The following is a 55,906-nucleotide window of genomic DNA, read 5'->3' as shown; positions in this document are numbered from 1 at the left end:
CAAGCGCCTTGATACAGCTTGCCGTTCTTGCTCTTCTTGGCGTGTTTCTTGTGCTTCTTGTGCTTTTTGTGTTTCTTGTGCTTGGCATGCGGCGCCTTGGCTGCCGGTGCGGCTGCTGCCGGAGCGCCAGGCGCTGCTGCAGGTGCATTCTGTGCCAGGACAGGCATGGCGAAAGCGGCAACGAGTACGGCTGCCAGTAATTTATTCAGTTTCATCTTTTCCTCTTAAGTTGGTTCTTACAAGCTCGCTGACGATTATTGTCACGTCTCCCGGTCAATTCGGCGAATCCGCTCTGACATGCGGCCTGTCTGTGCTGTAACGCCAGGATTCCGATTCGCGTTGACATAGTTTAAGCGGCGCGCACCGGAAATCCATTCGGGAATTACCTGATATATTTCACCGCAGTTTTGCGGACCGGTTCGGCTTTTTTGGTGGCAGCGTGGTCTTTCCCGCTCGCCGTTTTGGCCGGCTGCTCCTTCACCGCGACCGCATGGTGCGGCCGGGCGACCGGCCTGGCCTTTGCTGCATGCGCTTTCTGCGCCGCGTGCCTGGAATGCGGACTGGTCAATTGCCTGACGGGCGCCTTGCTCTTCTTCTTGACGGCTTTCCCCTGCTTCACCGGCTTGGCGGCGTGCACCTTCTTCGGGGTCGCGCCGGTTTTTGGTGCGGTCCCCGACGCGGGGGTTGTGGCGACCACCTTTGCCGTCCCGTGATCTCGGCGGTCTTGCAGGATCTGCGCCTCGCGCACGGTCAGCTTGCCGGCCTTGAGGTCGCGTACGATGCTGTCGTCGGTGTATTTCTTCTGGCTGGCGCCGGCCTGCGCGCCGGCATTGCTGGTGATGACAATGGCGGCGGCTGCCGCCAGCATGCTGAGCATGCCCTTGGTTTTCATGATTCCTTGCTTCCCTGAACTGGTTTTTCTTCGTTGCTCTTATCCACTTATGCCGGACCGATGAGATCAATGCGGTCGGTGCAGAAGCCATCCACGCCCCAGCCCAGAATCTCTTCTGCGCGGGCCGGGTCGTTGACGGTGTAGCAGAATAAACCATATCCCGCGTGTTTCACCGCCTGCGCCAGCTCCGGCGTCAGATTCTTGTGACTTGTGTGCAACGCCACCGCGTCGAGCGCCTGCAAGCGCGCTTCCCAATCGGCGGGAATGCGATCGACCAGGAAACCGCGCGGGATACCCGGCGCGACCCGCTTGGCGGCCATCAGCGCGTCGAAGGAAAACGACGAGAACAAGGGCAGCGTACGGTCATTCTGCCCCGGCACGTGGGCGGCGATTTCAGCCGCGAAAAAGCGTGCCGTCACTTCTCCCGCGACCTCGCCGGTGCGCACCGCCCAGGCGTCGCCGGCCGGCTTGATTTCGATGTTCATCCAGATGCCGTTGGCGCGGCTGAATTCCAGAACTTGCTGCAAGGTGCAGACCCTTTCGCCGGCATATTGCGGGCTATGCCAGCCGCCGGCGTCAAGCTGCTGCAACTGCGCCAGCGTGTGCTCGGCGACCTTGTCTTCGCCCGGCAGCGTGCGGCCGAAGACCGGGTCGTGCATCAGGATGGCCTGCTCGTCGGCGGTCAGCATGACGTCGAATTCGACCGCCCGGAAGCCGTGCTCCATGCCGCAGCGGAAGCCCGCCAGCGTGTTTTCCGGGGCCAGCGTGCCACCGCCGCGATGCGCCGCCACTTTTGGATAAGGCCACATATTTTTCTCCCTGCAAGAATTTGGAACGCGTTTTTAGTGCCGACATTCTATGCCGGGCGACGGCGCGATAACAGCATTTCATCGTCCCGATTCGCCGCTTCGTCGCCGGGGGCTGGTGCGGCTGCCGAATCGGGTTACCATTCCGCCATCAGAGAACTCATCGGATTCCCCCAGAACTTTTCATGAATATCCCCGTTTCACGCTTACGCCTCATCCCGCCGGAACTGCTGCGCGGCCTGCTGCCGACCATGATCATCAACCTGCTGTGCGCGCTGGTGGTCACTTACCTCATGCGCATCGGCGCCGGCTTCGTTGAAAACCTGGTGTTCTCGATCTGCATCGGCACCACCGCGATGGTGCTGATCGACTGTGGCCGCCTGCTGCTGTGGGGGCAAGACGAACCGAACAAACCCGGCTTCCTGCTGATGCTGGTGATCTTCGCGCCGCTGTCGTTCGTCATCGGCAACATGATCGCCAGCTCCCTGCTCGGCTATCCGCTGAGGATATTCACCCCGGGCCAGGCCAACAACACCATCGGCGTGATCGTCCTGATCCTGGTGGCCTGCGTCGGCGCCACCCTGTTCTACTGGAATCGCGAAAAAATGGCGGCGCTGGAAGCGCGCAACGTCGTCATCGAGAAGCAGGCGCTGCAAGCGCAACTGCAGATGCTGCAGGCGCAGATCGAGCCGCACATGCTGTTCAACACGCTGGCGACGCTGCAGACGCTGATTTCCAGCGAACCGCTGCGCGCCCAGCAGATGCTCGACCAGCTGATCCATTACCTGCGCGCCACGCTGTCGACCTCGCGCAGCGAACAGACTTCGCTGGGCCAGGAGTTCGATCTGATCAAGGCCTACCTCGGCCTGATGTCGCTGCGCATGGGCTTGCGCCTGACCTACACTTTGCAGCTGCCGGATGAGTTGCGACGCCAGCGCATCGCGCCGATGCTGCTGCAGCCGCTGGTCGAAAACGCCATCCGCCACGGCCTCGAACCCAAGATCGACGGCGGCGACTGCACCGTCAGCGTGACCCGCCATCAGGAGCTGCTGATCATCAGCGTGTTCGACACCGGCATGGGCCTGCACAGCACGGCCAGCTACAATCGTCCGGACAGCACGCACCTCGGCCTGGAAAATATCCGCGCACGCCTGTCAGTGTTGTACGGACCGGAGGCCGAGCTGACGCTGACGCACAATATCCCCGCCGGCACCGTCGCGCAGATCACCATCCCCATGTACGCTCTCAAGAAGTCCTACACCGAACCCAACTAACCCGCCGATCGTGCCCGCCATGCCCATCACGTCGCCACCCGCCCGCGCCCTGATTGCCGAAGACGAAACCCTGCTCGCCGACGCCCTGTCCGCTCAGTTGCAGCGCTTGTGGCCCGGCCTCGAGATCGCAGGCATCGCCGCCAACGGCATGGCCGCCGTCGAGCAAGCGCTGGCGCTGCAGCCCGACGTCCTTTTCCTCGACATCAAGATGCCCGGCCAGAGCGGCCTGGAAGCGGCCCGCGAACTGGCCGACGAATGGCCGGACACGCGGCCGTTTCCTTTGCTGGTGTTTGTCACCGCCTATGACGAATATGCGATCCGGGCCTTCGAGCAGGCGGCGATCGACTACGTGCTCAAGCCGGCCAACGACGCGCGCCTGGCGCTCACCGTCGCGCGCCTGCAGGCAAGATTGAAGGACATGGGTGATCAGGGACTGGAACAGGTGCTGGCGCAGCTGCGCGGCCTGGCGCCGGCCGCAATCGCGCCTCAGGAGCGCCTGCGCATGATTCGCGCCGCCGTCGGCAACCAGGTCCGGCTGATTCCTGTCGACGACGTCGTGTATTTCGAAGCCACCGACAAGTACGTCAACGTCGTCACCGCGGATGGCGAAGCGCTGATCCGCACCAGCCTCAAGGAACTGATCCCGCAGCTCGACCCCGAGCGTTTCTGGCAGGTGCATCGCGGCACCGTCGTGCAGATCGCCGAGGTCGCCGCCGCACAGCGCGATGAAGCCGGCAAGTTGTCATTGAAACTGCGCAAGCGGCCCGAGACGCTGGCCGTGAGCCGCCTGTTTGCGCACTTGTTCCGACAGATGTAGGTTCACGGCGACGGCTTGGCCGCCATCAGCCACACGATTGCCAACGGCAGCAGCGTCGCCACCGTACCGGCGACGGCCCAGATCCGCGACAAGCGCCAGTAGCGCGCCGGAATCTCAGCGTCGCGCGGCAACGGCGCCAGCAGCTTCGCCTGCGCCCGTTGCAAGGGAATCAGCAGGCCCAGCCACAGCAATCCGGTCGCGGCAAACAAGCCATACGCCCAACGCAGCCACAGCACATCCGGCATGCCGCTCTGCGCCGCCAGAGAACGCCCGGCGACGGACAGCAGCACCACGCCGCCGAACGTGAAAAACACATCCGCCCAGTTGGTCGCACGCACGGCGAAACGGACCACGGCCAGATCGCGGGTGCGATCGGCCATGATCTTCCAGAAGGCGGTGACGATGATATTGCCGAGAAACAGCACGACGCCCAGCACGTGCAGGGTCTTGAGGAAGCCGGCAGACATGGAATTCTCCTGTTGATGTAATCGGATCAGGATTCCAGTATCTGCGGCGGCGCAGGGGAGAAACAGCGCGATGCGACGAAACGCCGTCCGCGCGGAATGAATTGCAGCTACGGCTCCGTAGCCCGGTCCTTCCCCACGCCCTAGCGACCGTAATAGCCGCCGCCGTAATACGGTCCATGGCGGTAATAGCCGCCGTGCGGCGGGCCCGCCGGGACCACGATGCAGGCCGACAGCGAGGTGGCGACCAGGATGCCGGCGACGGCGAGTTTGAGCAGCTTCTTCATGACGTCCTCCTTGGACTTGACGATGAACGCAGCTTGCCAGCAAAGGAAAACGGCAGGTAATTCGCATCCGTATCAGGTGTAATCAATTATTTCCCGCCCCACGCCGCCGGAAGTGCCGGCGATGTACCGGCGATGCGCCGTAAAACCCCGTCAATACCGCTTGCTGCGGTAAAATGTCTGTCTATACATATATGTCTCCCCACAAAGCATCCATGAGCAACGAACTGAAAAACGGTCACACTCCGGCACCATCCACCAATTTCCTGCGCGGCATCATCGAAGCCGACCTCGTTTCCGGCACGTATGCCGAACGCAGCGACAAGCAGGGCCACGCCCTGCCGCAGGTAGTGACCCGCTTTCCGCCCGAGCCGAACGGCTACCTGCACATCGGCCACGCCAAGTCGATCTGCCTCAACTTCGGCCTGGCGCGCGACTACAACGGCCGCTGCCACCTGCGCTTCGACGACACCAATCCGGAGAAGGAAGACCAGGAATACGTCGACACCATCATCGACTCGGTCAAATGGCTGGGCTTCGACTGGGACCACAGCGGCCAGCCGCACTTGTATTACGCCAGCAATTACTTCGACGTCATGTACGCCGGCGCGCAGGCGCTGATCCGCAAGGGCCTGGCGTACGTCGACGAGCAAAACGCCGAACAGATGCGCGAAACCCGCGGCACGCTGACCGAACCCGGCACCGATTCGCCGTGGCGCAACCGCCCCGCCGATGAATCGCTGCGCCTGTTCGAGGAAATGCGCGACGGCAAGCACGCCGACGGCACGCTGATCTTGCGCGCCAGGATCGACATGGCCAGCCCCAACATGAACCTGCGCGATCCGGCCATCTACCGCATCCGCCACGCCACTCACCACAATACCGGCGACAAGTGGTGCGTGTATCCGATGTACAGCTACGCGCATCCGATCGAAGACGCGCTGGAAAGCATCACCCACTCGATCTGCACGCTGGAGTTCGAAGACCAGCGCCCGTTCTACGACTGGGTGCTGGAACGCCTGGCCGAAGAAGGTTTTTTCAAGAAACCGCTGCCGCATCAATACGAATTCGCGCGCCTGAACCTGACCTACATCATCACCAGCAAGCGCAAGCTCAAGCAACTGGTCGACGAAAAGATCGTCAGCGGCTGGGACGATCCGCGCATGCCCACCATCGTCGGCCTGCGCCGCCGCGGCTACACGCCTGAAGCGATCCGCCTGATGTGCGACCGCACCGGCGCGTCCAAGAACAACAGCTGGATCGACTACAGCATCCTCGAAGGCGCGCTGCGCGACGACCTCGATCCGAAGGCGCCGCGCGCCGTCGCCGTGCTGCGTCCGCTCAAGCTGATCATCGACAACTTCCCGGAAGGCCAGAGCGTCGAATGCAGCGCTCCGGTCTATCCGCCGGCGCACCCGCTGCATGACAGCGAACATCGCCTGTTCCCGATCACCAAAAACCTGTGGATCGAAAAAGAAGACTTCATGGAAGTGCCGACCAAGGGCTACTTCCGTCTCTTCCCCGGCAACAAGGTGCGCCTGCGCTACGGCTATGTGGTCGAATGCACCGGCTGCGACAAGGACGCCGACGGCAACGTCGTCGCCGTGCACTGCAACTACTTCGAAGACAGCAAGAGCGGCACGCCCGGCAGCGCCAACTACAAGGTCAAGGGCAACCTGCACTGGGTCAGCGCCGACCACGCGCTGGAAGCCGAAGTGCGCCTGTACGACCGCCTCTTCACCGATGCCCATCCGGACGCCGGCGGCAAGGACTTCAAGCTGGCCTTGAATCCGAACTCGAAGGAAGTCATCACCGCCTACCTGGAACCGACGCTGAAGACCGCCGAAGCCGGCGCGATCTACCAGTTCGAACGCCACGGCTATTTCGTTGCCGACCGGGTCGACTCCGTGGCCGGCAAGCCGGTGTTCAACCGCGCCGTCACGCTCAAGGACAGCTGGGTCGCCAAATAATCATTCCAATAATATTATTCCCGCCGGCATCCCGGGACGCCGGCATTTTCTTGCGAGTCCATGATGTTTGAAACATTGCAAATCCAGCGCTTCTCCTTCGGCACGGTGTACAAGGTCCTGTTCATCGCCGCCACGTTCTCGATGGTGCCGCTGGCCGTCCTGATGGGCTTGTTCGCCTTCTTCGGCGCCGAAACCATCGTCTGGAACGGCCAGCACCTGACCGGCCTGATGGGCCTGATCGCCTCGCCGTTCGTTGGCATCATGATGGCGCTGATCTTCACCGGCTTCCTCGGCACGCTGTTCGCCTGTGGCCTGTGGCTGTACTCGAAATTCCGTCCGCTTCATCTCAGCTATACAAGATAATCAACCCCGGACATGCGCATTTGCGCATGCAGGCACATACCAAAGGACTGCAACATGACCATCTCTTTCTACAACGCCTCAGTGCCCGTCTTCAAGCAAGGCCTGAACAGCCTCAAGGGCATCCTCGCCAAGGCCGAAGCACATGCGACTGCGAAGAACATCGACGCCGACGCCTTCCTCAAGGCGCGCCTGTTTCCCGACATGCTGAACCTGACCCGCCAGGTGCAGATCGCCGCCGACTTCGCCAAGGGCGTGCCGGCGCGCCTGGCCAATGTCGAGGTGCCGCCGTACGAAGACAACGAAGCCGGCTTCGCCGATCTGCAGGCGCGCCTGGACAAGACCCTGGCCTTCATCGAGACCCTCAAGCCGGAACAGTTCGACGGCGCCGCCGAGCGTGAAATCGTGCTGCGTCCCGGCACGCCGAAGGAAAAGCGCTTCACCGGCGAAGCCTACCTGCTGCACTACGGTATCCAGCACTTCCTGTTCCATGTCACCACCGCTTACGACATCTTCCGTCACAACGGCGTCGAAGTCGGCAAGAGCGACTACATCGGCACTTACTGATCTTGCGCAGGAAGCGCCCGCCGTTCATCGCGGACGATCAGATGGCGCAGAGAGTATTGAAAATCCTTCCGTAGTTGCTTACGGAAGGATTTTTTTTTGACAGGAGAATACGGTACGGAGCTAAACTTCCGTTGAAGCCTCGTCAACATCTGCTTGGGGCTGAAGCGATGTCAAATGTAATCAAATGCATCATCCGTTGGCGAAAGAAAAATTCTCGGTATAGTGCGATTCACTCAAAATCAAAAAAGAGGCACCAAATGAAACGCTTTTTCTACGCTTCCGTACTCGCCCTCAGTTGCATGACAGCGCTCTTGCCCGGACAGGCCGCGGCACAAGTCAGCGTCGACATCAATATCGGCACGCCGCCCCCCGCACCACGCTACGAAGCGCCCCCTCCGCCACGCGGCGGTTACCTGTGGGCGCCCGGATACTGGAACTGGGATGGACATCGCCATATATGGGTGCAGGGACACTGGGAACGCGTGCGCCGCGGCTATGAATATGAGCGTCCCGAATGGCGCGAGGGACCACGCGGATGGGAGCTGCATCGCGGCGGCTGGCGCCGGGGCGAAGAACGCCGTCACGAACATGACGACGACGATCGTCATGACGGCCCCCGCTATCATTGCCCTCCGGGACAAGCAAAAAAAGGAAATTGCTGATCCCGGCATCGTCGACCGGCAATCTGCCGGTCGGATCGCACAAAGCGCGTCACTCGCTGCGCTTTGTGCATTTCTCCGCAGTCGCGTCGAGCGTTATGAATTCTTTTTGAGGAAACGATCGGCGATCAGCGATCAGCGATCAGCGATCACCAGATTTTCAGCCACTTCAGCAAAGCCACCGTCGCTACGCCGAGGCCTATCATCACCCACATCACCATCATGAACGAGGCCTCGTCGTGCAGCCCCGGCAAACCCGCCACGTTCATCCCGAAGATGCCCGACACCAGCGTCGCCGGCATCAGCAACGCAGTCAGGATCGACAAGGCCATCAGATTGCGGTTCATCTGCTCGGACATCTGCGAAGCGATTTCTTCCTGCAGCAGCTTGGCGCGTTCATATAGTGCTTCCAGCGTCAGGTGCAATTCGTTGAGTTCATCGAGCGCGTGGTTGAGTTCTTCCAGCGCGGCGGTCGGCACCCACGACGGCCGCAGGCGATTGAGCTGACTCAGCAGACGCCGCTCCGGCGTAATGTGGCGACGCAGTTCGGCCAACTGGCGACGGATCGCACTGAGTTCGCTGCGGTCTTCGGGACGGCGATCCGACAATACCGATTCTTCGATGTCGTCGACCTTGTCGTTGAGCTGCGCCACGCGGGCGTCGAAACCGTCGGCCAGGCAGCGTAGCAACTCGGCGAACAACTCCATCGAATTGTCGAACGGGGCACCGTCGAGCACTTTCTGACGCAGCATGTTGGTCGAGCATAGCGGTTGCGTGCGCAGCGTCAGCAGGCGATTGCTGTCGAGGAAAAAATGCAGCGCGCCCTTCTCGGTGCCGGTGTCGCCGATCTCCATCTTGATATCGGCCAGCGTGCCGTAGAAGCCGTTGGCGGTGGTGTGCAGGCAGGGATGAGTATCGCTGCTGAGCAGGAATTCGCTGATGTGTTCGGGGATGTCGTCGCTGGTTTCCATCCAGTGGCGCACCTTGACGTCGGCGGTCTTGACGTGCAGCCAGCTGAAGGCCGGCGAGGGAATTTTCCCCGCCATGACTTCATGCCACTTCAACTGGGTGGCACGGCCCTCGTCGAAACGGAACGCGCAAATGAAGCCCGCAGGTTCATACAGCAAGTGCAGAGCCTGGGGCGTGTCCGGGGGATTGTGCATGGCGCGGCGCTATCGACGTGAAAACGCTGGATTCTACCGGCCGACTTTGACAATTTTGTGACAAGGCCGGCGCCAGGGCAAGGCAGCGCCGCCTTGCCCCGGGACGAGCGGGATCAGTAGCTGTAGTTGCGGTTGGCGTATGCGTCGCGGGCGGCGTCGCATTGCGACATCTGCGCCTTGGACATGCCCGAGGTGCCGTTCATCTGGCACTGGTCGGCCACCGATTTGGCTTCATCCAGATGCTGGCGGAAATACGCGTAGTCCTTCTTGCCTGCCAAGGCGTCGCAACCCGACAAGGAGAGCATGGGCGCAGCGGCAACGCACAACAACGCGAGGGAATGTGTCAAAGAGATCTTCATACGGCGTGTTCCTGTTTTTTGAGTGATAGCCGCGGCCGGCAAGAGGCAATTCTTTCGTACGCACCGCAGTCCCCTTCCCGAGCCTGATCAGATGCAAAGCAATTGCCACGCGTTAGTATAGTAAGTTCGGGAACATTGCTCAATGGAAATCTGGCAAGTAATGGGCACGTAATGGGCAAGTCCGCGAAGATTGAATCGGTAAAACCTTGCATGTAAAAAACGCGGCTGTCGGGCCGCGTTTTTGTTTCGACAACTTTATGCGCCGCGCTTCCTCAGCAAGGCATACAAAATGATCGCACCGAACGTGGCGGTGCCGATGCCGCCCAGCGCAAAGCCGCCCAGCTTCAGCGTGAAGTCGCCCGCACCCAGCACCAGCGTGACCGCTGCCACGATCAGGTTGGTGTTGTTGGAGAAGTCGACCTTGTTCTCAACCCAGATGCGCGCGCCCGACACGGTGATCAGGCCGAACACCACGATCGACACGCCACCCAGCACTGCGCCCGGAATCGTCAGGATCACCGCGCCGAACTTCGGCGAGAAGCCCAGCACGATCGCGATCACCGCCGCCACCACAAACACCAGCGTCGAATAGATCTTGGTGACCGCCATCACGCCGATGTTCTCGGCGTAGGTCGTCACGCCGGTGCCGCCGACGCTGCCCGACAGGATGGTCGCCAGGCCGTCGCCGATGAAAGCGCGTCCCATGTACTTGTCGAGGTTCTGGCCGGTCATGGCGCTGACCGCCTTGATGTGGCCGAGATTTTCCGCGACCAGGATGATGGCGACCGGCGCCAGCAGCGCCATGGCTTCGGCCTTGAACACCGGCGCCGCGAAACTCGGGACGCCAAACCACGCTGCATTGGCGACCGCGCTGAAATCGATGGGCTTGCCGAGACCGGCGCCGTTGGTCAGGATGGCGTAGATCACATACGCCAGCAGCAGGCCGATCAGGATCAGCAAGCGCTGCATCATGCCGCGCGTGAACACCGCCACCAGGCCCACGCACAACACCGTGCCCAGCGCCATCCAGGCGTCGAAGTTGTTGCCGGTCACGCCCTTGACCGCGATCGGCGCGAGATTCAGGCCGATCACCGCAACCACCGAACCGGTCACTACCGGCGGCATCAGGGTTTCGATCCAGCGCGTACCGACGATGCCGACCAGGAAACCGATGAGCGTATAGACCACGCCGCAGGCGACGATGCCGCCGAGCGCAACGCCGAGGTTGGCGTTCGGACCTTGTCCGGCATAGCCGGTGACGGCGATCACCAGACCGATGAAGGCGAAGCTGGAACCGAGATAGCTCGGTACGCGGCCGCCCACCAGCAGGAAGAACAGCAAGGTGCCGATGCCCGACATCAGAATCGCCAGGTTAGGATCGAAGCCCATCAGCAGCGGCGCCAGCACGGTGGAACCGAACATCGCCACCACGTGCTGCACCCCCATGGCGACCGTCTGCGGCATCGGCAGGCGTTCATCGGCTGCGATAACCTGTCCTTGTCCATCCGACGTGCCGCTGCGCACACGCCATTGTGGGAAATATGAACCCGCCATGAATTTCCTTCCGAGTGTTAGGTTGTTATATGGCGCGCCGGGCCGGAAGCCTCGATGCGCCTTGTTGTTGAATGACCGCTAGTGTATTGAGGCAAGGTGCAAATGACAATTGCTCCAGGGCCTGAATCCATCGAAAAACGCAAAAAAAATGCGCTGCCGCGCCGGCTTGCGTTGTCGCGGTGCAGAATTCCCCGCCGTGGACCGGTGCTGCCCCAATTTGGCCGCGCCGGCGTTGAAAGTTTTTCAGCAACCGCCCGACCATGCATCACGCGATGCCGCCGGGAAAATGTAATAATCAAGCCCCGCTTCACCACTCACACGCTCAAACGGAGACAACAATGATTCTGGAACTTGCCGACATCCGCATCCAACCAGGCAAACAGGCTGAATTCGACGAAGCCATCCAGCGCGGCATCGCGCAAACCATCGCCAAGGCCAAGGGCTATCTCGGCCACCAGGTGCAAAAGGGCATCGAAGCGCCGGAACGCTACCTGCTGATGGTGCAATGGGCGACACTGGAAAACCATACCGTCGACTTCCGCGAATCGCCTGCCTTCACCGAATGGCGCGGCATCGTCGGCCCGTTCTTCGCCGGTGCGCCGAATGTCGAACACTTTGCGCTGCTGAGCGGCTCGAAGTAAAACCCGGTCAACATGTCATCGGCATGTCATTGCGGCAGACGATCCTGCCGCAATGAACAAGGACCGGCAACGCTATGCCGCTTGCCTGCCCCGACTGATTGACGGCACCTCCCCATCGATACACCCGGACCACGCGCATGAAGATTCTTACCCGCCTCGCCGCCTTGTCGGCAGTCGCCCTCGCGGCCGGCTGCGGCGAACCGCCGGACGATACGCACTTGCAGGAAAAAGTGATTTCCGGGTTTTACCAGCAGCATCTGAAGACCCACAGTCCCGGCATCCCGAGCGCGGACGAACTGAAACAGTTGCAGCCGTTCGTCTCGCAGGCGCTGTTCAAGCTGCTGAGCCAGGCGTCCGAAACCGAGATCAAATACCACGCCGCCTCTACCGATCCGCTGCCGCCGCTGGTGGACGGAGACTTGTTCACCTCGCTGTTCGAAGGTGCAACGGCATACCAGGTCGAGAGCTGCGAAAGCGAAGACGCGCACGCCTCTTGCCAGGTGAAATTCACCTACAAGAGCGGCAACGGCGGCGATGAAGAGAAGTGGAAGGACAAGCTGATGCTGGTCAGGGAAGACAAGCAATGGCGCATCGACGACATCGAATTCCTCGGCAGCGACCAGTCGTCGCAGCGCGAATATCTCACCGACACCCTCAGCAGCATCATCAGCGAATTCAACTGACGACGGTTTTTCGTCTCTTCCGCCGGCGCATTAAGAAATGCGCCGGCGCGTCCGATAACATCCCTGCAAACAGCTGCCACGTACACGCAAAGTCCGATGTTTGATTTATCATGCTTGTGCATTTCCCTGAGGAAAAAACAGGGAAGCATGACAACATGACAATACAATATTGGCTTTGCCGGGCGGGCCATCACCCGCGCCGCCGTCGCCCGACGGCGACGGACCGCATCGCCGGGGAGAGGAAGATCGTGAAGCAATTCCGCACAATGATGATACTGGCGGTCGTCCTGGCGATGACCGCCTGCAGCGCCAGCCGCGAGCAGGAGGCCAGGGATCTGGTCAACAGTTTCTACCAGACCCACCAGTCGAATCGCCCAGTCGGCGCGCTGTCGCTCAAGGAACTGATCACCTTCCGCCAATTCCTGTCGGTGCCGCTATTCGATCTGCTCAAGGATGTCTCGGTCGCTGAAGAAGCACATCTGGCCCAGACCGACAACCAGACCCCGCCGCTGGTCGACGGCGACCTGTTCACCACTCATCCGAAAGGCGCTTCGACGTATCGCCTGCTGAGCTGTGAAATCAGCCAGAGCAGCGCCGACAGCAGCGGCGTCTGCACGGTCGAACTGATCTACAGCGACGCCAAGCTGCAGGCGCCGTTCAAATCGACTGACCGCGTCATCCTCACGCGCGACACACGCGGCTGGGTCATCGACAACATCGAATACGGCGGCGGAGGCAGCAGCAACGCCGCCGTACATACCGGCAACCTGCAAAAGACGCTGCAAGACATCCTCAACAAGAACGAACGGCGCATCGTCCAGTAAGCGCTCCAAGGGTGGATGGCCGACGCCATCGGTTAAAATCGCGGAAAGTCTTGCCGGCCTGCCGGTCCGCCGTGCTGCCCTCCCTTGAACCGTCACTGTACTGTCCCGATGTCCAATCACACTTTCCTCTGGCACGACTACGAAACCTTCGGCGCCCAGGCGCGCCGCGATCGCCCCGCGCAATTCGCCGCCATCCGCACCGACGCCGACCTCAACGAAATCGGCGATCCGATCATGATCTACTGCAAGCCGGCGCCGGACTTCGTGCCCGATCCGCAGTCCTGCCTGATTACCGGCATCACGCCGCAAATCTGCCTGGAGCGCGGCATTCCCGAATACCAGTTCGCGGCGCAGATCGAGCAGGCCATGTCCGAACCGGGCACCATCGGCGTCGGCTACAACACCATCCGCTTCGACGACGAAATCACGCGCTTCATGTTCTGGCGCAACCTGATCGATCCCTATGCGCGCGAATGGCAAAACGGTTGCGGCCGCTGGGACTTGCTCGACGTCGTGCGCACCACGTACGCCTTGCGCCCTGAAGGCATCGCATGGCCGAAGAAGGAAGACGGCGTCACGCCCAGCTTCAAGCTGGAACACCTGAGCAAGGCCAACGGCCTGCTGCACGAAGCGGCGCACGACGCGCTGTCCGACGTGCGGGCGACGATCGCCTTCGCCCGCCTGATCCGGGACCGGCAGCCGCGCCTGTTCGACTTCTGCCTGGCCCTCCACAAGAAGGATCGCGTCGCCGCCGAACTCGGCCTGCCGCTGGCCAAACCGTTCCTGCACGTGTCCGGCATGTTTCCCGCCGCGCAGGGCTGCCTGGCCGTGATGTGGCCGCTCGGCACGCATCCGACCAACAAGAACGAAGTGATCGCCTGGGACCTCAGCCGCGATCCGCGCGAACTTGCCGGTCTCGATGCCGACACGATCCGCACCCGCATGTTCAGCAAGACCGACGAACTGCCGGAAGGCGTCACGCGCCTGCCGGTCAAGACCATCCATCTGAACAAGTCGCCGATGGTGATCGCCAGCCTGAAAACGCTGACGGCGCAGCGCGCGGCCGAATTCAATCTCGACATCGACGCGGCCTTGCAGAACGCAGCGGCGGCAGCCGAACTGCCTGAAATGAACGCGATCTGGGCCAAGGTATTCCAGCGCCCGAAGGAAGCCCCGCACGATGTCGACGAAGATCTGTACGGCGGCTTCGTCGGCAACAACGACCGTCGCCAGCTTACGCAATTGCGCGCCTTGACGCCGCTGCAGCTCGCGCAGGCCAACGTCAGTTTCGACGATGTCCGGCTGGAGGAATTGCTGTTCCGCTACCGCGCGCGCAACTTCCCCGAAACCCTGGCCCCCGAAGAAACCCAGCGCTGGGAAGAGCATCGCGCCGCACGCCTGTTCGAAGGCCAGGGCGGCGCCCGTACGCTGGACGGCCTGTTCGAGGAAATCGACCAGTTGTCGGAATCGGTTGACGAGCGCGGCGAGGAAATTCTCGGCGCGCTGTATGACTATGCCGAAATGATTGCGCCTGAACGGAGCTGAACTTGCCGCTCAGGCCGGCATGAGTTGTGCGGCGCCGGTGCTCGCTCCACTGGTGCAGACGCGATCCCTTCCCGTCGATTTGGCCAGGTACAATGCCTTGTCGGCCTGGCCGATGAGTGACTCCGCGACGTCGTCTTCACTCACTGGATCGAGGACCGCGACACCCGCGCTGACGGTGACGATTCCATTGGGATTACCCTGGTGCGGCAGCTGCAACGCACGTATGCGCGCCAGCGTTTCTTCCGCAATGGCCACCGCATTGCCGCCATCGCAATCGGGCAACATCAGCACCAGCTCCTCCCCGCCGTAGCGCGCCGCCAGATCGCCCTCGCGCTTCTGTCCCTGCCGGATTGCCTGCGACAGCTTGCGCAGGCATTCGTCGCCGGCGAGATGGCCGTAGGTATCGTTGTAGCGCTTGAAAAAATCGACATCCAGCATGATCAGCGCAAGCGGCTTGCCCTCCCGCGCACAACGCCGCAAAGCGCGCACCATCTCCTCATCGAAACAGCGGCGATTGCCCAGCCCGGTCAGGCCGTCTTGCGTGGCAAGGTTCTGCAGAGTCCGATTCAGGAATTCCACATGCTCGCGCGCATGGTTGGCTGCGTTCTCGGCCTCCACCCGCAATTCGATCTGCCTGATCAGACGCCCGCCCAGCCAGACGAGCAGCGACAGCAGCACGATCAGTCCGCTCACGTGCAACAGCACATCCGACCGCCAGCTCGCCAGCACTTCCTGCTCGGACAGCGCCGCCGCGACAAACAGAGGATAGCGATCAAGATGGCGATAACTGTTGATCCGGATGACGCCGTCCTGCGAAGAACGGATGCGCGCGCTCCCGCTCGCGTTGATGGCGGCATGGTCGCGAAATATCGCGGCCTGCGCCAGGCTCTTGCCGATCGAATCGTTCCGCAAGGGCCGGCGCACCAGTAGCGTACCCTCATTGCCGGCAAGGATCACGGCGCCGCCCTCGCCGATGTCGAAGTTCTCGTAAAACTTGCTGAAATAGGCGAGCCGGATCGCCGCCATGACCACCCCGTCGAAGCTGCCGTCGGCGCCATTGAGACGGCGTGAAATGGTGACGACCCATTCGCCGTTGGCGCGGCTCTGCACCGGCATGCTGATATGCGGCGACAGGTCTTCATGCTGGCGGTGATAGAGATAATATTCGCGGTCGCGACTGTTGACATGCCCCGCCTGGTATTGACGTGAATTGAGCAGCCACTTGCCGTCCTTGTCGATGACGAACAAGCCGTGCAGCTGCGGCAATTCCACCGTCTGCTGCGCCAGGAATACTTCCAGCTCGCGCAGCGACGCCGGCTTGCGTTCATCGTGCCGGAGCCGTTCGGCAAGGAAGATCAGGGTGGTGTCGGCTTGCTTGAATGTGTCGTCGGCATGTCGCGCCAGCGCGAGCGCAATGTTGTGGCTGGTAGCCCCTGCCTCTTGGAGTTGCTGCTTGCGTGCGCGCCAGTCGGTGACGACGGCCAGAACGACGAGCAGCGCGCATGCCAGGACTACCAAGGCCTTGGCGAGGAAGATGACGTGGATTTGTTTTCTGTGAGGCATCGGGGGTTCACGTAGGGACAAGGGAGCAGCATCTTCATGCTAAAGAAAACACCTGCCTCCAGCACATGACCTGCGTCAAAAATCACATACCGAGCATCTTTTTACAACACAGTTGCGCCTCTGCATTCTTGCCACTCATCAACACGACTGCGGAGGAGATGGCGGCGAACGAAAAAGCGGCAGCAAGGCATTTCCATCATGCCTCGCTGCCGCTTTTTCTTGGTGGGACGTCCGGTTATTGCGCCTGATCCCGCGCACCGGCAGTGCGCCCCTGGCCGACGCCGACGAATGCGAGATTGGAAGTATCGGTCTTGAACACCTGGTCGATCAGCTCCATGCACTCCTTGGCGGCGGACAGATAATCCTGCTCGCCGGGGAAACCGTTGGACAGATTGGCCAGCTTGCGCGCACGCTGCACCGACTCCAGCGCATCGTCGCGCGTCAGGTAATTTTTTCGCACCAGGATCGCGAGGATGTCGAGGGTCACTGCGTAATTGGCAATGCAATAGCTCAGTGAAATTTCATTGTTATGGCCGCTCATCGTAAGCTCCTTCAGTGTTTGCAGGGTATGGAAGAAGCTTACGGGAGCGATGTTGTTAAAGGTATCAGGGAATTCCCGATATTGCCGACCCGTCCGCGCCCGGCTCGCCCCCCGCTTCCCGCACCACGGCGTGCACGAAACGCAGCTTCTCCAGCACCGGCGTCGACAGCGTGAACGGATAGGAATCCGGCATGCCGATGCTGCGATTGAGGCTGTTGAGCACATACGTCAAGGCAAACCATTCACGCGCCAGCGCGTCGAAACTGTCCTCCTCCACCGGCGATGCGTCGATCACCAGCTGCTGTTCGCCGCGATGCTGCGGACGCAATTGCACGCCGCAGGAATAGGCAGTTTCCAGCGTGTCGAACATGTGCAGATAGTGCGCCCAGGTTTCGGCCCAGTCTTCCCACGGGTGGCTGCTGGCGTAGACGCTGACGAAATTTTGCTCCCATCCCGGCGCCGGGCCGTTGTCGTAATGCCGCTGCAGGCTCTGCCCGTAATCGGCGGTCTCATCGCCGAACAGCGCACGGAAAGCATCCAGCCGCGCGGTGCCGGCGATCAGGCGGTCGAAATAGTAATGCCCGCTCTCATGGCGAAAATGACCGAGCAGCGTGCGGTACGGCTCGGCCATCTGCTCGCGCATCTTTTCGCGGTAGGCCGGATCGGCTTCGGCGATGTTGATGGTGATGACGCCGTCGGCATGACCGGTCATGACTCTTTCATGCGGCATGTCCTGCAGAAATTCGAAGGACAGCCCGTTGTCGGCATCGTCCGGTTTCGGCGGCGGTTGCAGGCGCATGGTCCAGAGCGAATGCAGCAGGCGGCGCTTGGCGACTTCCAGCCGCTGCCACAGGATGCGATTGCCGGCGTCGTCGAGCGAAGGAATGACGGCGGTCAGGCGGCATGATGCGCACAGCGCGTGCGCGTCCTGGTCGTCGAGCATCCAGTTGCAGACTTTTTCCTGCGCATAGTTGCGGCATTGCCGGAACAGCTTGCCGGCATTGAGAGGATTGACGCTGCGCCAGCGTGCGGGAGTTGACGATTCGATCGCGGCATCAGCGGGCAGATCCGCCGGTGCATCCACAGGTGCATCCGCCTGCACTTCGGCCTGATCGGCCGGCGTGAAACTGCTCATGATCTGGTGCTCGGGCTGATAGCCCAGCATCCAGCCGCAATGATTGCAGACGGTGTTTTCAAAAAAAACCTGCTTGCTGCAATTGTCGCAGTGGAATGTCTTCAAGGCGCGGGGGCTCCGATAACAATGTCTTCAGGCTGCGCGGCCTGCATTTGCGTGCGCGTCAGCCGCACCGGGATCGACTTGGCGGCAGGCACCTTGCTGTCCTTGGCATGATGCGCCAGCGGAATCAGCGGATTGAGCTCAGGGAAGTAACCCATGATACACCCCGCCGGAATGTCGAATGCGTGTACGCGCAGATCGTCAACGCTGCGCGCGATGCCGTCCTGCGACACGGTCGAAGCGGTCACCAGATCACCTTCTTTCAGCCCCAGTCGTCCGATGTCGGCGACATTCATCAGCAACACATGACGCGTACCGTGCACGCCGCGGAAGCGATCGTCGAGGCCGTACACCGTGGTGTTGAACTGGCTGTCGCCGCGCGTGGTCATCAGCCGCAGCACGCCGGGACCATCGGCCGGCATGTCGGGATCTTCGTCCAGGCTGTCAGGCGTGATGAAGTTGGCCTTGCCGTTTCCGGTTTTCCATTTGCGCTCGCGCGCCGCCAACGGCCGCGCGAAACCGCCGGGCGTCCACATGCGCTCGTTGAAGTCGTGGAAGATCTCCGGATAGGTTTCGGCAATCGCGTCCCGGATGCGCGAGTAGTCGGCAGTCCAGGCGTTCCAATTGACGCGTGGATTGGGAATCAGGATGCGCTTGGCGATCTCGGCGACGATGGCGACTTCCGACAGCAGATGCTCCGACGCCGGTTTCACCATGCCGCGCGAACCGTGCATGCAGCCGGTGCTGTCCTCCACCGACACGGCTTGCGCGCCGCCGGCCTGCTGGTCGATCTCGATGCGGCCGAGGCACGGCAGCAGATAAGACCGGCGGCCATGGATGACCGAGCTGCGGTTAAGCCGCGTCACCACCTGCACCGTCAGCGGAATCTTGCGCCATGCCGGCTCCATGCGGCTGTGGTCGGGAATGGCACGCACGAAATTTCCGCCCAGCATGAAGAAGGCCGAGATTTTTTCCTTCAGAATTTCTTCACAGGCTTCGACGGTATTGAGGCCTTTCTTTTCGGGCACGTCGAAGCAGTATTGTTCTTTCAGTTTTTCTCTCGGCACCATCTCCGGTTTTTCGGTGATGCCGACGGTGCGCTGGCCCTGCACATTGGAATGGCCGCGGATCGGGCAAATGCCCGCGCCCGGCCGGCCGATGTTACCGCGCAGCAGGAGCAGGTTGGTCAGCATGTGGATGGTGCGCACCGCTTCACGATGCTGGGTCACGCCCATGCCGTACATCAGCATGGCCGAACGGGCGTTGGCGTAAGTCTGCGCGGCCTGCTCCAGCTCGGCGCGCGATACGCCGGCACGGCGTTCGATGTCGTTCCAGTCGGCGCGGCGCGCAGCGGCGGCAAACTCCTCGAAGCCGGCCGTATGGTCGGCGATGAAGCCGGCGTCGAGCAGGCGCGGCTGGCGCGTTTCGCGAGCGACATCGTCGGCCTCGATCAGCCACTTTGCCATGCCCATCACTGCGGCGCTGTCGCCGCCGATCTTGATCTGCACATACTGCGAACTGATGGCGGTGCGCGCCGGGGTCAGCATTTCCAGCGGCGATTGCGGATTGACGAAGCTGACCAGGCCGCGCTCGCGCAGCGGGTTGAAGGTAATCACCGGCACGCCGCGCTTGCGCACCTCTTCCAGCGAATGCAGCATGCGCGGTGCATTGGTGCCGGTATTGTGGCCGAAGAACAGCAGGCAATCGGTCGCGGCGAAGTCGTCCAGCGTGACCGTGCCGACCGCCACACCGATAGTCTTCGGCAAGGCCACCGACGTCGATTCGTGGCACATGTTGGAGCTGTCCGGCAGGTTGTTGTTGCCATACATACGCGCCATCAGCTGGTACATGTACGAGGTCTCGAGCGAAGCCCGGCCGGAGGCGTAAAACACCACCTTCTCGGCATCGGCGGCGCGCAACGCCGAGCCGATCTCGTCGAAGGCCTTGTCCCAGGAAATCGGAAGATATTTGTCGCTGGCATCGTCGTAACGCATCGGGTGCGTGACGCGCCCGGCGGCTTCGAGTTCAAGGTCGGACCAGCTTTCGAATTCCGTGACGGTATGGCGGGCGAAGAATTCCGGCGTGGCGCGCTTGTCGGTGATTTCCCAGGCGGTCGCCTTGGCGCCGTTCTCGCAGAATTCAAACACGTGCGGATCGGCCGGCTTGGCCCATGAACAACTGACGCAGGCGAAGCCGTCCGGCTTGTTCTGCTTCATCAGCACGCGGGTGCCGGAAGTCAGGACATGCTCCTGCCTCAGGATGGAGCCTAGCGCGCGCACCGAACCCCAGCCGCCGGCGGCGTGGGTATATTCGGAAAAAGTGGCCTCTTCGGGAATGTCTTTGGTTTTCATGCGCAACTCCGTACCGACACGGCCCGATGAGCAAAGCCGCTGCGAGCCAAAGCTCAATCTTCCGCCAGCGGCAAGGATTTGAATGTAGGCGTGGAGCCGATTTACGTGCAGCGCCTGTCCTACAACGCAACACAAACGCAACACAGCGCGGCGACGACTGTAGTGTCTGCCCGGGGCCGGATTTCATTTCTAGTCCGGCAACTTGCCGAGATCGATCGGTTCGGCCGTGGACTTGCCGTTATGGCGCGCGCGAAATCCTGCGGAAAAACTGTAAGCGGCCTTGCGGATGCGCATGATGGAACCGATCGGCCGATGTGCCGAGATACCGTGCCATGGACTGAACGACATGCCGTCGTCGATTGCCCGCGAACGCGCTTCGCTCCAAGCCGCCTGGCGCGGCACACGGATGCGCGCAACCGTGACATAAGGACTTGCCTCTTCCGGCCACACCACCGAGGCATCTTCAATCGGCATGCGTTCGAGGTCGGTGCAGAGCTGGACGCGCAGCTCCCATTCCGCATCATTGGCGGCGAAGAACTCGCACACGGCTTCCCGCAAGCCGTCCGGCTTGCCGCGCAATTCGACCTGCGCACCGGCCAGCGCCGTCAGGTTGGCCGATACCGGCGCCACCGAAACCTTGGACATGAAAGGTCCCCACAGCAAGGGCGCCTGGCTGTAGTAGGTTTCCCCGAGAACGTGGTTAGGCGGATGACCGCCCATGGCCATCAAGGTGCTGCTGTGCTTGCCGGCCGATTCGAGCATTTCTTCGGCGCCGCGCAGCAGCAACGACAAGGCCTGTTTGAGTTTGGGCGCCTTGTCGGTGGTCTTGGCCAGCAGTTTCAGCGTGCCGAGGAATTTCCTCGCGCTGGCGACGGCGAAAGCGGGCCCGTTAACCAGTACAAAATCCTGGGTCACGTCGGCCTCCGAGTCCGGCAGGCGCGCCCCCGACACCCCCACCAGTTTGATCGCCATGCCGCGCGGCGTCGACACCTTGTCGTCGAGCATGTCGCCCGGCGTGGTCGACAGCCGCATGACCAGCGGATAAACACCGGGACGGGCGAACACGCCCTGCGCCAGGTTCGCCGGCAGCCCTCCGAGCACCTCCAGTTCGCCGCGCAGCAACCCGTGGCTCTTGGCGTGTACGCTGCGCATGGCATGGCCGGAATGCTTGAAGGTGGTCTCGGAGATCTCCTTGAGCGCAGCGATCAGGCCCGCTTCCACCTCCTTCTCGTCGGGCTCGACGAGTTCGTACGCCGGGTCGTAAAAAATCGGCGCGGCGAGATTGCTATCGTCTGGTTTCATGGGCCTGTCCTCCGGTAACGGCTGGTGAGCGAACTACGGCTTGGAGCGCATGCGGCTCCCTCTAGCGTCCGTATTAGCGCACGCCACCCGTCGCCCCACCGCCGACGCCTACGCCGACTGATGCGCCGCCACTGCCGCCGTTGCCATTGCCGCCGTTGCCATTGACATTGCCGCCGCCATTGACTCCCACGCCGGCATTCACACCGCCATTTGCACCGCCGCTACCGTTACCGCTACCCGAACGCGTACCGGAATTGGCGCCGCCATTCACGCCACCCTTGATGCCGGCGTTGCCGCTGCCGTTGATGCCGGCGCCGCTACGCGTGGACGAGTTGCCTGACTGCGTGCCGCCCGAGACACCGCCATTGCCGGAGACGCCGACTCCGCCCGAAGTGGATCCGGATGCGCCGGAACCCGAGGTCATGCCGCTTGCTCCGGCACCTGCCCCGACGCCGCCAGCGGCGCCCGTGGAAGCTTGTGCGTAGGCGCCGCCGCCCAGCGATGCTGCGACCAGAAGGGTCAGGATTCGGATTGAGGTTTTTTTCGTGCTCTTTTTCATGCTCTTTTTCATGTTATCTCCTTACGTAAAACATCGATGAATGAAGAACCACCACGCCCACGTGCAAGTGAAGACAAACGACGCCTACCCCCTGCGTCCATGGGTTCTGCCGCTGTTGTTCAGGCTACGCCCGCCACGTCAGCAGGTCAGTCGGACAAGCGGCAAATCCATGTCGGCGCATTCTGGATTCGGGGATCGGCGCAGCGCCACAGGACTTGTCGGCGCAGATATCAGGCCTTCTCCTACAAGCGAAGGCGGGCTTTTCCTCTAGCCGGTACGGCCTTGCCGGCGCAACACTTCGGGTTCAACATCCCGCAGTCCCTTTTGCACAGCGGTGGCTGGCATAATGGCCCGCACTCCTGCACGACAGATCGACGTCACCACGAACATAAGAAGAGCAAGCAATGACAGAAATCCCGACCGCCACCGCAGCTTCACCCGGACCCCGCCGGTCGCTGCCAGTGCTCCTCCTCCGCATCGTTCTATGGATGTTCGCCGGCCTGGCCCTGCTCTGCGCCGCGCTGTTGATCGCCGTCGCCACGGTGGACTGGAACGTCGCGCGGCCCTGGGTCAGCCGCAAGGTGGTCGAGCTGACCGGACGCGAGTTCGCCATCGGCGGCAACCTGAAGGTCGGCTACACGCTGGGCCTGCCGACCGAACCTGGCTGGCGGCGCTACGTGCCGCGCCTGCGCATCACCGGCGACAATGTCCGCTTCGGCAATCCATCCTGGGCCAGCACCGGGCCAAATCTCGCCACGGCGCGGCGCGTCAGTGTGGCGCTGCATCCCTTTCCGCTGCTGGAACATCGCGTGGTGCTGAGCGACCTGGTCATGGATACGCCGATGCTGGCGCTGGAACGCGATGCACAGGGCCGCCGCTCGTGGCGGCTGCGCGACCCCGACCGGCCATCGCCGTGGCGCCTGGAAGTGCTGCACAGCAGCTTCAGCAACGGCGACCTGGTGTATGTCAACCGGCTGCTCGACCTCGACCTCAAGGCCAAGGTAACTTCACTGGATGACGCCAATGCCAATAAGCCCGCCGGCGGCCAGCGCTTCGGCCTGCAGTTCAATGCCACCGGCACCTATCGCAAGGCATCGGTGGACGGCAGCGGCAAGGCCGGCGGCTTGCTGGCTTTCACGGCGGAACATTCGGCATTCCCGATCCAGGCGCAAGCGCTGATCGGCAAGAACAAGGCCGGCATCGACGGCATCATCAACGACCCGCGCGCACCTGCGGGGCTCGACCTGCAACTGACCCTCAGCGGCGACAGCATGAGCGACCTGTATCCGGTCACGGGCGTGCTGCTGCCACAGACGCCCGCGTACGAAACGCGCGGCCGCCTGCTCGGCAAGAAGAACGACGGCATCTGGCTCTGGACGTATGAAAAATTCACCGGACGCGTCGGCGAAAGCGACCTGGCCGGCACCGCCGAATACCTGCCGCGCCAGCCGAACCTGCCGCGGCCGCTGCTGCGCGGCACGATCACCGCGCAGCAACTGCGGCTGGCCGATCTCGGTCCCTCCGTAGGCGCCGATGCAAAGTCGAAAAAATCCGGGCGCGGCAAGCTGTTGCCGGACACGCCCTTCCGCGCCGAGCACTGGGCCGCGCTTGACGCCGACGTCGCCTTCAAGGGCAAGAAAATCGTCAGCACCTTCGCCGCGCTGCAGGACGTGGATACCGTCATCCGCATGCAGGACCGCGTGCTGAGCCTGGCGCCGCTCAACTTCGGGCTGGCCGGCGGCAAGGTCACCACCAACATTTCACTGGACGGCCGGAGTCAGCCGATCGCCGCGCAGATCAAGCTGGCCGCGCGCCAGGTGAAGGTGCGCGAGCTGTTCCCGAAACTAAAGTCGATGGAAGCCAGTTTCGGCGAGATCAACGGCGACGCCGCGCTGACCGGTCACGGCAATTCCATCGCGGCCATGTTGGGAACCTCGAACGGCGAAGTCGGCGCGGTGGTCAGCGAAGGCGCAGTCAGCAAGTTCATCCTGGAAGCGGCCGGCCTGAATATCGCCAACGCCGTTTTCGCCAAAGTGTTCGGCGACAAGCCGGTGCACCTCAACTGCATGGTCGGCGACATGGTCGTCAACAACGGCCGCGCCGAAGTGCGCCGATTCATGCTCGACACGGACGACACGCGCGTCGACATCACCGGCGGTGTCGACCTGAGCCGGGAACAGCTGGACCTGGACGTGCGCCCCCGCAGCAAGGGCCTGCGGATTTTTTCACTGCGCACGCCGCTGTATGCCAAGGGGACGTTCGCGCAGCCCGACATCGGTCCGTACAAGGGTCCGTTGGCGCTGAAGGCCGCTGCGGCCGGTACGCTGGCCTTGCTGGCGCCGGCCGCGGCGGTGCTGCCGCTGGTCAGCATGGGCGACAAGCGCGACAACGCCGACGACTGCGCCCTGGCGATGGCGAAGACCGCACGGACACGCGCCCAGCCGCAGTCCGAACCGACGGCTGCACCGGCCAGACCGGTCACGCAAGGCGACATGAAAAAGCCGTAACAGGAGAATCGACATGCCTGATATCGAAACGCAGCAAGCAAGCGACAAGGCCGGCAACAGGGCCGGCAAAATCGTCGCCGGCGCCGTGCTGGCGACCGGACTCGGCCTGCTGTTTGCCGGCCGGCGCCGCAGGAAATCGCCGCCGGCGGCATCGTCCTCCCCTGCCCGGCCGGCGCCGCGTCCTGCCGCAGCGGGTAAGAAAGCGGCTCACCCCCGCAAGCCCGGATTCATCGAGCAACTCGCGCCGGTGCTGACCACGGTGCTGCCGATGATCGCGTCATGGCAAGCGGAACGCGGCAAGCGCGCGGCCCAGGCATCGCTGGAAAAGACCCGCGAATCGGCAGCGCTGGTACAGGCTGCCGCGACCCTGGCCGAAGACGCGTCGCAACTGCATCCGTCCGATGGCGGCATCGTCAAGATCGCGCCCGGTCCCTGGTGGCGCCAGGCATGGCAATTCATCCATGCCGCCGTCAACGCCTGGCTCGACAACTTCGCCCCCAGCATGGGTGCGGCGATCGCCTATTACACGATGTTTTCGATCGCGCCGATCCTGATCATCGCGATCGCCATCGCCGGAATGATCTTTGGCCAGGATGCCGCGCAGGGAGAAATCGTCGAGCAGATCCGCAGCATCGTCGGCACGGACGGCGCCGTTGCGATACAGGCCTTGCTGAAGTCGGTCAGCACGCGTTCGGACGGCCTGATCGCCACGGTGCTCAGCGTGATCACGCTCACCATCGGCGCCACCGCCGTCTTCGCCGAATTGCAAAGCGCGCTCGACCGTATCTGGAAGATGCCGGCGGTGGCGCGCCAGAGCAGCATCTGGACGCTGGTGCGCACGCGCCTGCTGTCGTTCGGCCTGATCCTCGGGCTCGGCTTCATGCTGATGGTGTCGCTGGTGGTCAGTGCCGGGCTGGCAGCCTTGGGGAAATGGTGGGGCGACTGGTTCGAGGGTTGGAGCATCGTCATGCACGTGGCCAACTTCGTGATTTCGTTCTTCGTCTTTACTGCGTTGTTTTCAGCGATCTACCGCTTCATGCCACGCGTCAGCCTGTCGTGGCATGACGTGCGCATCGGCGCGATGGCGACCACGGTGATGTTCATGATCGGCAAATACCTGATCGGCCTGTACCTCGGCAGGACCGGTATGAGCTCGGGCTTCGGCGCGGCCGGATCGTTTGCGTTGCTGCTGGCGTGGATTTATTACTCGGCGCAGATTTTCCTGCTCGGCGCCGAGTTCACCTGGATCTATGCCAACAACTTCGGCTCGCGCCAGCCGCGCATTTAGAGCGGCTGAATTATTTCTTATGCAGCCCAGCGTTGTGCCAGCGCCGCCAATTCGGCCTTGGCGCGCACCAGCGCCGCTTCGCGCTCCTGCACCGCGCTGAAGGTCAGCGGCTGGGCGTCGACGAAGGTCGGCGACGGGACGCCGAGGAAAGCAAACGCCGCGCGCAGAGCCGGCGTGAGCGCATCCATGCCGGCCATCGGCGAGCCCGGACGCAGGTCGGCGCCGCGCGTGGTCAGGAACAAGACCTTCTCCGGCGCCAGCTGCCCCTGATAGGAACCGTCGGCGCCGACCTTGTAGGTCAGGTCGGTGCGGACGATGTTGTCGATGAAAGCCTTGAACACGGACGGCATCGAGAAGTTGTACATCGGCATGGCGAACACGAAGGCGTCGGCCTCGAGCACGCGCTTGCACAATGCGTCGGAGGCTTCCAGCGTCTGTTTCATGGCCGGCGTGCGTTGCGCTGCCGGCGTGTAGGTGGCGACGGTGAAGGCTTCGCTGACGTGTGCCGGAGGATTGGCATCAGCGGCGACGTCGAGGTAATCGACGTCGAGAGCCGGGACCTGCTGCCTGAGCAGATCGATGAAGTGACGCGAGAGCGCGCGCGAGTTGGACCATTCGCGCTTGGCGCTGGCGTCGACGTGAAGCAATTTCATGAAGCTATTCCTTTATTGAGCAGGAGTGATGGATTTGCCGAAACGCATGGAACTGCTCAGCAACCCCTGGCGGAAGTAGAAGCGTTGCGCCAGCGCATTGGCCAGACCGGTGTCGAGCGTGAGCCGCGCGCAACCGGACTGCGCTGCGATGTCGCTGAGCGCGTCGAGCAGACGCGCGCCGCATCGGCTGCCGCGCGCCGCTTCGGTGGTGATCAGGTCGTCGACGTAAAGGAATTTTCCGTAGACCAGGTTCTCTTGCAGCCGGTAGCCGGCCAGCGCGACCGGCTGATCGTCTTGCCATTCCGCCAGCAAGCGGTAACCTTCGGCGGCCTGGCGCGCCACGCGTTCGAGGAACTCCGCTTCGCTTTGCAGGTGCGGGCGCAACTGCTTCATGACTACGTAGCACGCGCGCAGGGCTTCCTGCGTGTCGGCATGGCGCAGAACTGGACTGTTGGACATGGACATCCTTCCGGGCAGAGTTGACAAGTCTGCATGGTAAGGAAAGCTTGGCTCAACCGACAGAGCCAAGAAATACAGATTTCAGTGGGACATTGATTTTTACCTGGGCTACATCGACGTCGCCGAGCGCGCCGCCTGTTCGTACAGCCCGGACAGGATGCGCAGGAAGCGCGCCAGCTCCTCCAGCTCGAAGCTCTCCGTCTCGTCCCCGGTCAGGCCCGACACCAGCAATTGCTCGCGGATGTCATAGTAGCGCTTGCAAATATCCTGGCCCGCCTCGTTGGTCGAGTACAGCACTTCCTTGCCGCGCTTCTCGGTGTTGACGAGGCCTAGCGAATGCAGCTTCTTGAGCGAGTAGTTGACCACGTGCGTGTCCTCGATGTTGAGTATGAAGGAGATGTCGGCCAGCTTTTTCTCGCGCGCGCGATGGTTGATGTGATGCAGCACCAGCACGTCGGTGGCGGTCATGTCCTTCATGCCGGCGGCGGAGATGCAACGCACCATCCAGCGGTTGAAGGCATTGCCGGCGATGATCATGCCGAACTCGAACTCGCTCAATTCCTTGCTTCTCCCTGATGCCAGGTGCAACGACGATACGATGGGGACCTTGGCGACATTCTGCGCGAAGGTGGCTTTTACGTTTTTCTTGGCGGTCGGCATGGTGCTGGTTCCTGATATGAAATTCGGGTGGGTGCAGGATCGGCATCGGCATGCAGCGCTCTGCTACCGATACCGCTGCCGATACCGCTACCGATACCGATGGTCTGGATGGCGCCGGGCGTCTCGATCTTGAAGATCGACACCGCGCGCCCCAGCGCCATCGACTGGTCGTGCATGCTCTGCGCGGCGGCAGCAGCCTGTTCGACCAGCGCCGAATTCTGCTGGGTCATGTCGTCGATCTGTTCGATGGCGTCATTGACCTGGCGGATGCCGGCGCTCTGCTCGTCGCTGGCGGCGGAGATCTCGGTCATGATGTCGGCCACGTGTTTGACGCTGCGCACGATGTCCTGCATGGTGTTGCCGGCCTGGTCGACCAGCGTGCTGCCGGCATCGACCTTCTTGACCGAGTTCTGGATCAGGCCGGCGATTTCCTTGGCGGCCGAGGCGCTGCGTTGCGCCAGTCCGCGCACTTCCGCCGCCACCACGGCAAAGCCGCGTCCCTGTTCACCGGCGCGCGCCGCTTCCACTGCCGCATTAAGCGCCAGGATATTGGTCTGGAAGGCAATGCCGTCGATCACGCTGATGATCTCGACGATCTGGCGCGAGCTGTCCTTGATCTCGCGCATGGTATTGACCACTTGCGTGACGACCTCGCCGCCCTGCGTTGCCACCTGAGAGGCATTCATCACCAGTTGGTTGGCCTGCCGCGCATTTTCGGCGTTGTGGTTGACGGCGTCGGTCAGTTCCAGCATGGAGCTGGCGGTTTCTTCCAGCGTACTGGCCTGCAGCTCGGTACGCGCCGACAAGTTGGCGTTGCCGGCGGCGATCTCGCGCGCGGCCACTGAAATCGCGTCGGAGCCGTCGCGCACCTGGGTGACGGCATTGAGCAGGCCGTCGCGCATGCCTTGCAGCGCGGCGAGCAGCTTTCCGGTTTCGTCGTGCGCGCTGTTCTCGACGCGCACCGACAAGTCGCCGCCGGCGACGCGCTCGGCGATGTTGATGGCGGCATTCAGCGGACGCGTGATGCTGCGCATGACCGAGTAGCCGACCAGCACCGCCAGCAGCGACGCGATCGTCGCCATGCCGATCATCAGCATGCTGGCGGCGCCGGAAACGCGCTCCGCTTCCTGGCCGGCCTGTTCCATGCCGCGTCCCTGGAAGGCGATCAGGTTGTCGAGCGCCTTGAAGTACGCCGCCTGGTAGGGCGCGATCTCTGGCAGAATCAGGTCGCGCGCCTGCTCCACCTGGCCGTCCTTGACCGCCGCCAGGAAATTATTGAGCACCGGCGTGTACTGCGTGCGCGCCGCATTGACGGCGTCGAGCATGCGCTTGCCTTCGGCGGAGGGAGTGTCGCGCGCGAAGCGCTTCAGCGTCTCGTCGATGACAGCGCCGGCGCGGGTGATGGCGTCGAGCTCTCCCTTTATTTCATCGACGGTGCTCATGAACAGCAGGTTGCGCATGCTGCGCGCGGTTTCGTCGAGCGCGCCCTTGACCGTATTGGCCATTACCGTGCGCGGGTAGAAATCGTTGGCGATGCTGCGGATATTGCCGTTGATCTGGTTGAGGCGGTAGACGCCGATCACGGTCAGGCCGAGCATCAGCAGGATGACCACGCCGAACCCGAGGCCGAGGCGTTGTCCTATTTTCAGGTGAGACAGTTTCTTCATTTTCCACCCCTCAATGTTCAAGATGCAAATGCATGTCTGCGCGCAGGCGTAGCTCCGCCTGGCCGGCGGCTTTCCTCAAGAAAGAACCGGTCGCTTGCGGCAGGGATACCGGCCCCGCCGCAATCGACAGATCTCAAAGCCGCCGGCAATCAGGCCCGGCGAACGGTGTCAAAGGCCGAGTGTTTTTCCAGGAACCACTCGGCCTCCTTTCCCCCACCGTCGCCGAAGGGACGCTTAGAACGCGTGGCGGATGCCGGCGTTCCAGGCGCTGTTGCCGCTGCCGGCTTCGATCGAACTGCCGACCGTGTACGGCGCGCCGTTCTTGTTCTTGATGTGGGCATACATCGCGTACAAGTCGGTGCGTTTGGACAAGGCATAGCGATAGCCGAGTGCAAACTGATCCGCATCCTGGTTCAGCGCTGTCTTGTCATTCTTGCGAATGTAGGACGCCAGGACCGTATGCTGCACACCGAACGGCACCGTCACGCCGACCAGAATGTCGGCGCTGTCCGTGGAAGCCACGATGGGTGTGGTGCCGTAGGGATTGACGGTGTTGCGCAGCGGCGAGCTGTTGAGCCCTTTGTTGACACCATACGCGGCATGCAGCTTGACCGGACCGAAGTTATAGGTCGCGCCGAGCAGCGTGCTGCGGCCGGAACCGGTCTGGGTGGTCAACGTATCGTTGTTGCGACCATGGAAACCCAGGCGTACATTCAAGGGGCCGTTTGCGTAGCCGATGGCGGCGCCGAGCTGGCTGGCGGCCTTGGTGCTGCCGGCGGTTTCTCCGAAGCCGTAAGCCAGTTCACCGGTCACGCCACCGAAGTTCGGCGAGGCGTACTTGATGGTGTTGTCCATGCGGCTGGCGCCGTTGCCGGTGTTCGGCATCAGGTTGGCGGCGTCGCCGGCATAACCGGTGCCGAAAGGATCGACGGCCGACAGCACCAGGTATTGCGGCGTGTACTGGCGACCGGCGGTCACCGTACCGAAGCCGCCGCCCAGGCCGACGTAGCTTTGGCGACCGAACAGCAGGCCGCCCTGGCCCAATGCGCCGGTATCGTTCTGGAAGCCGGTTTCGAGCAGGAACAGCGCCGACATGCCGCCGCCCAGATCTTCCGTGCCCTTGAAGCCGATGCGCGAACCGCCGCTGATGCCGCTGGTCAGTTTGGTGACGTGACCCGCTGCGCCGCCGCTTTCGACCACGATGCCGGTATCGATCAGACCGTAGATCGTGACCGACGACTGCGCGTGCGCAGGTACTGCCTGGATGCCGACTGCGGCAAGCGCCGCTGCAGCCAAGACTTTATGTTTCATTGAAACTCCCCGATAGATGAAATTGCATCAAACCCAATAAACCGCGTACCGGCCAGATGTTGTGCGCGCCCTTCTGCCGGCCGGCATGCGCCTGCTCTCCTCCGGCGCCGGGACAATGGCCGTTGTCCCGGCGCGTTCAAAGAGAACCTCCGGACGCGCAGCCTTGCAGTCCTTGCTGCTATTGCTGCTATTGCTGCTGCGCGTCGCCATTCTTTTTCCGTTCGCCGGTCAGGCCGACAGCCGCTCGCGCGGCAACTCGAACTTGTTGCTCCTGAATTCCTTGAGGAAGGCGAACGCCTCATTGCTGTCGCCGATGAAGCCGAACGACGAATCCAGCACGCGCGGCGGCAGCCACGGATAAGGCAGGAACGATTGCAGCGTCTGCAGCAGGTCGCCGGCAACGTCGGCCATCAGCATCATGTGATCGATGCGGATGTGCATCTCACTGGCGCGCCAGATCTCTTCCGGATGCTGGTTCAGTTGCCAGTTGTAGTAGCCGCGACCAATGCGCAGCGATGCGGTTTCTTCCTCACGCATCAGCACCAGCCACGGCAGCTGTTCGATGCGGCCGTTGTTCACCGCCAGCTCGTCGCACACGTAGTAGGTGCGGCAATGCGTGAAACGCTTCGAAAAGTCGGTCACCAGGGTCTGCGCGATCCCCTCGGCGCCGACCACCAGCGGCGGAAACGCCACTGCGCTGGCCGAGGTCGAGATGCTGAGCACCGCGTTCGGTTCATAGATGTCATGGATCAATGAAGGACAGCATCTGTCTTTTGCATAGACGTACGCTTCCAACAGGGATTTATGCGTCAACATAAAATTCCTCGTTTCATGACGGGCGGACCCGTCGCTGTGGGGTCTGCGTGCGCCGCATCGCGGGCACGCCTCGGAAGGCGCTTACATGGTCATTCGTTGAGACGGTCAGTGACGAACATCTTGCCGGGCGCATGAGTGATGCAGAACGGCAGCTTGCTGAGTTCGGCAACATATTGCGGCGTCACGCCGCAGGCCCAGAACACCGGCAATTCGTCCTCCATGATCTCGACCGCGTCGCCGAAATCCGGACGCATCAGGTCGACGATGCCGATCGCCTGCGGATTGCCGATATGCACCGGCGCGCCATGCACCTGCGGCAGGCGCGCCGTAATTTCCACCGCGCGCGCGATGTCGCGGCTCTTGACCGGTCGCATGCTGACCACCGCGTTGCCGGTGAAACGTCCGGCCGGCTCGCACGGCATGCTGGTCTTGTACATGGCCACGTTGCGTTGCTGTTCGATATGGCGCAGCGGGATGCCGCCCTCGATCAGCGCGCTTTCGAACGAGAAGCTGCAACCGATCAGGAAGCTCACCAGATCGTCGCGCCAATATGCGGAAATATCGGCGATCTCCTGCCGCAGTACGCCGTTTTCGAAAATCCGATAACCCGGCACGTCGGTGCGCAAGTCGGCGCCAGGCGCGCTGCGCGGTTCGAAGCACCCCGGCTCCAGCACCTCCACCAGCGGGCAAGGCTTGGGATTGCGCTGGCAGAACAGCAGGAAGTCGAAGGCGTACTCGCGCGGCACGATCATCAGGTTGGCCTGCACGTGGCCGTCGGCATAACCTGCAGTCGGACCGTCGAACGCGCCGGAGCGGCACAGCGCGCGCAGGTCGGCGGCAGACAGGGCGGGATCTTTGCTTGCCATGTGCATCTTCATGTTGGTCATCGTCACCTTACAGTCCTCCGAGGTAAGCCTTCTTAATATCGTCGTTGTTGAGCAGTTCGCTGCCGGTGCCTTCCATCACGATGCGGCCGGTCTGGATCACGTAGCCGTAATGCGCAATCGCCAGCGCCTTGTGCAGGTTCTGCTCCACCAGAAGGATCGACACGCCCTTGGCGTTGACTTGCTGGATGGTGTCGAGCACCTTGGTGACGAACTTGGGCGCGATGCCCCATGACGGCTCGTCGAGCAGCAGCAGGCGCGGCTTGGCCATGAGTCCGCGCGCAATCGCCAGCATCTGCTGTTCGCCGCCGCTCATGGTGCCGGCCAGCTGATGGCGGCGCTCCTTGATGATGGGGAACGTGGTGTACATCTCTTCGATCGATTCCGCGATCTCGTGCTTGTCGCTGCGGGTGTAGGCGCCCAGTTCAAGATTGCGCTGCACGCTCAGGCGGCCGAACAGGCGGCGTCCTTCCGGCACCAGCGACAGGCCGAGGCCGACGCGGTCGAAGGGTGGCACCTTGCCGATGTCGGTGTTGTCGAACACGATGCTGCCGGCGTCGACCTTGTTGAGACCGGCAATCGCGCGCAGCGTGGTCGACTTGCCGTTGCCGTTGCCGCCCACCAGCGCCACCAGGCTTCCCGGCTTGACGTCGATGTCGACTTTGGACAAGGCCAGCACGCCGTCGTAGCTGGCTCGCAGATTTCTCACCTGTAGCATCATTCATCTCCCAAATAGGCGGCGATCACATGCGGATCGTTGGATACGTCGTGCGGCGAACCGTCGGCGATCTTCTTGCCGTAGTCCAGCACCACGATCTGGTTGGCGATCGGCATGATGCCTTCCAGCACGTGTTCGACGATCAGGCAGGAAATGCCCTGGTCGCGGATCTTCAGCACCACGTCGACGGTCTCGCGCACTTCGGTCGGATTGAGGCCGGCCATGACTTCGTCCATGAGCAGCAGCTTGGGCTTGACCGCCAGCGCGCGCGCCACCGCCAGGCGGCGCTGTTCGCTGATGGTCATGCTGCCGGCCGGCTTGTCGGCGAAGCGGCCGAGGTTGACGAAGTCCAGCAGCTCCTGCGCGGTGCGCCGCGCCGCAGCGACGCCGCGCTCGTTGAGGAAGGCGCCGACCATGACGTTTTCCAGCGCGGTCATGCTGGTGAAAGTGCGCGCCACCTGGAAAGTACGGCCGATGCCGATGCGGGCGCACTGCTCCGGCGACATGCCGGAGATCTTCAGGTCCTCCAGCCAGATATCGCCCGTGGTCGGCGGCGAATAGCCGGCGATGCAGTTGAACATGGTGGTCTTGCCGGCGCCGTTGGGGCCGATCAGGCCGACGATCTCGCCGGCCTGGACCGTGAAGGAAATATCCTGGTTGGCGGTCAGGCCGCCGAATTTCTTGTAGACGTTTTCAACGCGCAGCAAACTCATTGCAGGTTCTCCTTTGCGGTGTTGTCGGCCTGTGCCTTGATGGCCTTGCGGCGGGCGAACATGCTCTTGATGTAACCGAGGATGCCGTTCGGGTAGTACACCGCGATGACGATGATCAGCGCGGCATAGATGATCAGATCGGTGCCGCGGCCGGAGCCGCCGAAGATGGTGCGCGTACCTTCTTCGATCGCCGTCAGCAGGCCGGCGCCGACCAGCGGTCCGAACAAGGTGCCGATGCCACCCAGAATCGCCACCAGCGCCATCTTGATCGACATGCCGGTGCCCAGCACCGAGGCCGGATCGATGTACAGTTCTTTCTGCGCGTACAGACTGCCGCCCATTGCGGTGAAGAAGCTGCTCACCGCGAACGCGATCTGCTTGTACTTGCTGAGGCTCACGCCGAGGCTGCGGGCGGCGTCGGGCTCATCCTTGATGGCGCGGAAGTAGTAGCCGAGGAAGCTTCGCTCGATGATGAAATTGGCCAGCAGCGTCAGCAGCAGCAAGCCGAGCGCCACGTAGTAGTACGGCTCCTTGCCGGCGAAGATCATGTTGGCCCAGCCGCCCTCGCCCATCGGAATCGTCAGGCCCACTGCGGCGCCGGCGAAGTCCCAGTTGGTGAAGACGATCTGGATGATTTCGGCCACGGCAATGGTCGCCATGGCAAAGTAGTGGCCCTTGAGGCGGAAGCAGGACCAGCCGATCACCAGGCTGACCAGCGCCGCAATGACGCCGCCGACGATCATGGCGAACCATGGATTGACGCCGTAGACCGAGAACAGGATCGCCGAGGTGTAGGCACCGATGCCGTAGAAGGCGACGTGGCCGAGCGAGACCTGGCCGGCGTAGCCGCCGACGATGTTCCACGACACGCCGATCTGCGCCGCCATCAGGATCAGGATCGCCAGGTTCTGATGCGATGGGCTGGTGACGTACAGCGGCAAGGCCAGCGCCAGCACCAGCAGCGCGATCAGCAGTCCGTGCGTTTTATTGAAACCCGGTGCGGGCGCGGTCGGCGTCAGCGGCAGGCCGGAAGTATTTTTGAGCATGAGGTTTCTCCGAATAATTGGGTGATCGGGCTCAGGCCTTGCCCATCAGACCTTGTGGACGGAACATCAGCACCGTCAGGAACAGCGCCAGCACGATCGCCATCTTGTATTGCGGCCCCAGGAACAGGCCGCCCATCACTTCGATCACGCCGACCAGCACCCCCGCGATCAGCGCGCCGACCACGCTGCCGAAGCCGCCCAGGTTGACCACCACGAAGGCGATGAGGATGAAGTTGGCGCCGACTTCCGGGAAGATCGGGAAGAAGGTCGACAGCAAGGCGCCCGCCACGCCGGCGCAAGCAGCGCCGACGCCCCAGGCCAGCGCGAACATTTTTTGCGAATCGATGCCCATGAGCTGCGCCGCTTCCTTGTCGGCGGCGGTCGCTTCGAGCGCGGCGCCGAGTTTGGTGCGGGTCAGGAACAGGTAGATCACGCCGGTGACCACGATGGCGCCGAGGCCGGCGGTCAGCTGCGGCGAGCCGATCTGGATGCCGCCGAGCGAGACGTGGCCGGCGACCATGGAGTTTTCGATGGTGCGGAAATCGGCTTTCCAGAAAAACTGCGCGATGCCGCGGAACAGGATCATCAGGCCGAAGGTGGTGAAGATCTGCGACACCATCGGCGCGTTGGTGATCTTCCTGATCACCAGCTTGTACAGCAGCGCGCCCAGTCCGAACAAGAACAGCGCGGTGAGCGGCAAGGTGAAGATGGGGTCGAGCGCATACAGCGCAAACAGCCAGAAGCTCGAATACATGCCGAACATCAGGAATTCGCCGTGGGCGAAGTTGACGATGTCCATCACGCCGAAGATCAGCGTCAAACCGATTGCCACGAGCGCATAAATAAGTCCGATCAACAGGCCGGACGCCAGGGTCTGCACCAAAATATCCCAAGTCATGAATTTCCCCCTCAAACGAACTATTTACACGCCGTAAATACCCGCAATAAAAATTGAATCCGGGATGGAAGGCCGCCGGTGCAGCCTTCCGCTTGCTTCCCGTCGATGACGATTACTTGCGCTGATCCCACTTCGGCATTGGCCAGACGATGTCGCGCGTAGCCATGTCGAACGGCCACACGGTGTAGTACTTGCCGTTGATGATTTGCAGCAGGATGCCGGAGCTCAGCGTGTTCTGGCCATGCTCGTCGAACTTGATGCCCTTCCACGGCATGATCAGCTTGTTGCCGGGGATATTGGTTTCCGACAGCGCCTTGCGGATCGCTTCCGCGTCGGTGGAACCGGCGCGGTTGATCGCATCGGCCAGCGTCATCAGGCCGGTGAAGGTACGCGACGAATTGCCGGTGAAGTTGATCTTGAAGCGGGCATTGAACAGATCGTTGACTTGCTTGATCAGCGGATTCTTGCCGGCCAGGTCAAGCGACCAGACGTCGCGCGTGACGATGAAGTCGGCGTCCTTGCCCAGCGTCTTCACGAATTCCGTATCGATGAAGCCGGCGTCGTTGGCCAGGATCATGTCTGGCGTGAAGCCCAGTTCCTTGTAGGTCTTCATCGACAGAATGGCGTCGCCCAGATAGGAGGACTGCATCACCACTTGCGGCGCGGCGGCTTTGAGCAGCTGCACTTCGGAGGTCAGCTGGGTGCTCTTGGCCGGATAGACGATGGTCTTCACGAGATCGTAGCCGCGGTCCTTGGACAGCTTGGTTTCGAGCTTGGTGGTCTCATTTCCCCACAGCGTGTTTTCGTTGAAGGCGCCGAGCTTGCTGATCTTGATGCCCTTCTTGGCTTCCAACTCCTTGAAGAATTCGTAGAAGTTGGTGACGAACAGGTCGTCATGCGCCGTGGTGCGGAAGAACCATTTGAAGCCGCGCTGCGTCAGCGAAGCCGACGACGACTCGGGGTTCAGGTAAGGCACCTTGTAGCGTTCCGCGACCTGGCTGGTGGTGGCGGTGACGTTGCTGAAGTAGGCGCCGACCACGGCAACCACTTTTTCCTGCGTGATCAGGCGTTCCGCTTCGGTGGCGCCGACTTGGGGGTTGCCTTGCGAATCGGCGAACACCAGCTTGATTTTCGCGCCCTTCAGGTTCGGCAGACCGCCGCCGGCCGAGAACGGCAGGTTGGGCACGCCCTTGGCGCCGTTGTTGATGATGTCGGCGGCCAGTTCCAACGCGTCCTTCATCTCGGCCCCGGTGGATGCGGCGGCGCCGCTCAGCGGATAGATGACGCCGATCTTGATTTCCTGCTGTTGCGCTTGCGCCGAGAACGCGGCGATGCTGAAAGACACGGCCAGGCCGGCTTTGAAAACACGTTTGAAGACGAGACCTAACATGATGAGACGCTCCTTGTTGTATTGACTGACATCCAAAAATTCCCCCCACCGCATGACGCCGTAGACGCCAGAGCGGGAGCTACCCAAAAAATCACCACAAAACTTCCAACCCACGGCCGCCGCAAAAGCGAAGGCTGTGTTGATCCGTTTCCGGTCCGGTTGCCCGGACGGACTTATGTGCTGGTGTTGCGCTGACTTCTATCGACTGCGTAATTCAGGATTCATGGCCTTGCCCCGCACTTGCGCTACTGCTCGCCGGCATTTCGCCGACGTCGGGGGCAGGCTTGAAAAATGGCGGCGGTGATTGCGCTGGATTGCACTTCACCGCGTTATGCGTGGTTCTCTCGCCATTTTTTGTCTCCTTGATTTTTTTCTTGAATCCTATATGTTTCATCGATAATATGTCAATAAATTATTAGCATTAATAAAAATAAATGATCGCCAAATCATTAACGAGTTATTAGCAAAGCGCGTGCCAGTTTTCCGACGCTATCGCCACTTCAGACACAAACACAGACGCAGCAAGGCTTTAAGGAGGATCTGACGGACTTTCCGGATGTTTCCTCAGCAAAACGTTCGACCTTAATTGCACAATTTACGTGCAAAATGTCGATAATTCATCAATAAAAATGCACCTGAAAGTTCAATCGAGAAAGGCAATGCACCATGAATAAAGAGCAGACCACCCTGGGGGAACAACGCTGGCAGTTCTGGATCGATCGCGGCGGCACGTTTACCGACATCGTTGCGCGCCGGCCCGACGGCAGCCTGTTGACGCACAAGCTGCTGTCCGAAAATCCCGAGCAATACAAGGACGCGGCCGTGGCCGGCATCAAGCGCCTGTTGGGACTCAAACCCGATGAAGCGATCTCGCCGCAGCAGGTAGAAGCGGTGAAGATGGGCACCACCGTCGCCACCAATGCGCTGCTCGAGCGCAAGGGCGACCCGACCGTATTGGTGATCACCAAAGGGTTCCGCGACGCATTGCGCATCGCTTATCAAAATCGTCCGCGCCTGTTCGACCGCAACATCGTGCTGCCGGAATTGCTGTTCGAAAAAGTCGTGGAAGTCGACGAGCGCCTGAGCGCACATGGCGAGGTGGTGCAGCCGCTCGACACCGTGTCGGTGCGCCGGAAACTGGCTTCCTTATATGAAGAAGGCTATCGCGCCGTCGCCATCGTGCTGATGCACGGCTACCGCTTTACCGCGCATGAAGAAAAACTCGCCGCGATCGCCGCCGAACTCGGCTATACGCAAGTCTCGGTGTCGCATGAAGTCAGCCCGATGATGAAGCTGATCTCGCGCGGCGACACCACCGTGGTCGATGCCTACCTGTCGCCCATCCTGCGCCGCTACGTCGACCAGGTCGCCGGCGAAATGGCGGGCGTGCGCCTGCTGTTCATGCAAAGCAACGGCGGCCTGACCGACGCCCATCGCTTCCAGGGCAAGGACTCGATCCTGTCCGGGCCGGCCGGCGGCATCGTCGGCATGGTGCGCACGGCGGAGACGGCCGGCTTCGACAAGATCATCGGCTTCGACATGGGCGGCACCTCGACCGACGTGTCGCACTATGCGGGCGAATTCGAACGCGAATTCGAAACCCAGGTTGCCGGCGTGCGCATGCGTGCGCCGATGATGAGCATCCACACCGTCGCCGCCGGCGGCGGCTCCATCCTGCATTTCGACGGCACCCGCTACCGCGTCGGTCCGGACAGCGCCGGCGCCAATCCCGGCCCGGCCAGCTATCGCCGCGGCGGCCAGCTGGCGGTCACCGATTGCAACGTCATGCTCGGCAAGATCCAGCCGGCCTACTTCCCGAAAGTGTTCGGCCCGGCCGCCGATGAAGCGCTCGACCGCGACGCGGTGGTGCGCAAGTTCACCGAGCTGGCCGACCGCATCCATGCGGAAACCGGCAACCGCCGTACGCCGGAAGAAGTGGCCGAAGGCTTCATCGAAATCGCCGTCGGCAACATGGCCAACGCGATCAAGTTCATTTCAGTGCAGCGCGGCCACGACGTCACCGACTACACCCTGACCACCTTCGGCGGCGCCGGCGGCCAGCATGCCTGCCTGGTCGCCGACGCGCTCGGCATGACGCGCGTGTTCGCACATCCCTTCGCCGGCGTGCTGTCGGCCTACGGCATGGGCCTGGCGGACCAGACCGCGATGCGTGAACAGGCAATGGAACTGGCCTTGTCGACCGGCTCGGTCGGCACGCTCGATGCGGAACTGAACAAGCTCGCCACGCAAGCCGCCGACGACCTCCTGGCGCAAGGCGTGACGCCTGCGCAGATCGACGTGATCAAACGCGCCCACCTGCGCTACGACGGCACCGATTCGGTGATCGTGGTGGCCTTCGGCGATATCGCCGGCATGGTTGAGCAGTTCGAGGCCGCCTACAAGAAGCGCTATTCCTTCCTGATGCCGGAAAAGACCCTGATCATCGAAGCCATCTCGGTGGAAGCGATCGGCGTCTCCACCGACCGTGAAGAAAGATCCGAGCAGTTGCCGCCGCGCGATGGCGCGCTGGCGTCGGCCGAGACCGTGCAGCTGTTCTCCGGCGGGCAATGGCACGACACCGCGCTGTATCGCCGCGAAGACATGCGTCCTGGCGACGTCGTGCACGGTCCCGCGATCATCGCTGAAAAGAACGCCACCAACATCGTCGAACCGGGCTGGCTGGCCGAAGTGACGCCGCTGAACCATCTGGTGATGCAGCGCTACCAGGCGCGCACGCAGCGCAAGGCGATCGGGACCACGGCCGATCCGGTGATGCTGGAAGTGTTCAACAACCTGTTCATGAGCATCGCCGAACAGATGGGCCTGCGCCTGCAGAACACCGCTTTCTCGGTCAACATCAAGGAGCGCCTGGACTTTTCGTGCGCGCTGTTCGATGCGCAGGGCAACCTGATTGCCAACGCACCGCACATCCCGGTGCATCTCGGCTCGATGGGCGAGAGCATCCGCACCATCATCCGCGAGAACGCGGGCAAGATGCAGCCGGGCGACGTCTTCATGCTCAACGATCCCTACCACGGCGGCACGCATTTGCCGGACATCACGGTGATCACGCCGGCCTTCGACAAGGACGGCCGCGACATCCTGTTCTACGTCGGTTCGCGCGGCCACCACTCGGACATCGGCGGCATCACGCCGGGCTCGATGCCGGCCAACAGCACTGTGGTGGAGGAAGAAGGCATCCTGATCAACAACTTCCAGCTGGTGCGCGCAGGACGTTTCCTCGAACAGGAAACCATCGCCCTGCTCGGCTCCGGCCCCTACCCGGCGCGCAACATCGCGCAGAACCTGGCCGACCTGCAGGCGCAGATCGCCGCCAACCAAAAGGGCGTCGACGAGTTGCTGAAGATGGTCGATCACTTCAGTCTTGAAGTGGTACAGGCCTACATGGGTCACGTCCAGGACAACGCCGAAGAAGCCGTGCGCCGCGTCATCACGCTGCTCAAGGACAGCAGCTACGATTACCGGCTCGACAACGGCGCGGTGATCAAGGTGGCGATCCGCGTGAACCACGCCGAGCGCACCGCCGACATCGACTTCACCGGCACCTCGCCGCAGCTCGACAACAACTTCAACGCCCCCAGCGCGATCTGCATGGCGGCGGTGCTGTATGTGTTCCGCACGCTGGTGGATGACGAGATCCCGCTCAACGCCGGCTGCCTCAAGCCGCTCAACGTGATCATTCCGGAAGGCTCGATGCTCAATCCGCGCTATCCGGCGGCGGTGGTGTCGGGCAACGTCGAGACATCGAGCTGCATCACCAATGCGCTGTACGGTGCGCTCGGCGTGCTGGCGTCGGCGCCGGGCACGATGAACAACTTCACCTTCGGCAATGGCCGGCATCAGTACTACGAAACCATCTCGGGCGGCTCCGGCGCGGGCCAGGGCTTCAACGGCACCGACGTGGTGCAGACGCACATGACCAACTCGCGCCTGACCGATCCCGAAATCCTCGAGTGGCGCTATCCGGTCCGCCTGGAAAGCTATGAGATCCGCGCAAACTCGGGCGGCGCCGGCCAGTGGCACGGCGGCAACGGCGGTGTTCGCAAGATCCGCTTCCTGGAGCCGATGACGGCCTCGATCCTGTCCAACAACCGCATCGTGCCGCCGTTCGGCGCGGCCGGCGGCGAGCCCGGCCAGTGCGGACGCAATACCGTCATCCGCAAGGACGGTACGCAGGAAGAACTGGGCTTCGTCGCCAGCATCGACATGCAGCCGGGCGACGTGTTCGTGATTTCCACCCCGGGAGGCGGGGGCTATGGCAAGCCGGCCTGAGGTTGCGGCATTGATGTAAATCGTTTCTCTTGAGCAGTCGTCCCTTTGCGGTATCTCCGTCGCCTGACGGGGGTACCGCTTTTTTTATCGGAAAAACACTGAGGCTTTACCCCTCATTTCTTGGCTTTCGCCTGTTCGTTGCATGCTAAGATTTTCAAAAAAACTACGCCTGCGTATGTTTTCGCAAGGCAATAAAAATTGTGTGCTCAGGGAAATTTTGCCCGTCTTCCGGCGGGCATGTCTAAAGGGGAACTCGTAGTGAACAACATGTCTTTGAAGCAGAAGCTCTGGCTGCCACTGATTTTTTCCTGGATAGCTCTGTTTGCGCTGTCCCTGTGGAATATCTATGAAACCAGGAATTTGCAGATCGCCGATCGCCAGCGCGCGCTGATCGATATCACCGAAATGTCTTACTCCATCGTTGCCGGCCTGTACAAGCAATCGGCCGACGGCAAGATCCCGGCGGATGATGCGCGCAAGCAAGCCATCGCGCGCGTGGCAGACCAGCGCTATACCGGCAGCGGCTACATCACGCTGGTGGGGGCCGACTCAGTGGTTGTCATGCATCCGATGAGCCCCAAGATCAACGGCAAGAACATGATCGACTTCAAGGACGCCAAGGGCAATGAACTCTACAAGATGATCGCCGCAACCGGCTCGTCGGCCGCCGGCGAAGGTTTCCTCGAATACTGGTGGCCGCGTCCGAACGAAGACAAGCCCAGCTCCAAGATGGGCTTCGTCAAACGCTTCAAGCCATGGAACCTGGACTTTGTCGCCAGTGTGTATCAGGACGACATCCAGGCCGACTTCTATCGCTCGCTGATCAAGGCCGGCGTGGTGCTGCTGATCCTCGGCGCGGTCATGTCGGCGATCGCCATGCTGGTGGTGCGCAACATCTACCGCTCCATCGGCGGCGAGCCGGCCGCAGCGTCGCAGATCGCGCGCAAGATTGCCGAAGGCGATCTGACCGGCGTGATCGCCGTGCGCAAGGGTGACGAAGCCAGCCTGGTGTCCTCGATCGCCTACACGCGCGACCGCATGGTCGACACGGTCAACAACATCCTCAAGGCCACCGACTCGATCAAGGAATCGGTCGACGAGATTGCTCACGGCAACATGGACCTGTCCAACCGTACCGAAGAACAGGCGAGCTCGCTGGAAGAAACCGCCTCGGCCATGGAAGAAATCACCTCCACCGTGAGGCAGAACGCCGCCAACGCCAAGCAGGCCAGCGAACTCGCCGTATCGGCCTCGACGGTCGCCGAAGAAGGCGGACATGTGGTCGAGAAAGTGGTGCAGACCATGGACTCGATCAACGCCTCGTCGAAGAAGATCGTCGAGATCATCAGCGTGATCGACGGCATCGCGTTCCAGACCAATATCCTCGCCTTGAACGCCGCAGTCGAAGCGGCGCGCGCCGGCGAACAAGGCCGCGGCTTCGCCGTGGTGGCGTCGGAAGTACGCAGCCTGGCGCAACGCTCGGCAGCCGCCGCCAAGGAAATCAAGTCGCTCATCGACGGCTCGGTGCAGGAAGTGCGCACCGGTTCGGACCTGGTGGGCCAGGCCGGACAGACCATGAACGAAGTGGTCGAGAGCATCCGCAAGGTCAGCGACATGATCAAGGAAATCGCCGTCGCCAGCCACGAACAAAGCGAAGGCATCGACCAGGTCAACCTGGCCATCACGCAGATGGACGAAGTCACGCAGCAGAATGCCGCACTGGTGGAAGAAGCCGCCGCCGCGTCGAAATCCATGCAGCAGCAAGGCGACAACCTGGTGAAGGTGGTGGGCGTGTTCAAGCTCTGACCCCGGCGCCGCTGTCCGCGCAATGGAAAAAGCCCACGCCTTGCGGTCGTGGGCTTTTTCTTTGGACGGCGCTGAATCAGTGCTTAGTACGGTCCGCGAATCGCTGCGTGGATCTTGTCGCGATATAGCGCCGCCAGCTTGTCGTGCAGTTCAGCCGGCAGCGGCGCCAGCGCCGCTGCGCCGGCGTTCGACAGCACCTGCGCCGGCGAGCTCGCACCCGGAATGATCACCGACACGGCGTCGTGGTCAAGGATCCAGCGCAGCGCCATCTGCGGCATGCTCATGCCAGCCGGGACCAGTGCGGCGATTTCCTGCGCCAGGTCGACGCCGGTGGCGAACTCGAGACCGGCGAAGGTTTCGCCTACGTTGAACTGCTGGCCGTCGCGGTTGAAGTTGCGATGATCGTCCGGCTTGAAGGTGGTGGCGCGCGTCATCTTGCCGCTCAGCAGACCGCTGGCCAGCGGCAGCCGGACGATGATGCCGACGCCCTTTTCTTTTGCCTGCGGCAGCAATTCGGCGAGGGGTTTCTGGCGGAAAATGTTGAAGATGATCTGCAGCGAAGTCATGCCTTCCTGCTCCAGGCACAACAGGCCTTCTTCCACGCTTTCGACGCTGGCGCCGAAGCGCGTGATCAGGCCGTCATCGCGCAACTCGCGCATCCAGTCGAAAATCTTGCCGTCCTTGAGCACGGCCGGCGGCACGCAGTGCAGTTGCGTCAGGTCGAGCTTGTCGACACCGAGGCGCTCGAGCGAGCGCTGCGTCGCCGTGCGCACGGCTTCGCGGCTGTAGCCGTCCGGATAGATGGCGCCGCGGCCGAGCTTGGTGGCGACGGTGAGGTCCTTGTGCGAGGTCAGGAACTGGCCGATAGAACGTTCGCTGGCGCCGTCGCCGTAGACGTCGGCGGTGTCGATGAAGCGGACGCCGGTGGCATAGGCTTGCGCCAGCGTCTGCTGGGCGATATCGTTATCCCAGTGATCGCCCCAGCCGCCGCCGAGTTGCCAGCAGCCGAGACCGACTTCGGGAACGGTCAGGCCATCGCGGGCGAGCTTGCGTGTTTGCATGTGTTGTCCTTGTGGTTGAAGCATTGAACGTGCGGCGCCGGATCGCGGCGCGCGGATGAGGCCGCCATGTTATTCCGGGCGCTTGCAGGTTTCCAATGAATTATTGCGCGTGGGGAATACGGATTTCGGCATCGCTCATGAAAAAGGCCGGTTCTCACCGGCCTTTTATTTCCTTGCTCGCGTTAAGTTCAGCGCGCAAAGAACGCGATCACGCCATACACGAATGCGGCGAACGGCCCCACCACCACGATGGTGACCAACAGCACTTCGGCCAGCACGTAAGCGATGGCGCCGGCGGCAATGGTCGAGAGGTAGGCGGTGGCGCCGAATTCTCCCGGCACCAGCAGATTGATCAGCGCCAGCACGATGGCGGCGATGCCGAGGCCGACGATGACGTTGAACTTGGTGGGACGGTAGGGATTGAGCCAGCGGAATGCGGGCGAAGCGTTTTGTTCGGTGGCGAGGCTGTTCGACGTAGTGGACATGGCGATATCGGTAAGAGGCTAAAAAGAAGCGACGCCTTGAACAGACGTCTCGTTGAGCGATGATGACCGACATTATACGACGTTACAGCCCGCCGAAACAGCCGCACGGGCGAGACGGACTGGACGGATTGTGCGGATTGTCAAGCAAACCCGGACAAAGACCGTCTCCGACCATCCCCCCTGCTCCGCGGCCCTTCGCCCCTCAACCGGTGATGATTTCCGGTGCTTGTCCTTTTTGCAAGGCATCCTTCATGTCGAAACCGGCGTCGAAATCATCGACCTGCACCGTGAGGTTGCCGTAATGCGCAAAGTCGTCCAGCACTACGCGCTCGTCGACGCTGATCAGTCCCTGCTCCATTGCGCGCGCATTCCAGCGCCGCATCTCGATCAGGCTTTGCGGTATCGCCGGCAGCACGCCGTCCTTCACCGACTGCTTCAAGCGCGCTTCGATTTCGTGGACTTGCGGCAGCAGATTGAAGGCGTGCTCGCCGCTACCCAGGGGATCGGTACTGAAATCGGGCTGGTAGGCATCCACTACCAGCCGGTCGCGCGCCGCGCCCGGCGTCTGCATCGCCAGCGCCACTTCGCTGGCGAGCCGGTCGGACGGCTTGCGGAACGACAGGCCGAGCGGGAACATCCAGATCCGCAGCGCAAACGCGATGAACGGATTGGGGAAGTTCTCGAGCACGTCGATGATGGCCTCCTGGGCGCGATGCAGGGCGTCTTGCACCGACCACGCGACATACGGCAGGTCGGCGCTCTGGCGGCCGTCGTCTTCATAGCGCTTGAGGGTCGCCGAGATCAGGTAAAGCTGCGACAACACATCGCCGAGGCGTCCGGAAATGCGCTCGCGGAATTTGAGCGAACCGCCCAGCACGAACATCGACACATCGGTCAGCAGCGAGAAACAGGCCGACATGCGCGCCACCGCCCGGTAGTAGACGCGCGTCTCTTCCGCCGCCGCGTTCGGCGCCGAAGCCAGCAGTCCGCCGCTGAGACCTGCCACCAGCGAACGCGCCATATTCGCGGCGACGAAACTCAGGTGGCCGAAGAAGGCCTTGTCGAAATCTTGCAGCGCGCGGTCGTGGTCCTCGTCGGCCGCCGCGGCCATTTCCTTGAGCACGTAGGGATGGCAGCGGATCGCGCCCTGCCCGAAGATGATCAGGCAGCGCGTCAGGATGTTGGCGCCTTCGACCGTGATGGCGATCGGAATCTGCTGGTACACGCGCGCCAGGAAATTGCCCGGCCCCATGCAGATGCCCTTGCCGCCGATCACGTCCATGCCGTCGTTGACCAGCATGCGGCCGCGTTCGGTGACGTGGTATTTGGAGATCGCCGAAATGACCGACGGCTTCTCGCCGGCATCCACCGCCAGCGACGACAGCCGGCGCGTGGCGTCCATCATGTAGAGGTTGCCGCCCATGCGCGCCAGCGCTTCCTGGATGCCTTCGAACTTGCCGATGGCGATCTTGAACTGGCGCCGCATGGCGGTGTAGGCGCTGGTGCCGCGCACCGCCATCTTGGAAAAGCCCACGCTCGATGACGGCAGCGAAATCGCCCGTCCTGCCGCCAGGCATTCCATCAGCATGCGCCAGCCCTTGCCGACCTGCGCCTGGCCGCCGATGACCCAGTCCACCGGGATGAAGACGTTCTCGCCCGACGTGGGCCCGTTCTGGAATACCGCGTTAAGCGGCCAGTGGCGGCGCCCCGTGACCACACCCGGATGGCTGGTCGGGATCAGCGCGCAGGTGATGCCGGGCTCGGCGTTGTCGCTCAGCAGATGGTCGGGATCGTGCGCGCGGAAGGCCAGGCCGAGCACGGTGGCGACCGGCGCCAGCGTGATGTAGCGCTTGGCCCAGGTGACGCGGAAACCGATCACTTCGCGCCCTTCATGCATGCCCTTGCAGACCACGCCGATGTCGGGAATCGCCGCGGCGTCGGAGCCGGCGTAAGGACTGGTGAGCGCGAAGCACGGGATCTCTTCGCCGCGGGCGAGGCGCGGCAGGTAGTGGTTCTTTTGCTCTTCGGTGCCGTAATGCAGCAGCAGTTCGGCTGGCCCCAGCGAGTTCGGCACCATCACCGAAATCGCCGCCACCGAACAGCGCGAGGACAACTTCATGATGACCTGGGAATGCATGTACGCCGAGAACTGCTTGCCGCCGTATTGCTTGGGAATGATCATGCCGAGGAAGCCCTTGTCCTTGACGAACTGCCAGGCTTCCGGCTGCAGGTCCTGCCACACGACCGAGGTGTCCCAGTCGCTGACCATGGCGCACAGCTGCGTGACTTCGTTGTCGAGAAAGGATTGCTCTTCGGCCGTCAGCGCCGGCGGCGGCAATCGCATCAGCTTGTCCCAGTCGGGCTTGCCGGAAAACAGCTCGGCGTCCCACCAGACCGTCCCGGCTTCGATGGCGTCGCGTTCCGTCGCCGACATGCTGGGCAATATCTTGCGGAAAATGTCGAGCGCCGGACGCGTGATCAGCGTCTCCCGCACCGACTTGATCGCCACCAGCAGGGTCGGCACGCCCAGCAGAATCGCCAGCAGCACGCAGGCGACCGCATTGGCCTGGTCGGTCATGCCGCCTATCCATATCCAGGCCAGCTCCGCCACCAGCCAGGTCCATGCGCCGGCGCGCATCATCATCAGCGCCAGGGCGCCCGCCACGAAAAGCACTAGCCACAAGATCATGTGAGTCTCCCGTTAAAATTTCTGTTGTCTGCATGGCAACGTCCCGAGAAGACGTGCATGCTGCTTATGGTTCAACGATTCAACGATGATGCGGACGCATAGCGGGATATTCCCACAGAAGTCGCCGCTGCGGAAACCGCCGACATCCTCCCGATACTTTCGACGCAAGGTCGCACATCGGTTCATGCAAGAGTGACCGCATTTCCCGGCAGAAATTCATTCTTGCCGGATTTCCGGCTTTGCCTCGGAACAGAAACCATTGCCGCCGCGCCCGGTCCATTACAATCTCGTCTATCCGGCACTTGTGCAGCAAAAAGGGAATCATCATGAAATGGGAAGGCAATCGCGAAAGCGACAATGTGGAAGATCGCCGCGGCGAGGACTCCGGCGGTGGAGGCGGGGGCGGCTTTTCCTTCGGCGGCGGCCGTTCCATCGGGCTGGGCGGCATCGTCGTCGCGCTGGTGGCGTCCTACTTCCTCGGCGTCAATCCGCTGACCGTCATCAACATGCTCAGCGGCGGTGGCGGCCAGCTCGCGCCCGTGCAGCAATCGGCGCCGGCCCACAAGCCGCCGCCGAACGACCAGATGGCGCGCTTCGTATCGACCGTGCTGGCCGACACCGAGGATACCTGGGGAGAAATCTTCAAAGCCGGCGGCGCCACCTATGTGCGGCCGAAGCTGGTGCTGTTTTCCGGCTCCACCCCGACCGCCTGCGGCACCGGCCAGACGGCCACCGGGCCGTTCTATTGCCCCGGCGACCAGAAGGTCTACATCGACCTGAGTTTTTATCAATTGATGAAACAGCGCTTCAACGTCTCCGGCAACTTTGCGCAAGCGTATGTGATCGCGCACGAAGTCGGCCACCACGTGCAGAACCTGCTCGGCATTTCCGGGAAGGTCGACAAGGCCCGCCGCAACATGTCCGAGAAGCAGTCCAACGCGCTCTCCGTGAAGCTTGAGTTGCAGGCCGACTGCTTCGCAGGCGTCTGGGCTTACCATGCCAACGAAGCGCGCCACATCATCGAAAACGGCGACATCGAAGAAGCGCTCAACGCCGCCTCGGCCATCGGCGACGACGCCCTGCAGCGGCAGGCGCGCGGCGAAGTGGTGCCGGATTCGTTCACGCACGGCACCTCGGCGCAGCGCGTGAGCTGGTTCAAGCGCGGCATCACCGAAGGCAAGGTGAGCGCCTGCAATACCTTCGAAGCAAAGAAGCTTTAAGAGGCTCACATGGAAATTTCCTACTGGTGCATCCTGATCGCCGGCCTGCTGCCCATCCTCACGGTATCGGTGGCGAAGTACGGCCGTCGCGATTTCGACAACGGCGAACCGCGCGCCTGGCTCGACAAACAAACCGGCCTGCGCCGCCGCGCCGACTATGCGCATCGCAACCACTTCGAGGCGTTTCCGTTCTTTGCGGCGGCCGTGCTGGTGGCTCAGCAAACCGGCGCGGCGCAAGAATGGATCGACGGCCTGGCGCTGGCTTTCATCGCCGCGCGCGTGGTCTATACTGCGCTCTATCTGAACGACCTGCCTAGCCTGCGCTCGCTGTCGTGGACCGTCGGCTATGCCTGTGTCCTCAGCCTGTTCGCCGTTTCCGCCCTCCACTTGTAAACACATGAGCAATCCCGACCTACAAATCCTGCACGATGCACTGAACGACCTGCGCGACGGCGACATTAATGTCGCCGCTTTTTGCAGCGCCTGGCGCGCGCAGACCGATCTGATCAAACGCCTGCCGCCACGCTACGAAGAAGTCGCCGAGGACCTGCTCGGCCGGCTCGAAGCCGGCAGCCTGTTCACGGAGGAAAGCTGCTCCTTCAGCCAGGAAGACTTGCTCGACAACCTGGCGCTCTGGCTGCACAAGGCCGAGAAGACATTGGTCTGAGGCGTAGTCACTCAGTCACGCGGTCATTCAATCAATGCAGCAGCCTCACTGAAACATCCGCACCATCACGACAAGGTACATATGCAACACCTGGAATTCGAACTGCAAGGCCCCTACGTGGAACTGAACCAGCTGCTGAAACTGGTCGGCATCTGCGACAGCGGCGGCGCCGGCAAAGCCATCGTCGCCGACGGCAACGTCAAGGTCGACGGCCGGCAGGAGCTGCGCAAGACCTGCAAGATCACCGCCGGCCAGACCGTGGCGCTGGGCGACGTACGCATCCGCGTGCTGGCCGGACCAGCAGCGACATGACGGCGACCGAAACCGTCGACACGGTCCTGGCGTTCTGGTTCGGCGCCGACGCCGCTGACAGCGACGTCAACGCGGTGGCAGGTCGCCAGTCCGGTCTATGGTGGGGCAAAGATCCCGCCGTGGACCAGACCATCAAGGCGCGCTTCGAAACCAGCCTGCTGGCTGCGCGCGACAACAAGCTCGATGACTGGGCCGACACGCCCGCCGGCCTGCTGGCGCTGATCCTGTTGCTGGACCAGTTCCCGCGCAATATCTATCGCGACAGCGCCACCGCGTTCGACTTCGACGAGCTGGCGCGCCAGTGTTGCCACCTTGGTCTGGCGCAGGGATACGATCAGCAATTGCCACCGCTGCAACGCGTCTTCTTTTATCTGCCGCTGGAGCACTCGGAAGACATTGAGGACCAGGAATATTGCGTGCAGCTGTTCCGCGCGCTGGCGAAACAGATCGCCAAAGAGGATCCGGCGTCCGCCGAGACCTTCAACGGCTACCTCAAGTTTGCCGACCGGCATCATGCAATCGTTGCGCGCTTCGGGCGCTTTCCCCATCGCAATGCGATCCTGGGCAGAGCATCGACGGCGGAAGAGACGGCGTTTCTGAAAGAACCGTATTCTTCATTCTGAATTCACATAAGGATGTGAATATTTATTCGTTCTGGCGCATATGGTGTCGGTGCTAAGCTCCTTTCCATCGCAGCAAGCCTGATGGAATGGAGAATCCCATGACCGACGTCACCACCGCCGTAGCAGCCCCTGCCGAATCAACCCTTGCCACTGCAACCGTCACCGATCTGCAGGCCTATCGCCGGCAGGGCGCCGCGCGCCAGATGGCGCAGCAGCCGATTGCCACGCATTTCCAGAGCGCACGCGACGGCTGGTCGCTGTCGGCATTCCATCCTTTTGCGGGTTCCGCACGCACCAACCTGCGCTGAAGAGGATCCCGCCATGACCGCTGAACTGCGCATCGCCGAACCCGTGCCGCACCTGCATGCAGTAGCGCCTCAGGTTCCCGGCAACGACATCGAAGACATCGTCGCCGAAAACCTCTCGCGACTGCGCGCCCTGCGCCATCTGTCTCTTGACGGCCTGGCGCGCAAGTCCGGCGTGAGCCGCGCCATGCTGGCGCAGATAGAATCAGGCCGCAGCGTGCCGACCATCCGCGTATTGCAACGCGTGGCGTCCGCCTTGCAAGTGTCGGTGTCGGCTTTCCTGCGCAACTTCGCGCCGCAGGGATTTGCCGTATTGCCTGTACAAGACTCGCCGCGCACAGTCAGCGGCAACGGCCGCTTTTCCAGCCGCAGCCTGTACCCCGCAGGCGAACGCCGTTTCGAATTCCACGAACTGAAGCTTGACGCGCTGTCGACCGAACACCTGCCGGCGCTGGTGCCGGGCGTGCAAAAGAACCTGGTCATCACGCACGGCACGCTGGAAATCGAGATCAACGATCATCGCCGGCTGCTCGGCACCGGCGACGCCATCTTCTTCGACGCCGACCATGCGCACAGCTACCACAATCCGGCCAATGTCGACGCCGTGGCCTATGTCGTCACGCAATATCCGGAGACGCGCACGGTGTAACTCCGCCGGGGAGCCATTAGCCTTCAATATTTCGACGGTTGACGCGTCATAACGTGTATCTGGAGTATGGATACATCGAGATCGAAGACCGAATGCGGCTAGAAGATGTAGATAGATACGCTAGGTAAGCAAACAATCGTAGTTTAAGCGCGCTCTATCGCAGCAAAACCGGCATTGCCGTTCCCAAACACCCGCAAAATATCGTCTTTCCGAAATACAACTCGGCGAGGCCATGTGATCAGGACGGTTCCCCCTTCTCTCCCATTTACCTTCACGCCGCGCTCCACGCAACACGGTTTCACGCTGGTGGAAGTGCTGGCGGCGATTGTCATTCTGGCGCTGGCCGCTTCCGGCGCCGCGGCGATGCAGCTCCATGCCCTGCGCACTGCGCAGGACAGCGCTTACCAATCGGCCGCGCTGCAACTGGCGGTGGAATTGGCGGAACTGTTGCGCACCTCCGCCAATGCAGACGCCTATCAATTTGAGTACCGCGCCGGCGCCGGGCCATCTGCCGCCTGCGCCCGCACAGATTGCGACCTCACCACCTGGAAGCAGCGCCTGGCCGACGCCTTGCCGCGCGCACGCGTGGTGGTGTGCAAGGACGATGCGCCGATCCTCAACGCGACGCTGCGCTGGCCGTGCAACGGCGCCGGGGGCCCCTTGCTGATCAAGATCGGCTGGGCCACGCGGGAACCGACAACGACGCAATCGGAACCGCCGCCCATCCTGGCGCTGCCGGTGGAGGGATGAATGCACCGCTACCAGCAAGGCCTGACGCTGATCGAACTGATGATCGCCATGGCGCTCGGCACGGGCGTGGTGCTCGCCGCCGTGGCGCTGATGCAGGCGGCCCGCTCAAGCTATCTGAGCGTCGCCGACAGCGCCCAGGTCCAGGAGAACGGCCGCTACGCGCTCGACCTGATCGAGCGCAGCGTGCGGCAGGCAAACTACGTGCCGCAAGACAATCCGGCGTTCCTGCGCAGCGGCCTCGAAGCTCTGGAGCCAGGTATCTTCGGCATCGACAACGCCAGGGTCGACGAGCATTCAAGCGGATTTTCGTCGCGGTCCGCCAACCGCGATGCACACGGCAGCGATTTGCTGGCGATACGCTTCTTCGGATCCGGACCAAGGAATCGGCCCGACAACGACATGCTCAATTGCGCCGGCTTCGCCGTACCCGGACCGGACAGCGCGACCGCGCTTTCTGATTTCGAGACGATGCGTGGCCAGAGCATTTTCTACGTCGCCCCCGACGGCACCAACGAACCGGAACTGCGTTGCAAATACCTGGCGCGCGACGGTGGCTGGAGCGCTGCCGCCATCGTGCGCGGGGTCGAGTCCTTCCAGGTGCTGTACGGCCTGCGTAACAACGGCGGCGATCTTGACTATGTAAGCGCCACGCGCGTCGGCGAGCGCTGGCGCGAAGTGGCAGCGGTCCGAATCGCACTGCTGATGCATGGCGAGCGCAATATCCGGGACGGTGGCACACCTATCGTACATCGCCTGTTCGGCGCGGCGTATCAGGACGGCCAGGACGTCGGTGCGGTGATTGATGAAGCAAAGCTGCCCGCGCCGATGCAACAACGCATGCGCAAGCTGTTCCAGACCACGATCCGGTTGCGCAATTCCGCGCGATGAACACTCGATGAACACCGCACGCCATCAACGCGGCGCCTCGCTGCTCATTGTGCTGCTGATGCTGGTGGTGGTGATGCTGTTCGGTGTCTCGTCGGCGCAGCTCACGCTCATGAACGAGAAATCCTCGCGCAACGACCGCGACCGCCACATTGCCTTCCAGGCTGCGGAAGCGGGGCTGCGCGACGCCGAACGCGATATCGCCGGCGGCCGCGTCACGCTGGAAGCATTCCCGGACCAGGCCGGCGCCTGCCACGGCATCGGTGCTTACGGCGGTCTGTGCCTGGCCACGGCCAGTGTCGCGCCGTGGCGGCTCACCAATTTCAGCGCACCGGCGCCGTCAGTGAGCTACGGCCGCTTCACGGGACTCAGCTTCCCGCACGGCGCCGCGTCGCTGCCGGCACAACCGCCGCGCTACCTGATCGAGTTGATCAGGCTCGCCACCGCAGACCGGCAAGTTGTGACGCGCTATCGCGTGACCGCAGTCGGCTTCGGCCCACGCCAAAGCACGCAAGTGATGTTGCAAACCGTACTCGACACGAACTCGCCGTCAACGCGCCTGAGCTGGCGCGAAATCAACAACTGAAACCGTCGAAACGGCACGCAAGATTTCCACATCCCCGGAGAAAACCATGTCCCGTCCTCACCATGATCCATATCCTCATCGCGGTTTCACCCTGATCGAACTGATGTGCGTGTTATGCATCATCGGCATGCTGGCGCTGTTTGCCTATCCGTCCTATCAATCGCACATACGCAAGGCGCGCCGCACCGAAGCGCGTGCGGCACTGATGCAAGCCATGCAGCAACAGGAACGCCACTTCACGCAGCACAATGCCTACCGCGCGTATGGCGACGCCGCCACGGCCGGATCGTTCAGATGGCTGTCGGGCGACACCGAGGCCGGCAGCGCCTATCGCATCTCCGCCGGCGAATGCAGCGGAGGCACCTTGCAGGAATGCATCGTGCTGTCGGCGACGCCTGCCGGAGGATTCATTGATGCCCAATGCGGCACGCTGACGCTCAACAGTCGCGGCGAACGAACCATCGCCGGTCTCTCGCCGACTGCCGCGCCCGAGGCATGCCGATGAAACCAGACCCGATGCGTCCCGCCGGCTTCACCCTGCCTGAACTGCTGGTCGTACTTGCCGTGGTCGGCGTGCTGTTGGCGGCCGGTGTTCCCGGCCTGCGCGGCTATACGCGAAACCAGCAGCTTGCGAACGCCGCCAATGCCTTCCTGGGCGCGCTCAACCTGGCCCGCAGCGAAGCCATCCGGCGCGGCAGCCGGGTCGACCTGGCGCCGCGCGACGGCAGCAGATGGGAAAACGGCTGGGTGGTCTTCGCCAACAAGCCAGGCGACGCCAACCTGCAATTCGACGCCGGCGATGAGTTGATCTATAGCCATGACAGCTTGCCTGCCGGCCTCAGCATGGCTACCACGCTCAGCGACAAGTCGGCGCCCTACATCGCTTACAATGGCAACGGCAGGACGCGCAACAATATCAGCGACCGGGCGCCGCAGTGGGGTTCGTGGCAATTTTCGCTGGATGGAAGAACGCGCCTGGTCAGACTTGGAATCCTGGGCCGCGCCCGCATCTGCAATCCGGCGGATGACCGAAGCTGCAGATTCACGTCCGATCCTGCGCCCGCAACCAACCGCAACATCGCACCGCTCTGAATCCAATGTCCATCTACGACCTCTTCATCGAAAACGACCAGCAAGCCATGGCGCTGGCGTTGCAACAGGCCGAACAAGGCATGTTTACGACCACGCCCAACCCGCGTGTCGGCTGTGTCATCGTGCGCGACGGTCGCATCATCGGCGCCGGTTTCACCCAGCCGCCGGGCGGCAATCACGCTGAAATCCAGGCTATGGACGACGCCCGGCAACGCGGCAACGACGTACGCGGCGCCACCGTCTATGTCACACTGGAACCCTGCAGCCATTTCGGCCGCACCCCTCCCTGCGCCGACGCGCTGATCAAGGCCGGCGTCGGCAAGGTGGTGTCGGCGATGACCGATCCCAATCCGCTGGTGGCCGGCAAGGGCCTGGAAAAATTGCAGGCTGCCGGCATCGCCGTGGTCTCCGGCGTGTTGCGGGAACAGGCCCGCGAAATGAACATCGGCTTCTTCAAGCGCATGCTGTACGGCACGCCCTGGGTGCGCATGAAGTCGGCTGCCAGCCTCGACGGCAAGACCGCGTTGCACAACGGCAAGAGCCAGTGGATCACCGGCCAGGCGGCGCGTGACGACGGCCATTTCTGGCGCGCGCGCGCCTGCGCCATCCTTACCGGCATCGGCACCGTCAAGGACGACAATCCGCAACTCAGCGTACGCGCCGTCGATACCCCGCGTCAGCCGCGCCGCATTGTGGTCGACAGCAACCTGAGGCTGTCGCCGGACGCCAACATTCTCGCCGGCGGCGGCACCTGGGTCTTTACCGCCAGTGAAGACCGTGCCCGCATCGCTGCGCTGGAAGAGCGCGGCGCCGAGGTCATCGTGCTGCCCAACGCCGCCGGCAAGGTCGACCTGCCGCGCACGATCGCCGAATTGGGCAAGCGCAACCTCAACGAAATCCACATCGAAGCCGGCTCCAAACTCAATGCCTCGCTGATCCGCGAAGGCTGCGTCGACGAGCTGCTGTTGTACCTTGCACCCAGCCTGCTGGGCGACGGCCGCAGTATGTTCGACCTGCCGGCGCTGGACGACCTGTCCGGCAAGATCGCGCTGCGTTTC

At 62.4% G+C, this 55,906-nt stretch carries 56 protein-coding genes (2 of these 56 running past the window's edge); 27 read left to right on the top strand and 29 right to left on the bottom strand.

Going from position 1 to position 55,906, the window contains the following annotated elements:
• The 3 genes from F506_RS05685 to ugpQ form a co-directional block, all read right to left on the bottom strand.
• On the bottom strand, window positions 1–215 hold the 5' portion of the coding sequence (locus tag F506_RS05685; protein ID WP_053195732.1) for a hypothetical protein. The gene continues 1 nt to the left of window position 1, outside the view; the window shows 215 of its 216 coding nt (coding positions 1–215); the start codon lies at window positions 213–215; the stop codon is cut by the window's left edge — 2 of its three bases fall inside, at window positions 1–2.
• A gap of 167 nt (window positions 216–382) precedes the next feature.
• Window positions 383–892 carry a hypothetical protein gene (locus tag F506_RS05680; protein ID WP_053195731.1) on the bottom strand — a complete coding sequence of 170 codons (510 nt, stop codon included), beginning with the start codon at window positions 890–892 and terminating at the stop codon, window positions 383–385.
• Between the two features lie 47 nt (window positions 893–939).
• Window positions 940–1,701, bottom strand: a complete 762-nt coding sequence (gene ugpQ / locus F506_RS05675; protein ID WP_053195730.1) for a glycerophosphodiester phosphodiesterase — start codon at window positions 1,699–1,701, stop codon at window positions 940–942.
• A 182-nt stretch (window positions 1,702–1,883) separates the two neighbouring features.
• On the opposite strand from ugpQ, the gene F506_RS05670 reads away from it, so the two are divergent.
• Together F506_RS05670 and F506_RS05665 are read left to right on the top strand one after the other, a co-directional pair.
• Window positions 1,884–2,972 carry a sensor histidine kinase gene (locus F506_RS05670; protein WP_053195729.1) on the top strand — a complete coding sequence of 363 codons (1,089 nt, stop codon included), beginning with the start codon at window positions 1,884–1,886 and terminating at the stop codon, window positions 2,970–2,972.
• Between the two features lie 19 nt (window positions 2,973–2,991).
• The gene (locus tag F506_RS05665; RefSeq protein ID WP_200907714.1) at window positions 2,992–3,789 is read left to right on the top strand and encodes a LytR/AlgR family response regulator transcription factor; all 798 of its coding nucleotides are present in this window, start codon (window positions 2,992–2,994) and stop codon (window positions 3,787–3,789) included.
• A 2-nt stretch (window positions 3,790–3,791) separates the two neighbouring features.
• Here the strand turns inward: F506_RS05665 and F506_RS05660 are convergent, their stop codons facing one another.
• Window positions 3,792–4,256 (bottom strand): DUF2269 family protein, encoded by a 465-nt coding sequence (locus tag F506_RS05660; protein ID WP_053195728.1) that lies wholly within the window; start codon window positions 4,254–4,256, stop codon window positions 3,792–3,794.
• 140 nt (window positions 4,257–4,396) lie between these two features.
• Complete coding sequence (locus F506_RS23480) at window positions 4,397–4,540, bottom strand: hypothetical protein (protein ID WP_167552700.1); 144 nt, start codon at window positions 4,538–4,540, stop codon at window positions 4,397–4,399.
• A 212-nt stretch (window positions 4,541–4,752) separates the two neighbouring features.
• Here F506_RS23480 and F506_RS05655 point away from each other — a divergent pair, with 212 nt between their 5' ends.
• From F506_RS05655 to F506_RS22590, 4 genes are all read left to right on the top strand, one after another.
• Window positions 4,753–6,507: a glutamine--tRNA ligase/YqeY domain fusion protein gene (locus tag F506_RS05655; protein WP_053195727.1), complete on the top strand. Its 1,755-nt coding sequence runs from the start codon at window positions 4,753–4,755 to the stop codon at window positions 6,505–6,507.
• Window positions 6,508–6,567: 60 nt separating this feature from the next.
• Window positions 6,568–6,870, top strand: coding sequence for a hypothetical protein (locus F506_RS05650; RefSeq protein ID WP_053195726.1), 303 nt, complete (start codon window positions 6,568–6,570; stop codon window positions 6,868–6,870).
• A 54-nt stretch (window positions 6,871–6,924) separates the two neighbouring features.
• Complete coding sequence (locus F506_RS05645) at window positions 6,925–7,434, top strand: DUF1993 domain-containing protein (RefSeq protein WP_053195725.1); 510 nt, start codon at window positions 6,925–6,927, stop codon at window positions 7,432–7,434.
• A gap of 257 nt (window positions 7,435–7,691) precedes the next feature.
• On the top strand, window positions 7,692–8,096 hold the full coding sequence (locus tag F506_RS22590; RefSeq protein ID WP_083457625.1) for a YXWGXW repeat-containing protein: 405 nt from the start codon (window positions 7,692–7,694) through the stop codon (window positions 8,094–8,096).
• Window positions 8,097–8,242: 146 nt separating this feature from the next.
• On the opposite strand, the gene F506_RS05635 is transcribed toward F506_RS22590, so the two are convergent.
• From F506_RS05635 to F506_RS05625, 3 genes are all read right to left on the bottom strand, one after another.
• Complete coding sequence (locus tag F506_RS05635; RefSeq protein WP_053195723.1) at window positions 8,243–9,256, bottom strand: transporter; 1,014 nt, start codon at window positions 9,254–9,256, stop codon at window positions 8,243–8,245.
• Window positions 9,257–9,369: 113 nt separating this feature from the next.
• The gene (locus tag F506_RS05630) at window positions 9,370–9,615 is read right to left on the bottom strand and encodes an EexN family lipoprotein (protein WP_053195722.1); all 246 of its coding nucleotides are present in this window, start codon (window positions 9,613–9,615) and stop codon (window positions 9,370–9,372) included.
• 255 nt (window positions 9,616–9,870) lie between these two features.
• A complete protein-coding gene (locus F506_RS05625) occupies window positions 9,871–11,169 on the bottom strand; it encodes a solute carrier family 23 protein (RefSeq protein WP_053195721.1) in 1,299 nt (432 codons plus the stop codon).
• Window positions 11,170–11,507: 338 nt separating this feature from the next.
• Between F506_RS05625 and F506_RS05620 the strand changes: the two genes are divergently transcribed.
• The 4 genes from F506_RS05620 (at window position 11,508) to sbcB (ending at window position 14,862) form a co-directional block, all read left to right on the top strand.
• Window positions 11,508–11,810 carry an antibiotic biosynthesis monooxygenase family protein gene (locus F506_RS05620; RefSeq protein ID WP_053195720.1) on the top strand — a complete coding sequence of 101 codons (303 nt, stop codon included), beginning with the start codon at window positions 11,508–11,510 and terminating at the stop codon, window positions 11,808–11,810.
• Window positions 11,811–11,947: 137 nt separating this feature from the next.
• Complete coding sequence (locus F506_RS05615) at window positions 11,948–12,493, top strand: DUF3828 domain-containing protein (RefSeq protein WP_053195719.1); 546 nt, start codon at window positions 11,948–11,950, stop codon at window positions 12,491–12,493.
• Between the two features lie 248 nt (window positions 12,494–12,741).
• Window positions 12,742–13,317, top strand: a complete 576-nt coding sequence (locus F506_RS05610) for a hypothetical protein (protein ID WP_053195718.1) — start codon at window positions 12,742–12,744, stop codon at window positions 13,315–13,317.
• 108 nt (window positions 13,318–13,425) lie between these two features.
• Complete coding sequence (sbcB, locus tag F506_RS05605) at window positions 13,426–14,862, top strand: exodeoxyribonuclease I (RefSeq protein ID WP_053195717.1); 1,437 nt, start codon at window positions 13,426–13,428, stop codon at window positions 14,860–14,862.
• A gap of 9 nt (window positions 14,863–14,871) precedes the next feature.
• On the opposite strand, the gene F506_RS05600 is transcribed toward sbcB, so the two are convergent.
• The 6 genes from F506_RS05600 to F506_RS23380 all read right to left on the bottom strand — a co-directional run bounded on the left by F506_RS05600 (window position 14,872) and on the right by F506_RS23380 (window position 22,427).
• Window positions 14,872–16,425 carry a sensor domain-containing diguanylate cyclase gene (locus tag F506_RS05600; RefSeq protein WP_053195716.1) on the bottom strand — a complete coding sequence of 518 codons (1,554 nt, stop codon included), beginning with the start codon at window positions 16,423–16,425 and terminating at the stop codon, window positions 14,872–14,874.
• A gap of 235 nt (window positions 16,426–16,660) precedes the next feature.
• On the bottom strand, window positions 16,661–16,966 hold the full coding sequence (locus F506_RS05595; protein ID WP_053195715.1) for a hypothetical protein: 306 nt from the start codon (window positions 16,964–16,966) through the stop codon (window positions 16,661–16,663).
• Between the two features lie 64 nt (window positions 16,967–17,030).
• A complete protein-coding gene (locus tag F506_RS05590; RefSeq protein ID WP_053195714.1) occupies window positions 17,031–18,206 on the bottom strand; it encodes a zinc-binding metallopeptidase family protein in 1,176 nt (391 codons plus the stop codon).
• Entirely contained in the window at window positions 18,203–20,554 is a 2,352-nt protein-coding gene (locus F506_RS05585; protein WP_053195713.1) for an FdhF/YdeP family oxidoreductase, read from the bottom strand. Before F506_RS05585 ends, F506_RS05590 begins: the two co-directional genes overlap by 4 nt.
• Window positions 20,555–20,743: 189 nt before the next feature.
• Window positions 20,744–21,856 (bottom strand): catalase family protein, encoded by a 1,113-nt coding sequence (locus F506_RS05580; protein WP_053195712.1) that lies wholly within the window; start codon window positions 21,854–21,856, stop codon window positions 20,744–20,746.
• A 73-nt stretch (window positions 21,857–21,929) separates the two neighbouring features.
• Window positions 21,930–22,427, bottom strand: coding sequence for a hypothetical protein (locus F506_RS23380; RefSeq protein ID WP_053195711.1), 498 nt, complete (start codon window positions 22,425–22,427; stop codon window positions 21,930–21,932).
• 392 nt (window positions 22,428–22,819) lie between these two features.
• Here F506_RS23380 and F506_RS05570 point away from each other — a divergent pair, with 392 nt between their 5' ends.
• Together F506_RS05570 and F506_RS05565 are read left to right on the top strand one after the other, a co-directional pair.
• Window positions 22,820–24,922, top strand: coding sequence for an AsmA family protein (locus F506_RS05570; protein WP_083457620.1), 2,103 nt, complete (start codon window positions 22,820–22,822; stop codon window positions 24,920–24,922).
• 13 nt (window positions 24,923–24,935) lie between these two features.
• Window positions 24,936–26,210, top strand: a complete 1,275-nt coding sequence (locus F506_RS05565; protein ID WP_083457618.1) for a YihY/virulence factor BrkB family protein — start codon at window positions 24,936–24,938, stop codon at window positions 26,208–26,210.
• Window positions 26,211–26,227: 17 nt separating this feature from the next.
• On the opposite strand, the gene F506_RS05560 is transcribed toward F506_RS05565, so the two are convergent.
• From F506_RS05560 to F506_RS05505, 12 genes are all read right to left on the bottom strand, one after another.
• Complete coding sequence (locus F506_RS05560; RefSeq protein ID WP_053195709.1) at window positions 26,228–26,863, bottom strand: FMN-dependent NADH-azoreductase; 636 nt, start codon at window positions 26,861–26,863, stop codon at window positions 26,228–26,230.
• 12 nt (window positions 26,864–26,875) lie between these two features.
• Window positions 26,876–27,322, bottom strand: a complete 447-nt coding sequence (locus F506_RS05555) for a GNAT family N-acetyltransferase (RefSeq protein WP_053201289.1) — start codon at window positions 27,320–27,322, stop codon at window positions 26,876–26,878.
• Between the two features lie 108 nt (window positions 27,323–27,430).
• Window positions 27,431–27,982, bottom strand: coding sequence for a winged helix DNA-binding protein (locus F506_RS05550; RefSeq protein WP_053195708.1), 552 nt, complete (start codon window positions 27,980–27,982; stop codon window positions 27,431–27,433).
• On the bottom strand, window positions 27,958–29,649 hold the full coding sequence (locus F506_RS05545) for a methyl-accepting chemotaxis protein (protein WP_053195707.1): 1,692 nt from the start codon (window positions 29,647–29,649) through the stop codon (window positions 27,958–27,960). The genes F506_RS05550 and F506_RS05545 overlap by 25 nt, the downstream gene beginning before the upstream one ends.
• Before the next feature lie 234 nt (window positions 29,650–29,883).
• Window positions 29,884–30,960 carry a porin gene (locus F506_RS05540; RefSeq protein ID WP_053195706.1) on the bottom strand — a complete coding sequence of 359 codons (1,077 nt, stop codon included), beginning with the start codon at window positions 30,958–30,960 and terminating at the stop codon, window positions 29,884–29,886.
• Window positions 30,961–31,188: 228 nt separating this feature from the next.
• Complete coding sequence (locus tag F506_RS05535; RefSeq protein ID WP_053195705.1) at window positions 31,189–31,776, bottom strand: hypothetical protein; 588 nt, start codon at window positions 31,774–31,776, stop codon at window positions 31,189–31,191.
• Window positions 31,777–31,865: 89 nt separating this feature from the next.
• On the bottom strand, window positions 31,866–32,648 hold the full coding sequence (locus tag F506_RS05530; RefSeq protein WP_053201287.1) for a putative hydro-lyase: 783 nt from the start codon (window positions 32,646–32,648) through the stop codon (window positions 31,866–31,868).
• A gap of 22 nt (window positions 32,649–32,670) precedes the next feature.
• Window positions 32,671–33,378, bottom strand: coding sequence for an ABC transporter ATP-binding protein (locus tag F506_RS05525; RefSeq protein WP_053195704.1), 708 nt, complete (start codon window positions 33,376–33,378; stop codon window positions 32,671–32,673).
• Window positions 33,378–34,091 (bottom strand): ABC transporter ATP-binding protein, encoded by a 714-nt coding sequence (locus F506_RS05520; RefSeq protein WP_053195703.1) that lies wholly within the window; start codon window positions 34,089–34,091, stop codon window positions 33,378–33,380. The genes F506_RS05525 and F506_RS05520 overlap by 1 nt, the downstream gene beginning before the upstream one ends.
• Window positions 34,088–35,137, bottom strand: coding sequence for a branched-chain amino acid ABC transporter permease (locus F506_RS05515; RefSeq protein ID WP_083457614.1), 1,050 nt, complete (start codon window positions 35,135–35,137; stop codon window positions 34,088–34,090). The genes F506_RS05520 and F506_RS05515 overlap by 4 nt, the downstream gene beginning before the upstream one ends.
• A gap of 31 nt (window positions 35,138–35,168) precedes the next feature.
• Complete coding sequence (locus F506_RS05510; protein ID WP_053195702.1) at window positions 35,169–36,035, bottom strand: branched-chain amino acid ABC transporter permease; 867 nt, start codon at window positions 36,033–36,035, stop codon at window positions 35,169–35,171.
• A gap of 112 nt (window positions 36,036–36,147) precedes the next feature.
• The gene (locus F506_RS05505) at window positions 36,148–37,425 is read right to left on the bottom strand and encodes an ABC transporter substrate-binding protein (protein WP_053195701.1); all 1,278 of its coding nucleotides are present in this window, start codon (window positions 37,423–37,425) and stop codon (window positions 36,148–36,150) included.
• A gap of 666 nt (window positions 37,426–38,091) precedes the next feature.
• On the opposite strand from F506_RS05505, the gene F506_RS05500 reads away from it, so the two are divergent.
• Both F506_RS05500 and F506_RS05495 read left to right on the top strand, forming a co-directional pair.
• Window positions 38,092–41,718 carry a hydantoinase B/oxoprolinase family protein gene (locus tag F506_RS05500; protein ID WP_053195700.1) on the top strand — a complete coding sequence of 1,209 codons (3,627 nt, stop codon included), beginning with the start codon at window positions 38,092–38,094 and terminating at the stop codon, window positions 41,716–41,718.
• 258 nt (window positions 41,719–41,976) lie between these two features.
• The gene (locus F506_RS05495) at window positions 41,977–43,524 is read left to right on the top strand and encodes a methyl-accepting chemotaxis protein (protein ID WP_053195699.1); all 1,548 of its coding nucleotides are present in this window, start codon (window positions 41,977–41,979) and stop codon (window positions 43,522–43,524) included.
• Between the two features lie 83 nt (window positions 43,525–43,607).
• Here the strand turns inward: F506_RS05495 and F506_RS05490 are convergent, their stop codons facing one another.
• The 3 genes from F506_RS05490 to F506_RS05480 form a co-directional block, all read right to left on the bottom strand.
• Window positions 43,608–44,585 carry an aldo/keto reductase gene (locus F506_RS05490; protein ID WP_053195698.1) on the bottom strand — a complete coding sequence of 326 codons (978 nt, stop codon included), beginning with the start codon at window positions 44,583–44,585 and terminating at the stop codon, window positions 43,608–43,610.
• A 188-nt stretch (window positions 44,586–44,773) separates the two neighbouring features.
• Complete coding sequence (locus F506_RS05485) at window positions 44,774–45,070, bottom strand: hypothetical protein (protein ID WP_053195697.1); 297 nt, start codon at window positions 45,068–45,070, stop codon at window positions 44,774–44,776.
• A gap of 202 nt (window positions 45,071–45,272) precedes the next feature.
• Window positions 45,273–47,759 (bottom strand): acyl-CoA dehydrogenase, encoded by a 2,487-nt coding sequence (locus F506_RS05480; protein WP_053195696.1) that lies wholly within the window; start codon window positions 47,757–47,759, stop codon window positions 45,273–45,275.
• 326 nt (window positions 47,760–48,085) lie between these two features.
• Between F506_RS05480 and ypfJ the strand changes: the two genes are divergently transcribed.
• The 13 genes from ypfJ to ribD form a co-directional block, all read left to right on the top strand.
• Window positions 48,086–48,979 carry a KPN_02809 family neutral zinc metallopeptidase gene (gene ypfJ, locus F506_RS05475; RefSeq protein WP_053195695.1) on the top strand — a complete coding sequence of 298 codons (894 nt, stop codon included), beginning with the start codon at window positions 48,086–48,088 and terminating at the stop codon, window positions 48,977–48,979.
• A 9-nt stretch (window positions 48,980–48,988) separates the two neighbouring features.
• On the top strand, window positions 48,989–49,372 hold the full coding sequence (locus tag F506_RS05470; protein WP_053195694.1) for an MAPEG family protein: 384 nt from the start codon (window positions 48,989–48,991) through the stop codon (window positions 49,370–49,372).
• Between the two features lie 4 nt (window positions 49,373–49,376).
• Window positions 49,377–49,646, top strand: a complete 270-nt coding sequence (locus tag F506_RS05465) for a hypothetical protein (RefSeq protein WP_053195693.1) — start codon at window positions 49,377–49,379, stop codon at window positions 49,644–49,646.
• Between the two features lie 81 nt (window positions 49,647–49,727).
• Entirely contained in the window at window positions 49,728–49,958 is a 231-nt protein-coding gene (locus F506_RS05460) for an RNA-binding S4 domain-containing protein (RefSeq protein ID WP_053195692.1), read from the top strand.
• Window positions 49,955–50,581 (top strand): DUF924 family protein, encoded by a 627-nt coding sequence (locus tag F506_RS05455; RefSeq protein ID WP_053195691.1) that lies wholly within the window; start codon window positions 49,955–49,957, stop codon window positions 50,579–50,581. The genes F506_RS05460 and F506_RS05455 overlap by 4 nt, the downstream gene beginning before the upstream one ends.
• A gap of 98 nt (window positions 50,582–50,679) precedes the next feature.
• Window positions 50,680–50,889, top strand: a complete 210-nt coding sequence (locus tag F506_RS05450; protein WP_053195690.1) for a hypothetical protein — start codon at window positions 50,680–50,682, stop codon at window positions 50,887–50,889.
• Between the two features lie 13 nt (window positions 50,890–50,902).
• Window positions 50,903–51,535, top strand: a complete 633-nt coding sequence (locus tag F506_RS05445) for a helix-turn-helix domain-containing protein (protein WP_083457613.1) — start codon at window positions 50,903–50,905, stop codon at window positions 51,533–51,535.
• Between the two features lie 234 nt (window positions 51,536–51,769).
• Window positions 51,770–52,285 (top strand): type IV pilus modification protein PilV, encoded by a 516-nt coding sequence (gene pilV, locus F506_RS05440; protein WP_158443117.1) that lies wholly within the window; start codon window positions 51,770–51,772, stop codon window positions 52,283–52,285.
• On the top strand, window positions 52,286–53,173 hold the full coding sequence (locus F506_RS05435; RefSeq protein WP_053195688.1) for a PilW family protein: 888 nt from the start codon (window positions 52,286–52,288) through the stop codon (window positions 53,171–53,173). It abuts the gene before it with no gap.
• A 7-nt stretch (window positions 53,174–53,180) separates the two neighbouring features.
• Entirely contained in the window at window positions 53,181–53,756 is a 576-nt protein-coding gene (locus tag F506_RS05430) for a pilus assembly PilX family protein (protein ID WP_053195687.1), read from the top strand.
• A 46-nt stretch (window positions 53,757–53,802) separates the two neighbouring features.
• Window positions 53,803–54,261, top strand: coding sequence for a type IV pilin protein (locus tag F506_RS05425; RefSeq protein WP_053195686.1), 459 nt, complete (start codon window positions 53,803–53,805; stop codon window positions 54,259–54,261).
• Window positions 54,258–54,848: a GspH/FimT family pseudopilin gene (locus F506_RS05420; protein WP_158443116.1), complete on the top strand. Its 591-nt coding sequence runs from the start codon at window positions 54,258–54,260 to the stop codon at window positions 54,846–54,848. Before F506_RS05425 ends, F506_RS05420 begins: the two co-directional genes overlap by 4 nt.
• 5 nt (window positions 54,849–54,853) lie before the next feature.
• On the top strand, window positions 54,854–55,906 hold the 5' portion of the coding sequence (gene ribD / locus F506_RS05415) for a bifunctional diaminohydroxyphosphoribosylaminopyrimidine deaminase/5-amino-6-(5-phosphoribosylamino)uracil reductase RibD (RefSeq protein WP_053195684.1). Its footprint extends 54 nt past the window's final position; 1,053 of the gene's 1,107 nt are visible here — the first part of the coding sequence; the start codon lies at window positions 54,854–54,856; its stop codon lies off the right edge, out of view.

It is taken from the genome of Herbaspirillum hiltneri N3, from assembly GCF_001267925.1.
In the GTDB taxonomy this organism is placed as follows: Bacteria; Pseudomonadota; Gammaproteobacteria; order Burkholderiales; family Burkholderiaceae_D; genus Herbaspirillum; species Herbaspirillum hiltneri.
The sequence above is the reverse complement of the archived record's forward strand: the minus strand, read 5'-3'. Positions and strand labels throughout refer to the sequence as shown.

What these genes read in the sequence shown, in the direction of transcription:
- F506_RS05555 (WP_053201289.1), bottom strand. Translation starts at nt 27,322, where the DNA reads ATGTCCAACAGTCCAGTTCTGCGCCATGCCGACACGCAGGAAGCCCTG.
- F506_RS05680 (WP_053195731.1), bottom strand. Translation starts at nt 892, where the DNA reads ATGAAAACCAAGGGCATGCTCAGCATGCTGGCGGCAGCCGCCGCCATT.
- F506_RS05670 (WP_053195729.1), top strand. Translation starts at nt 1,884, where the DNA reads ATGAATATCCCCGTTTCACGCTTACGCCTCATCCCGCCGGAACTGCTG.
- F506_RS05490 (WP_053195698.1), bottom strand. Translation starts at nt 44,585, where the DNA reads ATGCAAACACGCAAGCTCGCCCGCGATGGCCTGACCGTTCCCGAAGTC.
- F506_RS05445 (WP_083457613.1), top strand. Translation starts at nt 50,903, where the DNA reads ATGACCGCTGAACTGCGCATCGCCGAACCCGTGCCGCACCTGCATGCA.
- F506_RS05620 (WP_053195720.1), top strand. Translation starts at nt 11,508, where the DNA reads ATGATTCTGGAACTTGCCGACATCCGCATCCAACCAGGCAAACAGGCT.
- F506_RS05450 (WP_053195690.1), top strand. Translation starts at nt 50,680, where the DNA reads ATGACCGACGTCACCACCGCCGTAGCAGCCCCTGCCGAATCAACCCTT.
- F506_RS05600 (WP_053195716.1), bottom strand. Translation starts at nt 16,425, where the DNA reads ATGCCTCACAGAAAACAAATCCACGTCATCTTCCTCGCCAAGGCCTTG.
- F506_RS05630 (WP_053195722.1), bottom strand. Translation starts at nt 9,615, where the DNA reads ATGAAGATCTCTTTGACACATTCCCTCGCGTTGTTGTGCGTTGCCGCT.
- F506_RS05500 (WP_053195700.1), top strand. Translation starts at nt 38,092, where the DNA reads ATGAATAAAGAGCAGACCACCCTGGGGGAACAACGCTGGCAGTTCTGG.
- F506_RS05635 (WP_053195723.1), bottom strand. Translation starts at nt 9,256, where the DNA reads ATGCACAATCCCCCGGACACGCCCCAGGCTCTGCACTTGCTGTATGAA.
- F506_RS05485 (WP_053195697.1), bottom strand. Translation starts at nt 45,070, where the DNA reads ATGTCCACTACGTCGAACAGCCTCGCCACCGAACAAAACGCTTCGCCC.
- F506_RS05625 (WP_053195721.1), bottom strand. Translation starts at nt 11,169, where the DNA reads ATGGCGGGTTCATATTTCCCACAATGGCGTGTGCGCAGCGGCACGTCG.
- F506_RS05465 (WP_053195693.1), top strand. Translation starts at nt 49,377, where the DNA reads ATGAGCAATCCCGACCTACAAATCCTGCACGATGCACTGAACGACCTG.
- F506_RS05525 (WP_053195704.1), bottom strand. Translation starts at nt 33,378, where the DNA reads ATGCTACAGGTGAGAAATCTGCGAGCCAGCTACGACGGCGTGCTGGCC.
- F506_RS05480 (WP_053195696.1), bottom strand. Translation starts at nt 47,759, where the DNA reads ATGATCTTGTGGCTAGTGCTTTTCGTGGCGGGCGCCCTGGCGCTGATG.
- ypfJ (WP_053195695.1), top strand. Translation starts at nt 48,086, where the DNA reads ATGAAATGGGAAGGCAATCGCGAAAGCGACAATGTGGAAGATCGCCGC.
- F506_RS05655 (WP_053195727.1), top strand. Translation starts at nt 4,753, where the DNA reads ATGAGCAACGAACTGAAAAACGGTCACACTCCGGCACCATCCACCAAT.
- F506_RS05570 (WP_083457620.1), top strand. Translation starts at nt 22,820, where the DNA reads ATGACAGAAATCCCGACCGCCACCGCAGCTTCACCCGGACCCCGCCGG.
- F506_RS05515 (WP_083457614.1), bottom strand. Translation starts at nt 35,137, where the DNA reads ATGCTCAAAAATACTTCCGGCCTGCCGCTGACGCCGACCGCGCCCGCA.
- F506_RS05520 (WP_053195703.1), bottom strand. Translation starts at nt 34,091, where the DNA reads ATGAGTTTGCTGCGCGTTGAAAACGTCTACAAGAAATTCGGCGGCCTG.
- sbcB (WP_053195717.1), top strand. Translation starts at nt 13,426, where the DNA reads ATGTCCAATCACACTTTCCTCTGGCACGACTACGAAACCTTCGGCGCC.
- F506_RS05435 (WP_053195688.1), top strand. Translation starts at nt 52,286, where the DNA reads ATGCACCGCTACCAGCAAGGCCTGACGCTGATCGAACTGATGATCGCC.
- F506_RS23380 (WP_053195711.1), bottom strand. Translation starts at nt 22,427, where the DNA reads ATGAAAAAGAGCATGAAAAAGAGCACGAAAAAAACCTCAATCCGAATC.
- F506_RS05580 (WP_053195712.1), bottom strand. Translation starts at nt 21,856, where the DNA reads ATGAAACCAGACGATAGCAATCTCGCCGCGCCGATTTTTTACGACCCG.
- F506_RS05550 (WP_053195708.1), bottom strand. Translation starts at nt 27,982, where the DNA reads ATGCCGACCGCCAAGAAAAACGTAAAAGCCACCTTCGCGCAGAATGTC.
- F506_RS05645 (WP_053195725.1), top strand. Translation starts at nt 6,925, where the DNA reads ATGACCATCTCTTTCTACAACGCCTCAGTGCCCGTCTTCAAGCAAGGC.
- F506_RS05540 (WP_053195706.1), bottom strand. Translation starts at nt 30,960, where the DNA reads ATGAAACATAAAGTCTTGGCTGCAGCGGCGCTTGCCGCAGTCGGCATC.
- F506_RS05560 (WP_053195709.1), bottom strand. Translation starts at nt 26,863, where the DNA reads ATGAAATTGCTTCACGTCGACGCCAGCGCCAAGCGCGAATGGTCCAAC.
- F506_RS05545 (WP_053195707.1), bottom strand. Translation starts at nt 29,649, where the DNA reads ATGAAGAAACTGTCTCACCTGAAAATAGGACAACGCCTCGGCCTCGGG.
- F506_RS05420 (WP_158443116.1), top strand. Translation starts at nt 54,258, where the DNA reads ATGAAACCAGACCCGATGCGTCCCGCCGGCTTCACCCTGCCTGAACTG.
- F506_RS05425 (WP_053195686.1), top strand. Translation starts at nt 53,803, where the DNA reads ATGTCCCGTCCTCACCATGATCCATATCCTCATCGCGGTTTCACCCTG.
- F506_RS05535 (WP_053195705.1), bottom strand. Translation starts at nt 31,776, where the DNA reads ATGTTGACGCATAAATCCCTGTTGGAAGCGTACGTCTATGCAAAAGAC.
- F506_RS05505 (WP_053195701.1), bottom strand. Translation starts at nt 37,425, where the DNA reads ATGTTAGGTCTCGTCTTCAAACGTGTTTTCAAAGCCGGCCTGGCCGTG.
- F506_RS05460 (WP_053195692.1), top strand. Translation starts at nt 49,728, where the DNA reads ATGCAACACCTGGAATTCGAACTGCAAGGCCCCTACGTGGAACTGAAC.
- F506_RS05665 (WP_200907714.1), top strand. Translation starts at nt 2,992, where the DNA reads ATGCCCATCACGTCGCCACCCGCCCGCGCCCTGATTGCCGAAGACGAA.
- ugpQ (WP_053195730.1), bottom strand. Translation starts at nt 1,701, where the DNA reads ATGTGGCCTTATCCAAAAGTGGCGGCGCATCGCGGCGGTGGCACGCTG.
- F506_RS05585 (WP_053195713.1), bottom strand. Translation starts at nt 20,554, where the DNA reads ATGAAAACCAAAGACATTCCCGAAGAGGCCACTTTTTCCGAATATACC.
- F506_RS05595 (WP_053195715.1), bottom strand. Translation starts at nt 16,966, where the DNA reads ATGAGCGGCCATAACAATGAAATTTCACTGAGCTATTGCATTGCCAAT.
- F506_RS23480 (WP_167552700.1), bottom strand. Translation starts at nt 4,540, where the DNA reads ATGAAGAAGCTGCTCAAACTCGCCGTCGCCGGCATCCTGGTCGCCACC.
- F506_RS05430 (WP_053195687.1), top strand. Translation starts at nt 53,181, where the DNA reads ATGAACACCGCACGCCATCAACGCGGCGCCTCGCTGCTCATTGTGCTG.
- F506_RS05650 (WP_053195726.1), top strand. Translation starts at nt 6,568, where the DNA reads ATGATGTTTGAAACATTGCAAATCCAGCGCTTCTCCTTCGGCACGGTG.
- F506_RS05660 (WP_053195728.1), bottom strand. Translation starts at nt 4,256, where the DNA reads ATGTCTGCCGGCTTCCTCAAGACCCTGCACGTGCTGGGCGTCGTGCTG.
- F506_RS22590 (WP_083457625.1), top strand. Translation starts at nt 7,692, where the DNA reads ATGAAACGCTTTTTCTACGCTTCCGTACTCGCCCTCAGTTGCATGACA.
- F506_RS05510 (WP_053195702.1), bottom strand. Translation starts at nt 36,035, where the DNA reads ATGACTTGGGATATTTTGGTGCAGACCCTGGCGTCCGGCCTGTTGATC.
- F506_RS05455 (WP_053195691.1), top strand. Translation starts at nt 49,955, where the DNA reads ATGACGGCGACCGAAACCGTCGACACGGTCCTGGCGTTCTGGTTCGGC.
- F506_RS05470 (WP_053195694.1), top strand. Translation starts at nt 48,989, where the DNA reads ATGGAAATTTCCTACTGGTGCATCCTGATCGCCGGCCTGCTGCCCATC.
- F506_RS05530 (WP_053201287.1), bottom strand. Translation starts at nt 32,648, where the DNA reads ATGCACATGGCAAGCAAAGATCCCGCCCTGTCTGCCGCCGACCTGCGC.
- F506_RS05565 (WP_083457618.1), top strand. Translation starts at nt 24,936, where the DNA reads ATGCCTGATATCGAAACGCAGCAAGCAAGCGACAAGGCCGGCAACAGG.
- F506_RS05615 (WP_053195719.1), top strand. Translation starts at nt 11,948, where the DNA reads ATGAAGATTCTTACCCGCCTCGCCGCCTTGTCGGCAGTCGCCCTCGCG.